Source organism: Paenibacillus sp. 10L310, assembly GCF_056395745.1.
Map to the genome: position 1 here is coordinate 346,029 of NZ_JBFTKC010000002.1, position 57,671 is coordinate 403,699.

Consider the following 57,671-nt stretch of genomic DNA (forward strand, 5'->3'; position numbering starts at 1 on the left):
CCTCGACTTGAGGATCAAACACACTTGGCAGTGTCGAAAGAAAAGATTCTAACCACAGTTCCCTGTTCACCAGAACTCCTTGATCATTGTGAGCCTCAATAATGCCTTCAATTCGTTCTTCAATGGGTGTAGTGTTCGCCGGAGGCTGCGTCAGAAAAGCGATGTGTCGGTGACCGAGATCGAACAAATAATTCATCCCTTCTCGCGCCGCGCCTACATTATCCGTACTGACAGATGAAGCCGGAATGCCTTTCAAGTACCGGTCAATCAGGACAAACGGGAATTTGTTAACGACCAGTTTAAGAATCTCATCGCTGAAATATTCACCCTGTGCCGGGAAAATAATCAATCCGTCCACACCCAGTTCCAGCAATTCCTGAATGCTCTGTTCCTCCTGTTCGGGAATCCCGAAGGAGCGTCTAAGTACGAGAAAACAATCATGCTCTCGTGAAGCTTCTTCCATCCCATATAACAGTTCTGTACCATACATGTCACTGAAATTAGTAATGACCAGACCAATGAGCAGCTTCTTCTCTGGATCTTTAACCGAAGCACGCGGAGCAGGTCTGTTAGGTCTTTCCTGTAACATATCTGCCGTATCAGCAACAAAAGAACCCCGTCCCGGCTGACGAACAATTAATTGTTCACTTGCCAGCATCTCAAGCGCTTTTTTAGTTGTAATCCGGCTAACTCCGAATTCATCACATAATTCCTTTTCCGAAGGAACACGCTCACCCACTTGATATTGATGAAGCTGTATCCGTTCGCGCAAGGATTCAAAGATCTGTTCATACATCGGCTTGGATGCCGAGTCTTTCCCCAATACAAGCACCTCCATAAATACCCATACTTCTCATGTTCTACATCCTAATATATCATGTTATATCATTAATGTGAAGAAAGGAGACAACTCACCTGCTGTCATATGAGAGCAAAAGAAAAAGCATCCCGATGGATGCTTCATTAATCTTAGGCGTCAGTTGTGAATCGAGACAACAAAAAGCCGACAAGCCCTGATACCTCGGCTTATCGGCTTCTTGCTTAGATGGTCAAAACGTAGTTAACATCCATGTCACACTTTGCATAATTAAGGTTGAAGACCCTCAGCGGACGATGGACCCACTTCCGTTTCAGTCTCTTCAGGGCTCGAATCTGGTTCTGGAACTGGTTGTTCTTGTGCTGCGCTGACGAACAATCGTCCAGCTGCTTCCGCCTCTACTTTGTTGCCTGCTGCATCCTGAGCTCGAATCACAATGACTCCACCATCCAGAACAAGGGATGAAGGTGTTGTGTACGTACCCGTGTAACGACCAGGTTCAGTCTCTACCAATGGAATCTCTCCTGCCCCTTGGGCATCCAGATTCAAAGGTAACTGAATACGGAAAGATGCTTGCAGACCAGGTTTACTATCAAATGAAACGGTAACACTCTCCCCTGATGTGATTCGAACATCCTCAGCCGGAGTAATATTCGTAAGTTCTGGCAACGCCGTTTCCACATAGACGGTGCGGGTTACGGTTGTTTTGTTACCAGCGATATCGGTTGCTGTAATGGTAATTGTGTTCTCGCCTTCATTGACCAATACACGGTGACTGAAACTTCTGTCTTTACCCACTTGTACGGTTTGTCCGTTAACGGTTACCTTATCGAGGAATTGTTCCACGACATTACCCGTTACGTGAACCACTTCTGCATTGATGCGATCCCCCTGAACTGGCGTAAGAATCGTCAATTGTGGTTTGGTCTGATCCAGAATAATGACTACGGGGAGTGAACGGTCCGTTGTTTTACCGTCTACAACTGCCTCCGCAGTAATCGCATTAATGCCAGAACGGAGCTTCACACCATATGAGAACTTCCCATTTGCCACCGTTGTAGTGCCAGCCAGATCCTTGCCATTGTAGATCTTGATCTGAGCTCCAGATGCCGGAGACGTTCCCGACACGGTGAAGGTTGATTGATTCGTATACGTGTTTGCAGGTGCTGTGAGCACAGGTGCATTTACCGGATATCTCACAACTGCACGAATCATGTAGTTACCTTCTTCATCAGGTGAAGTACTCCACGCTCCACCTACTCGCTGCCAGCTTCGACCTGCATTTGGACCATCCTCATCGGTAGCGAGTCCCGGAGCGCTAGTTCCAGCTAAACTCTGTACATACACGATATAGAAATCACCCGTTACAATGACCGGTTCCGGGAATTCAACAGTTGTCCATTGATCGTTACGAAGTGCAGTACCGTCAAATGGTCCAGCCAGTTGTCGTCCCGGAGCTCCGCCCGCACCCGAAGCATCATATACGGCATATTGGAACGCTGTGCCTCCAGGTACAGGCCATTCGGTGTTCCAGAATCGGAACGATGCACCTGTCAGTTGAGCGGTCTCCAGCTCTGGTGTCATTCGAACTGCCCAAGCGTTATCCGCAGCATTAAAAGCTCGTGCGTTCTCTGCTGTTCCATCATCATAAGCAATTTCTCCAGGGAAACCGATGAACGGCTTCAAGGCAACATTTGCCTCTGCTGTCCCATTACCAGGTACAGTCACAGTAACGGTTTTACTGTAATAATCAGCAGCCCGGATGGACAGGGTATAACTTCCTTCCAATACCTGAATATCGAAGCTGCCATCTGAACCTGTGCGAACTTCACCTACATTGGCATCTTCCACCACGAGAACGGAAGCGTCAGCCAGTGGTTGTCCTGTCCGCTCATCCGTTACTACACCTTCAATCTGTCCATGCGGGATTGCCTCCAGATTAAAGTTGGCTTTGGCTCCATTGCCATCTGTAATCGTCACCTGTTGAGTTTGAGGATAATAGCCATATGCTTCAGCTTTTAACGTGTAATCACCTGCTACGTGTGTGAAGTTATACTTGCCTGTAGCTGGATCTGTCTTCACCGAACGTCCGGTTTCCAGTACGGTAACCGTTGCACTTGCAGGCAGGCTTTGTGGATTAACCGAACCTGTTTCTGGTTTTTCAACTTCCGGTTGTGGCTGTTTCGTTTTGTTAAATTCCGCTTTGTCTGTCCGCGAAATTTTGTACCATGGATTATCATAGGACGGTTTCGGTTTGTCATTGTTAAGCACAACCGCACTGTCCTCCGTTACCGTCTCCGCAGCAACTCCCAGTACACGGAAATCATCAATGAACCAGCCTGTCTTCACAACACTGTTATCTGAGGTCAGGCGGAATCGGAATTGAACTTCATTACCGGTAAGTGCATCCAGATCATAAAATACGGGTGTCCATTGTTTACCGTTTGTACTATGTGAGAATTTGCCCAGTTCTGACCATGTGGTTCCACCATCCTTGGTGACTTCCACATACCCGTAGTCGTATCCACTCTCAATCTCGTACCAATGATTAAACGTGAGTGTTCCTTCGGACACATCCGTCAAATCAATGACCGGAGATACGAGTGAATAGTTGGAGCCACTCTCGTACGTATTGTCGAGATCAGTCGCCCAGACATTCGGTGGAGAAACCGCGCTGGCAGGTCCCGTTACCGGAATACCGCGTTCCCACTCATCTTTGGTTCCTGAATGAGTCCAGCCGTTATCATCACTGCCATCGAAATGATCGATGTAGATATCCTGAGGCACCTCTACGGTAATGGAGACCTCATTCGATTTGTCGCTTTCATTGCCACTATAATCAAGTGCGGCAACGGTATAATAATACGTCGAATCTGTCACCGTAGCCGTATCTGTAAACGTTGTTCCTGTTGCAGTTCCAATGGATTCATAACCTGCACCTGCGGTTGTGGAGCGATATACGATATAGGATTCGAGATCCTCATCGCTCGGACCCGTCCAGCTCAAAGCTACATTACCAAGAATATCGGCCGTCGCAGACAATCCGGCAGGAGCGCCCGGAGCAATCTCATCCAACTCTTCTACAGCGAAATCATCAATGTACCAGCCAGCCTTTTGCAATGAATTATCGCTCGTCAGATTGAACTTGATGAACACCTGCTGTCCCGCGTATTCACGAAGATCCACATATTGTGTCTTCCAATTGCCACCTGTACCCGTGAAGGTTAACAGCTCTTCGAACACATAATCGCTATCCTCGGAAGCGATGTATACCTTGCCGAAGTCGATGTTATTCTCCAAGTCATACCAGTGCTTGAAGGATAATAACGCCCCTTCTGGACTCTCGGTTAGATCAATAGGCGGCGCAAGCAGATATGCATTGCTATTCGCCACATAAGTTCCTTGCAGATTGGTTGCAATCACCTTGTCACCGGAGTATGCACTTCCAGGACCACTGCTTGGTGCTCCCCATACCCAGGTACTTCCGGTTCCGCCAGTCGTGAAGCCCAGCTGATCTTCTTCAAAATCCTGAAGGTATCCTGGCTTCACACCATTGGACACAGCCACTTTATATACCTGACTTTCGAATCCGTTGTTGCCGTAATCATTCACGCGGATATAATACTCCACACCTTGCGGTTCAATAAGAAAAGCAGGGATTGTCGCTGTATACGTCCCATCTTTGTTATCTCCAGAAATCCGGTTCATCGGCAGATAGACGTACTGGTTGGTACCTGTCGTTTTGGCAAAAGCCTCGACGGAGACTACCGCGACGTTATCTGTCACATGAGCGGTTAATGGTATATCAATGCCTGTAAAGGCTGAATTGACAGGGGTATGTGCCAGTACTGGCTCTTCCAGATCATCTCCGGCTGTAACCACTCTGCCGGATACTGTGCCAATTCCTTCGAGTACAGAACCCACAGCATCAAGGGCATTAATAATGCCGTGACCGTAGCCGTTATTAGGAGAGGTCGGATACTGACTATCCGTTCTCGGCGTGGCTGTATCTGTAATGATCTGCTCCAGCTGATCCACCGTAAGGGAATGATTGGCCTGAAGCAGCAGTGCAGCAAGTGCAGTTGTATGCGGGCCTGCCATGGATGTTCCGTTCCAGCCTCCCTCATATACTCCGCCCGGAACTGATGAACGGATATTCACACCAGGTGCAGATACTTCCGGTTTGATCTCACCATACGGGGATGGGCCCAGCAGGGAGAACGAAGCCAGATTTCCGTTGATATCGGTTGCTCCTGTAGCAAAACTTTCAGGATAGTTGGCTGGGTTAGCAACAGAACCAGGTCCGCCCGGGTTACCCAGTCTCACATTTCCTGCGGAGAATTCCGGGAAAATCTGAGCATCACGCCAAGCTTGGACCATAGGACGGAACCATTCATCCAATCCTGCGCCTCCGCCCCACGAGTTGTTAACAACATCCGGTGCAAGTTCAGGATGCAGATTACCTTCCGCATCCACCGGAGCGATCAACCATTGTCCGCCATCCAGAATAATGGCATCTGTTGTTTCCGGATTGAATATCCGCACACCAATCCATTTTGCACCGGGAGCAACCCCGATCTGGTTGGTACCATCTGCTTCGGAGCCAACCATCGTACCCATCGTGTGCGTACCATGTCCGTCTTCGTCCGCAGGGAGGGAAGCATTACTGTGCGGATCATACCAGCTCAGTTCGGGATCAACGATATTGCCCGAGGCATCCAATCCCCGCCATTTGCTGCGAAGCGCAGGGTGAGTATAATCCACACCGCTGTCCAGATTGGCAACAACAATCCCTGTTCCATCGATGCCCCGATCCCACACGGCTGGCGCATTGATGTAATCCAAGTTCCATTCCACGTTCTCTGTCGCAAGCTTGTCCTTTGCAGCAGGCTCTTTGTCTTTGTCTTTGACACCGACTGAAGAGTCTTTAGCTGGCGTTTGGACAGCATCTTTGCCTGGTGCCGCATTCGCCGGTTCTTTACTCACTTCGGCTTTCTGTAAGTATCTCGTCTCATTCGGTAGAATCTTCTCCACCTCAGGCAGCAGCGCAATCTGTTCCATGACTTCTTTGGTACTCGTTACTGCCAGTGAATTGACGATAAAATAGCTTTTATATTCTTTGACCTTACCCAGGTCAACTTCCTTTTCCAGATAAGTTTCCAATGGATATTGTGTACGCGAGGCCGTTTCCCGCAGAGAGCTGACGACCGAATTACGAACGGACAGCTTTGTGGCTGAAGCCGTTTGTTTGGCGATGGTCGCCTTTTCAAGGGCCTGTTTGGAGACTGCTGCTGTATCCACCTGTTCCTTCATTTTCACCAGATAGGTCACATATTCACTACCATCAAATTCTTTGGTCAACTTGGCGTTTACTTTGGACTCCGTAACTTTGGCAAGTCCTGATTTCATATCCAATTTGGATGATGTGGAGTTTTCAGCTGAAACCGGATGAATGATCGAAAATGCAAGGAGAAGCGAGAGCCCCATGGAGATGGGCTTGCGTAACCGATTAATCTTTATCAAACTTTTCCACTCCTTTTACCCGGTTTTTTAATTTAGTCTGGTACATATGCCCTTCTCTACAGAATGAAACGGTAAATAACCTTTATTGCGTACGAAATAGATACCCTGGATTTCACATAAAGCCTCACCTCCTTTACAGGTCTGGTTAGGGAACAATATGAGTCAGAAGAGATAACAGATCAGTCTATGATTTTTTACTTGGAAGTTTAGGAGATTGAATGAATCGGATTAAACCATGTAAGTGAATAGTTTGGGTGATTGAATAATGCAATGAGAGTGAATGTCTATAAGCATTCATGTGGAAGGGTAATCTGGAGCGTTAGCAGAACGCTTGCTAAGGAGTGGTGGATATGACTTTCGATCGTGATTCGAGTGAGTAGTTAAACATTTTAATTACATATAATAGTCGATTAGGAATTTAATTGGATTTTATTGGTATAGTATAAAATCATTATTCGATATATACAAGCACTTTATTGAAAAATATAGAAAATAAGTCTATTTAATGCTTTTATGTGTCTCATGTCGCTTACGTATTCATACTCTCATTTCGCATTTATGTATTTCATTTCGCTTAATCAACAAATGTAGTAGTTCTATGAAACTACGACTTGATGTTCAAGGTTACTATTCAAACAAAGTGGCAAAGCAGAGGCTCATCCTACTGTGTCAATTTTCGTTTATGGCGTGTTCGAATCGTGTATTCCCTCTCCGTAATCGTCTGAGCTTATAAATGTTAATTTGTGAACTATATATGAATAAAGTATATATTTAACAAAAATAGTACAGAAAATCATGAAAACTGTATTGTATATATTTGGAATTAAATGTAGGATTATCTTGTAACATACATTTGGCGCCAGATCAACCTCACTCTCATCCTAGGAAATGACTGTGAGGAAAGCTACTGCTCTATTGATCTTTTGTCTTTTTGTGAACAGTACGAACTCTAATCTAATTTAAATTTTATATACCAAAAGGAGATGTTTGATTGTGAAAAAATATCAAAAAACAGCAATTGCAGCTCTTTCTTCCATGGCGATGCTTTTAGCATCTGTTCCAGCGGTATTCGCTGATGAAGCTCTTACGCTAACTAACCCTTCCTCCCAGGAAGTTCAGACACAACAACAGTCCCAAGCACAAGAAATTAATATTTTTGCCCCAAATCCCTTAAGAGAATATTTCAATGGTGGATATAGTACCGATATTTACTTGAGTGGAAAAGTCACCTTTAGGTTTAACCCTCTTACAACAGGGGAATATGTGTTTAAAGTTGAAGATATGAGTGGAACCCTGAAGGGAGATGGAAGAGTAATCGTGTCTGATTATGGAACGAAAAGCATCACTCTTGAGAACTTGTATGGTTATCATAAAATTGTAGCTTACTCACCCAATGGTTATGGTGGAAGCTATGACATTTACTACTAATGATTGGTAGTAATAGATATCACAATTATTTATAAAAAGTTCTAACCCCATGGCTCATATGAGTCATGGGGTTACTTTATGATTTTTATAGAAACGATTGAGTCGGCCTCAGATCAAAATTTATATCTCATCATGTAATGTTCACGCCGCCACTTGCATACCCGACAACCGTATTCACAAGTGTGAGTCCGGCTGCCGTTGCCGAGAACACCAGCAGCAGACGTGTCTGTGCAGTAACAGGTATAGTCAATCCGGTTGTTATGCCATTGGAGATACTACCCAATGCAATAATACCGGTGAGTGGAGGTGCCAGTGTAACGACCGCCCCCGGAACCGCAGTAAATGCATTATCAGGAGTAGGTGAACTGAATAATTGCGCAGTGATGGTCACCGTTGAACCAACCAAGGCCAAGGCTGCTGTGGTACTGAAATAGGCAGCAATCGAAGTTATAACACCATCCCGTGGAACAGAGAACGCAAAGTTAATGAGTGGTCCGACAATCGTTCCCGTTAAATCAATCGTGCCACCCAGAATGCTGACTCCTGTTGCCGAGCTGCCGAAACCGATAAGGCTTGTCGTTCCAACCAGTCCACCAAGAATCGTTGTTAATATGGCAGGTCCGCCAGAAGCAAACGGTATAATGGCTCCAGAACCCGTAGCCCCAGTAACACCAGTGCTGCCAGTTACTCCCGCAATCCCAGTTGCACCGGTCGCCCCGGTTACCCCTGCAATTCCGGCTGCACCCGTATCTCCTGTCACACCTGTTGCCCCGGTAGCCCCGGTGACTCCCGCAAGTCCAGCTGCACCCGTAGCCCCGGTGACTCCGGTGGCTCCTGCTACGCCAGGATCACCTGTCGCTCCTGTAACGCCAGCTACCCCAACAGCTCCTGTACTCCCCGTTGCACCTGTCGCTCCTGTTGCGCCACCTGCTGGGCCTGCCGCACCCGTTGCTCCAGTAACACCTGTTGCACCTGCTGGTCCCTGGGCACCAGCACCTCCCGGTGTACCAGCTGGACCTACACCACCCTGAGCACCAGCAGCGCCAGCCGGGCCTTGTGGACCAGGTACGCCCTGAGGACCCGCTGGTCCTGCAGGTCCTGCCGGACCTTGACTGCCTATGTTTCTAAGCCCTGTTGTGATTGCCAATTCGGTCGCCCGGATCAAAATGACCAGTTGATCTTTCTCAGCCGAATCGATATTCCCCTGTAAAATGACAGATAGGAGCACATCCAGCAATTGTTGCAAATTGGTTCCCACACTGATCGGAGAAAATGGAACGGCCTCTGCAGATACAATGGTAAGCTCCAAGATCGCTTCGAGATCTGCCTTGGTTCCCTTTTTCAAATCCGAGCAATGAACCAGAGCCAGTAATTTACGCAGTACCTCAATCAGAAGTGAAACATTGTGAGGCGTGGGATTGGCAAAAACCTGTACAATTGCTCCCTTCAACTCACCAATTAATTTGAGAAGGAATTCGGCTTCTTTGTCAAAACACTTATGATGGTGGTTATTGTGATGATGATTGTGGTGGTTATGATGGTGCTCGTGATGGTGTTCTTTGTGCTGCTCTTGGGGATGGTCACAGTCCTCAGCTTTTTTTTTCTTAAATCCGCTCCAACCATATCTGATGCGTTTCTTTGGTTTCATCTTTTTGCAGATCCTCCTTAGTGAGTCTCAATTAATCCATTACAGGCGAACATCACTGGTTTGATGATATCAGTATATTAGCAAGCAAGAATTTCGTGATTATTATATAAGTAAATTTCCGAATTACAGTTTTCAGCTTGGAGGAACCTCCATTATCATGGAGAGGATTTTGCATGGAAGTCAGCCCTATGTATAGCCCAACCAAAAGAGCGCTATCCGATGAGTACAATACCCCTGGATGCGCCCTTTTTATATTTACAGTATTTATTTATCTTTGTTGATTAGTCCAATTTAATTTTGAAAACAATAGGCGCATTACTTTTCACAGTTGTCGTTGTGATCGTCAGTGCGTCCGCTGTTCTCTCCCATTTTGGCTGTTCTTCATAGCCAAGTACCTGAATATCTTGAATGACCCCTTGAAAATGATGAGAATTTTCCTTCAGGGATTTAATCTGCACCACCCCGTTATCTGGATAGGCAAGAACTGTGGCATACAGATCGCTTTCTTTTAACGTAAAACGTATATCTTCACTCGTAAATATCTTCGTATCCCCATCCGTGAATTGCCCTTCCTTCACCTCTGTCGGACCCTCGCCAAACGTACGCCAGAATGACGTGTCATAGATCGCTTCCCCATTCACTTCCAGCCACTTGCCAATGCTCAGCAAAATCTCACGATCTTCTTCCGGTATGCTGCCGTCTGCTTTGGGCCCAATGTTCAGCAGTAAATTTCCGTTTTTGCTTACAATATCGACGAGATCCCGAATGATCTCTTCAGCCGTTTTATAGTTATTATTTTCCGTATAACACCATGAGTTTTTAGCGACAGCTGTATCCGTTTGCCAAAAATAGGGCTTGAGCTCAGCGAACTGTCCCCGCTCCACATCCGGAACGGCACTCCCAAACATGTAGGCCTCATGTTTATAATTGATAGCTACAGGCACGCCCCACTCTTCGCCTTTGTTATAATAATAGGCAGCAAATTTTTTAAGATAGGGTTTGAACGCAACCGTTTGAATCCACCAATCAAAATAAAAGACCTTTGGCTGATATTGATCGACCAGTTCACAGCAGCGAATCAACCAGTCCTCCAGATACTCCTCGGTTGGAGGTGAGTCATACAAGTCGAAGTGATCCTTGGGTTCAGGCATGGCAGGCCAATAGAAATCCCCACGCTCCAGGGGTTCCTTAATATCTGAATCAAACTCCTTCCCGTGAGACATGAAGAACCAGTGCTCGGCGCGGTGAGACGACACGCATAATGTCAGCCCCTGCTTCTCGTATGCAACCTTCATCTCACCCAGAAGATCCCGTTTGGGGCCCATTTCATATGTGTTATAGTGAGAGATAGAGCTTTTATACATCTGAAAACCGTCATGGTGCTCAGCCACAGGCATAACATATCTCGCTCCAGCCTGTTTGAATAACGTTGCCCATTCGTCTGCATCGAACTTCTCTGCACGAAACATCGGAATGAAGTCTTTATATCCAAAGTCCTTATGAGGTCCATACACCTCAAGGTGATGTTCATAAGCTTTGGTGCCTTGTATGTACATATTTCGCGAATACCATTCGCTATCATAGGCCGGTACAGAATATAGCCCCCAGTGAATGAATATGCCGAATTTCGCTTTTGGGTACCATTCAGGAACTTGGAAGGCGCTAAGCGAACTCCAGTTGTCCTTGAATTTACCGCTCTCAATCGTTGCTTCAATATGTTGCAAATATTCGTTTTTGTCCATGAGATGTTCTCATCCCTTCTGTTATTGTCTGTAGTTGTATTGTAGTGCTACGGCCGAAAGATAGACATGCAGAACACTAACTTTTAGATGGACAATAATAACCTTGTATGGAGATGAAAAGTATGAATCACCAAACTTTGCTTACGAACTACCTGTCCAATCTCCAAGTCGAATTATTCATGGTCAATTACAATCGGTGCGATACGGATTGGCGGGATCTGGATTACACGCCCGATTACAGCAAGTTTTATTTCATATGCGAAGGTGAAGGTTGGCTCAAAATTGGGGATGAGGAGTATTATCCTGCGCCTAATCAGCTTATTTTAATGCCAGAGGGGATCCAACAGTCTTACTCTGCCATTAATGAAAGTCCTTTTCTCAAATATTGGTGTCACTTTAGCGCGAAGGTTGGGGGAATCAATCTGTTCCAAATTCTGAAATTCCCACACATCTGTACGATAGATCAACCTGAGTTGATTCAAGCAATCTTCAGCAGTATCCTTACATATGCAAAATCCGACGAAGTCTATGGCCATATGATAGCCAAGAGCAAACTAACCGAGCTACTGTCCCACTATATAATGAATCTGGATCTGGATCAGATCTCTTTTATTAACGTGCCTGTCATGGAGAAACTGTCCACTATTCTGGCTTATATTGATTCCAACATCGAAGAGAATATTTCGGTTCAGGATCTGGCCCAGATCGCCTACATGCATCCAAATTATTTCATTCGATTCTTCAAGCAGCAGATCGGTGTTCCTCCGATCCTCTATATTACTGGCAAAAAAATCGATAAGGCCAAGGAGTTGCTGGCGTGCACCCCGAACACAATAACCACCATCGCCGAGCATCTCGGTTTCAGTGATTTGTATTATTTCTCCAGACAGTTCAAAAAGCATACAGGGTTAACTCCAACGGAGTACCGCAAACAAAAAACGGGAATTACAACGAAACATGGTCTATAAATAAACTCAAAGCAAAGAGAGAGTTCCCTCATTCGGAACTCCCTCCTATAGACTTGTTTCTGTTCGATTCATGCTGAGTCACTTTCTTGAGTTCGCTCAAATAAGCATAACCATAGTTTTGATCCGGCTCAAGATATGCCCCTTCCGCCCACTCGTTCCAGGCATTAACAAAAAGATATTCACTTTTGTACAGCGTCCTCGCTCGTTCCATCTGTCTGGACAGATACAGCCCAAACTTCTCTGGGGTGGCCCCAAGCGTACTCTGTCCGTCAACACCTCTCCGCGGTGTATTATCCCAATTGACAAAAGCACCTGGATAGACAATTTCTCCGTTACGGTGTGGTGTTCGTTCGAGAATGGAGGACCATACCTTGTCGTAATTCACAGCAATATGCTGCTGTCCCTTGATGTTCATTTCGATCCAGATTCCATTCATATGTCCATGTGCAAACGTATAATGCGGTTCAAATTCCATACTCGCATCAAAGATCTGACCATTAAATGTAGGGAATCCACCAATGGTCTGCACAAAATGAATCCCTTTCAGGCCATGCTTCAAAGCCAATTCACGCCAAAACTGAATCATTTCCTCACATTGCGGAATACTGGCTGGTCGATAGATCAGAAATAATGGCTTACCTTCCACTCGAATATATCGTTTGTCCTTAAATACTTTTACCAGATAATTAAAATGTTCTTCCCAATCCTCTCGATCCCCATAGTTCTGGGCCATGAGAATATCGGATTCTTGCCCATCCCATTTTCTTGTCCATGTCTCATTGGCCCAGGACAAGCAAAAAGGAAAATCAGGCTCCCCACTATCCAAAATTTCATTCACCGGTTTTTCCAGCAAACGCTTGCCTTTGAACCAATAATGATAATAACAAAATCCATAAATGCCATGCTGTTTAGCCGTTTCCGCTTGCCATTTTCGTACATCTGGATCGGAAAGGTCATAATATTTCCCCTGAAATGGCTGTTTAGGCTGATGATGACCCGAATATAAAGGCGCGGCTTTTTTTACATTGGTCCATTCGGTAAAACCGTCCCCCCACCATCGGTCGTTCTCCTCAATCCGGTGAAATTGGGGCAGATGCAGAGCAATTACCTTCAATCAGAACTCCTCCAATGCAGCAACATGATGCAGCCTACGCTCCTGTGATTTTTGGGATGATTTATATGAAAATGATATCCAGCAGTCGCAATGTTTTTTGTAGATGGGATTGATTATATTTCATGTATGCCAGAGCATGGCTAGCGGCCAGTCTCCTTGCATCAACACTCTGCCAGTAATGTTCAAACTTCTGGGTGAGTTCTTCACAAGAGTTGTATTGTTGAAAGTTACTAAGGTCAATCACGTTGCTCTGATTCACAGATGGTCCTATGAGTTGAAACGTCCCACATGCGGCAATTTCCATCACGTTTTTGATTGATTCGCCACGATGAATAACCAGTTTGCTTCCGTTATATAACATCTGACGAGCTTCATTCGTATGAACAGGATTGAAATCCCCGATCTGTGCCCAACCCTTTCCATCTACCCGAACCTTTTTGTTATCCAAAAGACCCGATTTGGCAACAGCGGTGACGATGTCATCCGGTTCTGCATCCCCGATGATATAAACATCCGATTCGTACTCCGGGGGAACAGCTTGCGGACAGAATATATGTGGATCAGGCGGCATGAACAGTTCATGACTACCAGTGCTTCCCATATGATGCTGATCATCGCTTATTTGGGTTGAATGTTGTGTAAACACGTGATTAAAAATCGGTAGAATAGTTTCGCTTTGGTTCACTTGTTGATCGGCAGACAACCAGATGGCCTTTTTCACGGTGGATGTCCTTAATGCTGTAATATTCTCATCCGGCAAGTTTTCTCCGCTTCCGATAACCATAATCAGGTCAACATCATTAGAAGACAAGCAGGCTGACACGGATTCGATATATTTAATCTCATTCACATTTCTCACGAGATGTTTCAGACTCTGTTCAATCAGGACGCAATGTGATGACATTTCTCGGTCATTACAAGGAGTGATAAGAAGCACATTTAACTCCTTATAGATCACTTTTGGTACTTCTCGGGTAGGTATGCTTCCCACCTGCATCATTTTCAGCCATTGCTGATTCAGTTCCAATTGCTGTACTTCCATATGTTTACGCATGGATTTGAGTTTCCTGTTCAGAACCACATTCATCTGTCTCAGGAATAACCGGTTCGCATCATGAACTGAACGTTTCTTTTTTGTGGACTTAACCTGCGTTCTTGACTTCTTTTGGATAACAAACCCTCCTGTTCCATGCGAAAACATTCTCTGCCTACAATATGCACGAAATAGTGTTTCGCTAACTCTTTTTGTGCAAAAGGGGCTTTATCCCAAGTATATAATGTGTGGCCACCCGGATCATTCCAGATCTTGTCCTCATAGAATATAAGAATACTATATAGGAGATGATATCTTTGCCAACTTTTGATAGCATCCTTGTCACCGGTAATCAGACCATTAACCAAGATCTGCAAGTTAATGGTAATCAAACCGTTGGTGTCGATCTAAACGTCAATGGCAGTCAGACCATAACAGGCAGCCTTCAAATCAACGCCAGCTCCTCGATTGTCAACCATTTGGGTGTAGGCGGAGTGATTGAAGCTGGAGATAGCGTTAAGGCCGCTACACAATTAATGGCACTTAATCAACCTACTCTTCCAGTCTCCCTCCCCGTTTTGCAACAATTCAGATATTACAATCCTGGTGTTGCAGGTCAACCCGGTCTGGTCTTAACAGGGACTGCTGGCAATCAATATATACTGTTCGTTGATGAAAGTAGCGGGACACCCCATCTCGCCATTCAACCCGTATAAGATAACCCTGAATCAGATGAGTTTCACCAAAAGAAGCGATATCCGTGTACACTCCGGATATCGCTTCTTTTGGTTTCTTTTTTGATGAAGCCTGGTTATAACTCCATCCTTTTATAAATCTGTGATCAATACGGACATGACACTCTTGCTTTCCAGCTGGAACTTCATCAATACATCGTCGCGCAGCTTTACCTGTATGTTGCCCGTTTTCTCCTCATCATTGAAGAGGACTAAAGCTACGGAACCATCGGCATTTTTAAAAGCCACAGAACAAATTCCATCACCACAGGATGTTGATTCGATCCGAACAGCCTTCGGGCGGATCACAGCACTGAAATGAGCCAGAGCATAATAATCAAGTGTATACGTAAGTTCCTTTGTTTGCTGATTCACCTGTACGATCCCACGACACGTACTGCGGCCAAATCCCGGAACGGTTGGCCCGTTGTTCTCGTCAAGTGCCATATTCCAAAGTACAAAGGACTTGCTGTAATTGCGAAGAATCTGAATTCCCGTTCGCATCACATTTGAGAAGGCTTGCTCAAATGGCGGAATCCACTCTCCACCCGAACCTTCAGTGAAATGCACTTCTTTACTTGCAAAAGCTTCATAAACCTTCGTTTGAGCAGAAGCATCGCCCCCGTACCAATGCCAGGCTACGCCATCCACTTCCTCTCCCGCTTGTTCAAGTACAGTCAGGGGATAGTCCGGTTGATCCCAGTTGTGATCGTAACAGAGAATTTTGGTTGAAATATCGTTGTTAACAAAGGCTGGTTTGAGATGATTTTTGATAAAATCTGCTTGGGCCTCGGCTGGCATCAACATACCAGGATAGTGCCCGGGTTCATAAAGCGCCTCATTCTGTGGTGTAATGGCATGAATCGGTAATCCATGCTTGCCATAGGCTTGAATGTATTTCACGAAATATTCAGCATAAACGGGATACCATTCAGCCTTTAATTGTCCGGTAATCATCGATCCGCTCGTTTTCATCCATCCCGGTGCACTCCATGGTGAAGCAAACAGCTTCAGTTCAGGATTCAATGCCAACGCCTTTTGCGTTAGAGGAATAACGTCCTCTTCATCATGTGTAATGCTGAATTGGGTTAATTTCGGGTCTACCTTCTGTTCTGGCATATCGTTATAACTGTATATCGTTCTCGCATAGTCCGAAGCTCCCATCGGATTTCGGATGACCGAGAGCCCAATCCCTTTCTCTGGATGGAACAGCCGGGTCATAACCTCTTCCCGCTGCTCCTCACTCAAGATTTGGTTGATCAAATAGGCAGATGAATCGGTAAAAGAAGCACCAAATCCGTCCATCTCCTGATACGTTAACTGATCATCCAGATGGATGGTCGTTGTCTCCTTATCAGCATCTAGTGGTTTCAATTGCTCTTGGGATAGAGATAAAAATAAATCTCCTTCACCCGTAGATTTGTACATTTTGAATGTAGTCATAGGATTCTCCTTTGTATTTCTATTATTGAATGCCTAGTTTCTCTTTGTTCAATTTCATCTTTTCACTGCGTACCTTCACAATCTCTTCCCAACGGTTCTCACCTAAAAATGACTTGTAAGAAGCCAGTGCATTGTCATACGAGGCATCATCCTTGGACCGTACCATACTGACCAGCGTTGTATTCCACTTCGTATTGATTGCTGACAACGCACGAGCTTCAGGTGTACCTTGATCCGGGCTAATATTCTCCAGAATAAAGTGTGGTTTCAGCTTGCCTTTGCCCCACTCCTGCATCTGTTTAATCGCTTCCGGAAAAGCATCTGCACTGAGTGCTTTGTGGCGGTCATGACCGAAGAACATAAACTCACCCATCCGATAATCCTTTTTGAATTGATCTGCGTTATTCAGTTGCATGTCTTTCACTGCTGGCAGCAATTCTACACTACCGTCGGCTTTGGTTTGGTAGGTTTCCCCTTCGATCCCGTAATTCATAAGCGTCTGTCCTTCTTCACTCAGCAAGTATGTGAATATCTGAATGGCCTTGGCCGGATCTTTACAGTCCTTGGAAATGAAATTGATCATCCACCCGGTTATTCCGGATTGATTCAATGTTGGTGCATTACCTTTGGTACTCTGCGGTCCATCGATAGCAACATATTCTTTGCCTGGATTGGCACTCATGTAGATTTGCAGGTTTCCTCCTTGTTGAGGTGTACCGTCAAGCAGCATGGTCGCATATTTACCGGACTTCACTTTTTCCTCAAAAGCGGTTCCATCATCGGCAAAACTGTCATCACTGATATTGCCGTCTCTATACACGGTGTTCAATGTTTTCAACCACGTGAGGTAATCTTCATCCAGATTACGATCATAGAATTCTCCATTCTCGTTCTCAAGCGGAACACCAATGAAGTCTTGCAACGTATCTCCGAGTGAACCCGTTCCTTCTCCTACGGCATTAAAGCCGAATGGAATCAGCGCAGGGAACTCTTGCTTAATTCGTTTCATCACATTCTGGAATTCTTCTGGCGTTCCAATGACCGGACTACCCAAAGCTTCGTACACATCTTTACGAATGATAAATGCCGTTTTGGCAGGAATGTTACCGCTATCATAATCATCTTGTGTATTGGAATAGTTCGGGTAACCATAGGTTTTGCCATCCGCCAATTGGAACCAGTTCAATGTATCGGCAGCCGCAACTTTATTGAAGTAAGGATCATATTTTTCCGCCAGATCGTTCAGCGGCATCGCCCAGGTTGCAGCTTTTTGTACCACAGGAGAATTGGAGTCAAATACGGTCAGCAAGTCAGGCATATCTCCACCTGCGAAAAAGGTGTTTAACTTGGTATCATCACCTGTGATGAATTTAATATTGATGTTCAGATCCTCTTTGATTTTCTTGGTAACAATGTCCTTGCCAAAATCGGTGTTCCACCAGTCCGCATTGACGTACCATGTCAGGTCGGTAGCCTCTTCCTTTTTATCCAACTGCCAAGCTGGCTTTTCCGGGTCAACCGTATAACGATCTTCAATGGAAACCCAGTTTCCTTCACTTGAGCCCCCAGATCCACCACTGCAACCTGTAATCATAAGTACGGCTGTGAGCAGTGTTGCGAGCAATTTAATCCCTTTTTTGCCTGATGCCTTATTCAACTTCAACATATTTTTGTTCCTCCTCAAAATAGGGTATTGGTTGCTCCTATTCCTTGACTGCTCCGAGCATCATTCCCGAGATAAAGTATCTCTGAACGATGGGATAGATCAGCACGATAGGTAGTGTCGTAATGACAATGGTGGCTAGCTGCACGCCTTTGGTCGTTGTTTCTATCACAGCCGAACCCCCGACATTTTGCATGGATTGTGTCTGGGACTGAACTATAATCTCATACAACATCATCTGAAGTGGATACAGTGACTGATCGGTAATGTATAACTTGGTTGTCATGAAGTCGTTCCATTGCCCCACCCCATTAAATAGCGCAATTGTAGCCATGGCAGGCATGGAGAGTGGAATGAAGATTTTCAGGAAAATATGCCAATCCCCTGCACCGTCAATCTTGGCCGATTCTTCCAGAGAATCCGGGACATTCCGGAAGAAATTCATCAGAATCACGACATCATAGAAGCTGAATAACGCCGGGATAATGTACACCCAGAAGCTGTTAAGCAGGCCAAGTGATTTGATTAACAGATACGTCGGGATCATGCCACCGGAGAAGAACATTGTAATAACACCCATGGCAACGTATAATTTACGGCCTCTTATGTACTTTTTGCTCAGACCGTAACCAACCATGGCACAAAAGAACACATGTGTAACAACGCCAATCGTTGTTTTGGACACCGATATGAAGAAGGCCTGCCAGATGCCCTGATCATTGAATACAGCTCTGTAATTCTCCAGCGAGAATTCCGGTGACCAGAAGATGAACCCACCTTCCGCCAACGATTTGCCTGAGCTAAAGGAAGAGATGATGACATTCCAGAGCGGAACCAGAATAACGATCGTACAGATGATTAACAAAATCATATTTAAGGTATCAAAGATCCGACTATCGAGATCTTCTTTTGCCACCTTTCCATTCACGCGGGATGCCTCCTTCTACAACACAGATTGATTATCGTTTAATTTGCTTGTGATTTTGTTTGCCGTGACGAGCAGAATGACAGAGATGATGGAGACACCCAAGCCAACGGCCGTTGCATATGAAAAGTCACCCTGAGACATCCCCATACGGTAGACGTACGAATTGATGACTTCCGCTTTATCGCGGTTCTGGGAGTTCATGAGAACCAGGGTCTGATCCAAATTTGACCCTAATAAACCGCTTACAGTTAAAATCAGATTTAGGCTTATGATTGATTTCATGTTGGGCAATGTGATATTCCAGATCTGTCTAAGACGGCTTGCACCATCAATTTTGGCAGCTTCATAATACGTTGGGTCAATCTTTGCCATGATCGCCAGATACAGAATCGTTCCCCAACCTGCTTCTTTCCAAATATCCGATAACGTAGCAATCCACCAATACTTGCCTGCATCCAGCAAGATGTTCTGCGGTTGCGAGATCACTCCCAGGCTAAGTAACAACTGATTAAATAACCCCGTTGTCGAAAACCAGGTGATCAGCATTCCCCCAAGTACGATCCAGGACAAAAAGTGAGGTAAATATGAAACCGTTTGCACAAACTTCTTGAATCGTCCGCTGTTTAACTCGTAGATCATGATTGCGAGAATGATCGGAATGACAAACCCGATACCTAATTTCAAAAAACTGATCCCCAGCGTATTCACAACTGCATCCCAGAAGTATTTATCTAATAAAATGATTCTGAAATTATCGAGCCCTACCCAAGGAGCGGTAGCAAGCGTATCAATGACCGTGTAATTTTTGAAGGCAATAGTCAAACCGTAAATCGGGATGTAACAGAAAATAATCATAAAGATAATGCCTGGGATAATCATCGATTGAATCTCCCATTGTCTCCGATAATCGACTATGAATTCTTTAATCCGTTGCCCGATGGGTTTCTTCCCATTGGGACTGATCGCATTTTTACCGGTTGAAGTCTCTACGGCTAATTTATCCACGTTTTTTTACTCCCCTCCATCATGCATACATGTTTATAAAAACGTTTTTATTTTTCGGCATAAAAATCCCCTTTGCTTTTATTTATGTAAAAAAAGACCGGAGAAGAAGCTGAGTCAACTTATGTACGGTAGTCTTTCCGGTCGATCTTCACATGGCTTGAACCTCTAACCACCAGCTCACCCGCCAATTTCTGTGCAGCCCCTTGTTCTTTCTCCTTGATCATACCCACCAGTTGATTGATTGCCAGGATACCCTGTCTTGCAATTTGATTTCTTACCGTTGTGAGTGGTGGAGAAAAATACTGTGCGATATCAATATCGTCAAAACCCACGACACTAACATCCTGAGGCACTTCAAAGCCCTCAGACTTCAACGCATGCATACAGCCAATTGCACTCAAGTCATTCCCTGCAAGAAATGCATCAGGCCGCTTGCCGGGGTGTAAATGAAGAAAAGATTTTATCGCACTATACGTGCTCTCCTCCTCAAAGTACCCTTGTATAATGTAATCTTCATCGATTGGAAGCTGGTACTCCCGCAAAGCAGCCAGATAGCCATCCCTACGCTGTACACTGTCAAACATCGTATCCACACCCGAAATATAAGCAATTTTCTTGTGCCCCAGCCCAATTAAATACTTGGTTGCTTCATAAGCCGCCACATACGAGTCAAAAATGACACTTCCCATCGTATCACTCTGATAGACCCGATCCAGAAAAACCGCCTTGATCTTGTCTTTCTCCATGGCGATAATATCTTGCTCATCAATCCGAAGCTCTTCGTAGATAATGACACCATCCACCCGCCGACCCAGAATATTACTCATAATAACGTGTTTATCCTTGGTCACAAATACATTCAAACCATACCCAAGACGATCACATTCGCGAGACATTGACTCAACCAGCTTATAGAAATACGGACCTGATACACTTGTGGTGAAAAAACCGAGCATTTTGGTTTGACCAGACTTCAATAGCTTGCCATTCAGATTGGGCACATAATTTAAACGCTCTGCCACCTTAAGAACATGTGATTTCGTCTCCGGGTTCAAGACATCCACACCATTCAAGGCGTTGGAGACCGTAGATATGGATACGCCCGCTTCCCTTGCTACATCTTTAATCGTTATCTTTGCCATAAGTTTTGTTCCTTTACTATAAAAACGTTTTTATAATGTTTAAATTATCATAAAACCGTGTTCATGGCAACACTTTAATTTGTGAGTTCAGGCATTATGTACTTTATTCATAGCTATATACCGCTGCGGGCGAAAAAAAACGGCTCATATATGAGCCGCCGTTCATGAAGCTTTAGCTTTCTATTCCTCATCTTGGATATACATGGCGTGAATCTGTTGCAGCTGCTCTTCCAGACGTTCCAAGCGAACAAAACGATCCGCTCGAATATATTCCTTCTGCTCCACAAGCATGATCATTGTTGGAACAGTAAAAATAAGAAACTTGGATGCAACCTCTTCCACTTCGTTAGCATTAATGTGACCGAGGTATATTGATGGATAAGGTTCCAGCAACGCCCTGATCTTGGGGAGTAAAGCGTGACATACACTGCACTCTGGACGAGATACATACAAAAAAACCAATTCATGTTGTTGAATAACTTCTTCAACCATTTCTATGGATGTTAACTCATGAATATCTTTCATAGAAACTCAACCCTTTCGATCATTCAATAGCTTGCTCATTTAAACTTTTTCTTTTCAAGTATAGCCTATGTGCGTTAGAATCAAATGGAATATATCCCCATATGAAAGAGGTTATGGTATGAAAAAATCATTCTTATTTCTGTTCACTACCCTGGTTGTTGTGACTTCCTTCTCGGCGTATACACCTGTGTCGAATGCCTCAGGCGATATTGGAGTCAGCTTATTGTCCGATCGTCAGCAAGGTACAGTAAAGTAGAACTTGTTCAGAAAGTAATAGGCGACAATTCGGATAACATCTGAATTAGTCGCCTGCTTTCATTTATTCTTATTGATTTTTATTTCCAATCTCTCTTCCGAAGATAAGATTCGAATACAAAAGTTCCAAACGGCAGTAGACCGGCGAGTCCACCCATTAACCAGCGTGTTATCTTCCACTTTTTGACCAGAGCCAAATGCACTAGTGCAATAAGATACAAAGGAAACAAAATACCATGAATCATGCCCATTACGGCTACAGCGGAAGAGATATCTGCAAAATATTTCAGAGGCATAGCAATAAAAATCAATAGAAGTAAGGATACACCCTCCCATATGCCCGCAATTCTGAATCGGCCTGTCACTGTCTTCATAAAGTCCATTCTCACCTTTCCCGCTAATCGTTTGTGAAATATGTAACTTGTAACATGATACAAAAAAGCTCACGCCACATCTCCTTACAGATATGTCGTTCTGAAGCTCATATTCAGTATAACGTATGACTCCGATTCGAAGATGCTTCAAATTTGAATAATTATTGAATCCATAAAACCAAACCAGATTCCCACATCAGGTCTTACGGATTCAAGTCGTCTCACGCTCAATCAGCTGGTATGTCAGCTGTTCGGTCTGCAACTCCATTTTACCCAATACGGCCCACAATTGATGGAAAGCCTGGGTGGCTTGCTCCGCAATCGGATTGTGTATGGTCGTGATTCCAAGCACACGGGAAAGCTCGATATCATCAAACCCCACAATGGCAAGTTGTTCCGGTACCTGAATTTTCCTTCTGCGTGCTTCACTAAGAATGCCGATGGCTGCATAATCATTTGAACATAATACGGCCTGTGGAAGTTCTGGCCCCTCAGCCATTCTTCCCATCGCTTCTTCGCCATCGGAGGAGCTAAATACGGAATATTGATATGCTTCAGTCCACACATGCAACCCTCTGCTCTTCATGAAAGATTCATAGGCTTCACGTCGGCTCTGGGTATTCAAACTTTCAGCCCTTCCAAATGCATTTGCAATTCGAGTGTATCCTCTTGATACCAGATGCTCCAGAGCTAACTTATACCCTTCTGCCTGATCCATCGCAACAGACGGAATCTCGTCATTTCCCATTCGCTGCCAGGAGACAATGGGCCCATACTCCATATAAGCTTTTAATTTCCGAGGATCATTAACACAAGCAATAATAACTAGCCCATCCACTCGTTTACTGCGCAGATCTTCGAAAGCCTGCAATTCAATCTCCGGATCTCCACGGGATGTATAGATAATCGTCTGAAACCCAAAATCCATGGCTGTATCAATGAATTGATTCATGAATGTAAGAATGATCTCACCTGTGGTAGAGGTCACAATTCCAATCTGCTTTGTTTGCCCTGTAGATAACGATATCGCATTCCGGTTGGGAATATAATTCAACTGTTTCATAATATCCGTTATGATCTGTCTTGCTTCATCACTAACATGCGGAGAATGATTAATCACGCGTGATACTGTCGCTTTTGAGTAACCTGATCGCTTCATAATTTCATCAAACTTGGACATCGGAGGCTCCCTTCTTGCTAACGAACTATATAAGTTCAACTAAGGTTATTTACACTGGCACTTCGATGACAGAACAACCTTCCGATCGCTGTTATCCCCAGATTTTTTGATTCCCATATCTAAACGGGAAAATCCGGGGATAAAGGCGACCGCTTCGCTTCTTCTGGTTATTTCTGTCCTCTCCGTTTTCGTGTAAATTTTAGTTGAACTTATTTAGAATAATAGTATGCCTTAATTTGGGGTCAAAAGTAAAACTTGACGTGTAACCCGTTACAACGTTTAAGCTTTTTTTATGTCATATATGAACAACCTCTTAATATCAATTTGATGAATGGAGCGATACACATGAGCAACTCTCAAAATCATACTTATCAATTCCCGGAAAATTTCCTGTGGGGTGGCGCAATTGCAGCCAACCAGGCTGAAGGTGCATACAATCAAGGTGGCAAAGGATTATCTACTCAGGATGTAGCTCCCAAAGGCATCATGGGGCCAATCACGGAAGAACCAACCGAAGATAACATGAAACTGATCGGTATCGATCTGTATCATCGCTACAAAGAAGATGTGAAACTGTTTGCCGAGATGGGCTTCAAGGTATTCCGTACTTCCATCGCCTGGTCCCGGATTTTCCCAAAAGGGGACGAGCTGGAACCAAATGAAGAAGGTCTTCAATTCTACGATGATCTGTTTGACGAGTGTCACAAATACGGGATCGAACCACTCGTTACGCTATCCCACTATGAGACACCTCTTCACTTGTCCAAAGAATACGACGGTTGGGTTAACCGAAAAATGGTTGGATTCTATGAGCGTTATGTAACTGCCGTATTTAAACGTTATAAAAACAAAGTAAAATACTGGCTTACTTTTAACGAAATCAATTCGATTCTTGAAGCACCCTTCATGAGCGGTGGTATCTATACACCTAAGGAGAAGCTTAGCAAGCAAGATCTGTATCAAGCGATCCATCATGAGTTTGTAGCCAGTGCTTCCGCTGTGAAGCTCTGTCATGAGATCATTCCTACGGCACAGATTGGTTGTATGATGCTCAGTATGCCTACCTACCCGCTGACACCGAATCCAGACGATATGATCAAAGTCATGGAATTCGAACACAGCAACTATTTCTTCGGTGATGTACACGTAAGAGGTCGCTACCCTGGTTATATGAAACGTTACTTCCGTGAAAATGGAATCGAGATTCAGATGGAAGCTGGCGACGAGGAAATGTTGCTGAATACGGTAGACTTTATCTCTTTCAGTTATTACATGAGTATCTGTCAGACAGCAGACCCGGAGAAACAAATCGCAGGTGAAGGTAACCTTCTTGGGGGTGTACCTAACCCTTATCTGCCAGCAAGTGAATGGGGATGGCAGATTGACCCGCAAGGATTGCGTTATGTGCTTAACATGTTCTATGACCGTTATCAAAAACCACTGTTTATTGTAGAAAATGGTCTTGGTGCTGTTGATGAATTGATCACGGATGCGGACGGCGAGAAAACAGTTGAAGATGATTACCGAATCCAATATCTGAATGATCATCTGGTTCAGGTTGGCGAAGCCATTGAAGATGGCGTTGAAATTATGGGTTATACTTCATGGGGTTGCATTGATGTTGTCAGTGCGTCTTCTGCCCAGTTGAAAAAACGTTATGGCTATATCTATGTGGATCGTCATGACGATGGATCAGGAACACTCGAACGTTATCGCAAGAAATCCTTCCATTGGTACAAAGAAGTGATCAGCAGTAACGGGAAAAGTTTGCAGCGTTAAGGCTTTTAAGCAAATGTAACAGATACATTCTTCTATCCCCCAGACATATCACATGAAAGAGTGTCGGTTATACGGTAGCTTGGCATGTTTTCTGTCTGGGGGATTTTATTTTTTCAAAAAGAAACACCCGATGATACACATCGGGCATTCTTATTAGCTACGATCACACGTTGTTCACTATTTATTCTTCACTAGATGTTCTTCACTACATCCCTACTGTACTTGGTTTTGTCTTCTTCTGTTATCTTGCGAATGACCCTGCAAGGATTACCCGCAGCAATCACACCAGACGGTATATTCTTGGTCACTATGCTCCCTGCGCCGATGATCGTATTATCTCCAATCGTCACACCGGCAAGAACTGTCACACCGCCACCGATCCACACATTATTGCCCACCGTGATGGGTCCAACGATCTCCAGACCTTCATTGCGCTGCTCAACATCATAAGGGTGGCCTGCTGTATAAAATCCGCAATTGGGAGCAACAAAAACGTTATCTCCAAAACTGATTTTGCCTCCATCCAGCATGACAATATTATGATTGCTATAGAAGTTCTCACCAATTTCAATATTATAGCCGTAATCACATACAAATGGCTGTTCAATCAGGAAACGATCCGTCGTTTTCCCCAGCAGTTTCTTGATTAACGCTTCTCTTTCATTGATCTTGGCTGGATGAAGCTGGTTATAATCGTAACAAAGTCCTTTGGCATGTAAACGCTCTTCAATTAACTCTTGATCATAATTGGCGTTATACAAGAGCCCCAATTGAGATTTCTCTTTTTCAGTCATCATTTCGTAAGCACTTCCCATCTTCTATCTAAAATAATTTAAAGCTCTATCTCTCTAATGATTCTAGCAGGATTACCGCCCACGATCATATTATCGGGAACATCCTTTGTAACCACAGACCCGGAAGCAATGACCACGTTGTCTCCAATGATAACCCCCGGATTAATGACGGCTCTACCACCAATCCATACATTATTGCCAATCGTGACTGGCTTGCCATATTCCGCACCCGTATTGCGTTCATGCGGATGGAGTGGATGAGTAGCCGTATAGATATGTACATCTGGTCCCATTAAGCAATGGTCTCCAATACGAACTTCACACACATCTAATATCGTACAGTTAAAATTGCTATAAAAATGATTGCCTACATGAATGTTATATCCATAATCCACATGAATATTAGGTTCCATGCCCAGGTGTTCACCTGTAGATCCCAACAATTCCTTCAATAACTTGGTGCGAAGCTCACCATCCGTTTCCGTCGTTTGATTGAACGTCCGCGTCATTTTCCTTGCATACTCTCTGTCCTCAGACAATTGAAGATCCGAAGCCATGTACAGCTCGCCATCCAGCATTTTTTGTTTTTCCGTCTTCGTAGTCATGATCACCGCTCCCTCATTACACATCATGTAATTCAACATTAAATAATACTTTTAAAAACTCTTTTAATTATATAGATTAGTATGAATAAAGCAAGTTTTGCTCGATATGAAAATGGTTTATTCTACTGACGCGTACTCTAGCGAAACAGCAAAAAAACCTCTACACCCATTAGACTATGGGAATGCAGAGGTTCAAGCTTTTTGTCTAATTTCTTTATTCTAAGCAACCGCCTGAACGGTTTTTTCCTTAACGCTAATGGCATAGATGGCAGTCACCAAACCAAGCAGAATCAGAAAAGAACCAACCCATCCGGTGTTCAGAATCGATGAATGATCGATCACCATGCCGCCGATATAGGTACCCAGTGCAATACCTGCATGTGCAATACCTGAGTTGGTGCTGATTAGCGTTTCGGCTGTTTCCGGCGAAGTTTTGATAATGAGACTATTCTGCACAGGCGTAACGGTCCAACTCAGTGCACTCCAGATGCTTAACAACAGCAAGAAGGCGATCAAAGGCAAACCCACACTGAACGGAATGACAGCCATACTCACGATAAAGGGAATCAGCACAATGATAATGGCTTTAGCAGGATGCAGACGATCGGATAACATGCCACCTATGCCTCCACCTGCAACAGCGGCGATCCCAAACATCATATAGATAAAGGTAACCATCGTTGCGCTGGCACCCAGCGTTTCTTGCAAGAATGGCGTGAAATACGCATATAAAGTCAAATGACCCGCAAGCACAAGCAAAGTCGTAGCATGGATTGCCAACATTTTTGGATTCCACAGAGCCGTAAGCTGTTTCTTCAGGGATACTGCAGGAATAGGCTGCACACGGTCCATCGCAATCCAGATGGCCACCATAACCACTGCGGTCAGAATAGCGATCAACATAAACACCTCACGCCAGCCTGCCAGGTTACCTACAAAGATTCCAAGAGGTACACCCAGGATAAGTGATGCACTACCTCCCATAGTAATGATCCCCACGGCGCGTCCTTTATATTGTGGTTCCACAATGCGAGCTGCAAGGGTCAGGGAGAGCACAAAAATAAGTGAACCCGTTGCAGCTCCGAGTGCTCTGCCCGCCATCAGCATATAAAAACTGGAACTAAATGCAGAGATCAGATTACTGATCAGAAAAACAAACAGCGTACACATATATACCTTTTTACGCTCGAATCTGGCCGTCATATTTAATAAAATCGGTGCAGACAACGCATAGACAAGTGAGAAAATAGAGATTAAATACCCGGCTTTCGCCAGGGAAAGATGAAGATCCGTAGCAATCAGGTCCAGAATTCCGCCCAAGATCAGTTCAACCGTTCCGACCACAAATGCTGCGATAGCAAGCACATATACTTTCTTATTCATTTTTTGAATCCTCCTCTAAAAGTTACAACTACGATAGTAACCCATAAGAATGAAAGTTTCAATAGCTATTTTCATGATTGTTTTCAAACAAAGATATAACAAAAAAACTATCCTCCAAGAGAATAGTTTTAATAGATTAATCTGGTGAGCAGTTTCTCGATTTCAGCATCCTGTAACAGTTGGTCACCGTATTTTTTAGTAATTTGAGTAAGCGCAACATCATGGTAGAAATAATCAGTCATCGCTTTGACAATCGGTTTGGACATCGTCTTGATCGCTCGCCATGAATCGTGCTCTACACCAGCAAACAGCAAATACGCATGATCCACAATAAGCAGCTGTGAAGGTTCTGGCGCATCAAGCAATGGAATCAACGAGTATATCCGGTTTAAGGATGTCTCCATTCCCCCAACGGCAAGCACTTCAACGTACACGCCCTGCTTTTCCTTCTGCTCCAGCAGTTCACGATATTTCTCCATTCGCTCATTCCACGCCAGAAAAAGAATCGATGAATCTGCTTCTTCGATAAGCTGTTCTATATTCGACGCGATGGATGACTCATCTTTTAACGTCCAGATATGTTCATCGGTGAATGTACGTTTGATTTTGTAACTTTTCAATTCCTCAATATCTTTCTCAAAATCAGCCTTGATCTTATGAATAATAGACTGAAGATCCACAGCCATATATAGTTTTTTCTTCCCATCCATCGTTGTCAGCACCGTTCCCTTGTCGATCAGGCGATTAAGTACTTCATAGATTTTGGCTTTGGGAACGTTGGAGTAATTTACAATCGATGTGGCATCAAGCGGTTCATCCTGCGCGAATATAGCCTCGTATACCTGACTTTCATATTGTGTAAACCCGAATTTCTGCAACATGGTTTGGATCGGCGCATCCCTTCTTAGTGTGTCTGGTCTATCTAGTTTAGACGCATGAACTTCCCATGTCCAGTTTATTCCACGTGGCTATGTCCGATCCCAAAAGCGCTGCTGGGTCATCGCTTGAATGAATTGCTCTGCAAACGCCGCAGGCTGCTGTTCCACAATGACGCCAGGTTTGCCTATAATGCCGACCGGCTGGATCACCGCTGCACCCGTCGGTGTAGCACCGATCGGTTTGAAATGATTGTACGTTTCGATCGCATAGGATCGGGTGTATTTCTGAACATAATCGTTTTCCTGCTGTCCTCCAACAATGAACAGACCATCATATACCAAGGGCGAGCCGGTCAAAAAGCTGTCGTCCACCTTGAGCTCCACATTCCCCGTTCCACGCACCACACCCTGTCTTTCATGTACAATGACCGGTTGAAGTCCCGCTCCCTTAAGCTCTTCCAAAATGTATTGTGTGCTCGGGCCATCGAACCCTTCCCCAACAATCACTCCGACACGCAATGTCTTGGGAGAAAACACCGTATTTGCCATGCTGAGCGCAGGTGACGACTTCGTCACTGGAGATTCAGGGACGTTAGGTACATTGACTCCGAGTTCCACGGCCAGAATAGTCGCCAGCTCCGTGCTGATATGACCTAACATATTGACAACCTGCTGACGAATGGAAACATCCTTTACCTTCCCAAGTTCAAACGTGAGTGCTTGAATAATATGGCTTCTCTCCAAGCCTGTCATGCTATTCCAGAATAGACGTGCTTGCGAGAAATGATCCAGGAAGCTGGGTGCCGTTTTCCGTTCTTTAAGACCTTGCACTGGGGAAGGATATGTCACAAATCCCCCTTTTGTTCCCGGCACAGTATAAGGTGAGTTATTGGCAAGCGAATTGTCATGATAGGCGACTCTCCCCTGATCAATGGTATAGCGAGAGGCTCCATCTCTCTGGTTGTTATGTACAGGGCATATCGGACGATTGATCGGCAGTTCCTGATAATTTGTGCCAACCCTCGCCAATTGAGTATCCGTGTAAGAAAACAGTCGCCCTTGAAGCAACGGATCATTGCTAAAGTCAATGCCACGTACGATGTTCCCTGGATGGAAAGCAACTTGTTCCGTTTCAGCAAATACATTTTCGACATTGCGGTTAATCGTCATTTTGCCAATGATTCGCACCGGAATGTCTTCTTCAGGCCATAATTTCGTTGCATCCAAAATATCAAAATCAAACTTGAATTCATCCGCTTCCTCCAAAACTTGTATTCCGAGTTCAAACTCGGCAAAATTGCCCGCATTGATGTTCTCCCACAGATCCCTGCGATGAAAGTCCGGATCAGCACCTCCTAGCTTTTGAGCTTCATCCCACACAAAAGAATGCATGCCAAGTACGGGCCTCCAATGAAATTTCACGAATCTGGATTTGCCTTCATTGTTCACCAGTCGGAAGGTATGTACTCCAAATCCCTGCATCATTCGAAAACTCCGTGGTATCGTGCGATCCGACATAATCCACATGACCATAGCAGCCGACTCCTGGTTATTCGCAATGAAATCCCAGAAGGTGTCGTGTGCAGTAGAGCCCTGTGGAATTTCATTGTTAGGTTCCGGCTTTACCGCATGAATCAAATCCGGGAACTTAACTCCGTCCTGAATGAAAAAAACAGGTATATTGTTGCCAACCAAGTCAAAATTGCCTTCCTCAGTATAAAACTTCACGGCGAACCCACGTACATCCCGATTCGTCTCGTTAACCCCTTTGGAACCAGCAACTTCGGAAAAACGCACAAACAGCGGTGTTTTCACTCCTGGATTCTGAAGAAAATGAGCCATCGTTAACTCTTCAAGTGATTCATATAACTCAAATTCACCGTAAGCTCCATATCCGCGAGCATGCACAACTCTCTCCGGGATGCGTTCCCGGTCAAAGTGAGACAGTTTCTCACGCATCAGAAAATCTTCAAGCAGCGTGGGTCCACGATCCCCCGCTTTTAGCGAGTTGCTGTCATCTGATATTTTAACCCCTTCGTTGGAAGACATCTCTTTGCCTTTATTATCCCGAAGAAAGGTATTTCTTTGCTCAATCTTTTTATTCTCATCCATAGGTTCCTTGCTCATCCCAATCACCTCCAGAATATATGTATGGGATTGAAAATGCATTTATGAGTATCTGTTATACCTATGAATTGTTGTGAATTCCACAGGCACTAGATATAAATGGAAGGTGTTAACCCCATTTATTGCTCATGACGTCTTTTGTCTAGCACCTTCTACATCACATTGTCATTTACTATAGAGAATCTAATAGAAAAGAGATGATTAGTATGGCTCGTGTCAATGCTGTTCCGCAACCGGATCTGGTATTAATCTATTGGTCAAGAAATCCCCTCGTCCCTGGTTCTGCGCGCAGAATCCAAAGTGTGCGCGTGATTGGTAATACGTCTCCATGTACATTCACACTGGTTCCCGGTGCACGGCTAATCAATGCACTGAACTGTTTGCTGGACAATGATATTGGATTCAAAGTGGTCTATCGCCATAAAACGTCGGCAATCAGTGGCGTTCTGTTATTAAAACGCAGATAATCAGACCCAAAGAAATGGTGCCTTCCTTTAGGAGAGTACCATTTTTTCGTTCTTTGATCATCAATGGACAGATTTCGAACGCCAAAAAACCGCGATATACGCGGTCTCTTGTTCACGATATGAATTTAATTCAGAATATCCATCACCAATACATTCACTGAATGAGCTGTTAAGTTAACGACCACCGATGTATCCGACAGTGTAATCTCCTGTTCTTGGGGAACCACTTTCTCATCATTCTTCTGATTCACATTCGGAATATGCACCAAATGATCCTCTCCAGTAAGTGTGATCAGTCTGGCTGAAGCATCCACCTTCAGATCCTGAAGGCAAATCCGGGTTGATTTATCTACACCATCTGCATTCACCAGTTTCACATACACATGCCCTGCGTCCTTCGTAACAGAGTGGAATACTTCCCGGTTGTAAGCTTCCAGCTTGTAATCCAGAACCTTGCTGGTATTACGTCCGTCTGTATAGGAGCAAACCAGATTCTTTCCTTTATCTCCACCATAGTTAACCGTGATTGTATAATCGGTTCCATTCTCGAGTGGTTCATAGTTGGCCGCTCTCAGGTTACCTGTTGCCGAGCTGGATGAATAGTCTCCCAGTGTATAACCCTCAATCCCTTGTTTGTACACCTTCACGCCTGTTGCGTTCCCGCCGTAACTAATTGCGTACTCAATGACATCCTTGTTCTCAGGCGAGATATCCGTCAGTCCCACACCGATGTAAAAACCATCCTCACCTGAAATTCTTTCAGCCTCAACGTGAACTTTGTAATTGGTCCATTCGTCATTCAGCAGATACAATCCATTCAATCCACTTGATTGTGCCTTCAAAATGAGTCCTTTTCCTGCGGTTAACGCATATCCTTCCGATCCGGGAATCTGTCTCCATGCCTCACTAGGCTCTGTACGTTCCCTGAAATCTTCATCAAACATCAAACTGCCATCCACATTGGACGTCACTGTAACTCGTTTCACCACGATGTCTGCATGACCCGTTGCAATCTCGATACCTCCACGAGGAATGAGATTCAACGGTTTGCCTTTGCTATAGGTGGAGAATGAAGTCTCAAGCACCTGATCCCCTACATATTTTGCAAAAAGCTGCTGTACATAATAATTCGGTGTATACCACACGGTTTCATCATCAAACCAGATGCAGTCTGGCGTCCAGCGGTAAGTACCATCCGTTAGTACTTTGTTGAACAATGGCGCATAGGCAGCCAAACGAACAACGTCTGCATTATTTTCAAATCCAGTCATGATCGCAGCTTCTGCGACCGCACCTGCCAGCGTGTTTTTGTCCGTGGAAGCATATTCTCCCACAAATACTTTGGATGTTTCTTTCCAATCGATACTTCCGTCTTCAAGGTAAGCCCGGTCATAGTAGTTGTATCGATCCGCGTTATTCAGCAAATATTCATTGGAGCGATAGTAGTGCTCATCTGCAATGGTGTCCATGTAATTGTCCTGATTCTCATACCAAGTTACGGTCTCCTTAATCACCTCAGCACCATCTGCAAAAGCAACCTGAGCTGATCCGGTGAGGTTCCCACTAAGGAACTTCCATCCTTCCTGGTACGCATCATCATCCGCCTGAGCACCAACCGTCGAGATAATGTGCAACTCATGATCAGGATAGTTCTGCTCCATGTAGTCATCTATTGAACGTTTGAATACTTCGAAGTTGGCAAAAAATTCAGTGCCCCAGTTCTCATTGCCTACGCCCAGATAACGAAGATCAAACGGTTCAGGATGGCCCATCTGGCTTCGTACAGCCGCCCATTCGTTGTGTTCAAAGTCTGTACTGAGCGCAAAGTCAATCAGATCTGTAAAGTTGCGGATATAATAATCCCTTAAAGCGCCACCCGCAGGGTGAGCATAATCCGAGCGTGCCTGACACAACACACCGCAAGCCATGACTGGAACTGGAGCGGCATTCAGATCTTCCGCCAGTTGGAAGTACTCCATATAACCAAGCCCCATCGTCATCATGTAACCCCAGACATTATAATTCTCTTTGCGCAGCTCGACCGGACCCACAGAATCCTTCCAGTCATATACGTTATCCCAGATAAAAGACCCCTCCGAGATACATCCTCCCGGAAAACGCAAGAACTTCGGATGCAGATCTGCGAGTGCCTGGATTAGATCTTTTCTCAATCGATAGTTCGGATTACCTGTGTAGTTGGCATGTGCTGTAGCCGATATGCCTTCTTCTGTCGGGTCAGCTCCCCATACATTCTGAGGGACCAAGGACACCATATCGATAGAGATGTCACCTGCAAACGTAAGTGCCAGTTGACCAAGTACCGTCTCCGTTCCGGTCAGAGACAGAGCGTATTTCTTCCATGTGTTCCCACCTTCAACATGCAGTGTTACCGAATCACTGATGGAAGTGTCACTTCCATCCTGCAATTGAACAGTGATTGTTCCTGCCGATTCTGCTTTTGCCCATACGGTAAAGTCATATGATTCACCCTGCTTGATGGACATGGCACAATGCTGGTTGGAGTCTGAGAATCCACGATTCCGAATCGTCGCCCCATCCTGAACCGTTACATAATAAGCATTTACTTCAGGGTCTTCCACGTTAAAGTGAACGTTTAGTCCATCCGTATGCTGTACGCGCATTTTCTCGGTGTCGCCTGACCAGGCAAACAAAGGTTCACGATTTCGTCCTGTCGAACAGCCACATTCTCCAGAGTCATGCGAGTATGTATCAAATGCAAAAGACTCAAATGATCGATTCTGAACAAGCTCTGCATAGATTCCGCCATCTGCCGCGTTGTTAATATCCTCATAGAAAAGCCCATACATGACTTCACTGATATCAGCCACCTTCTGATCTCCATGTATGGTGACGGTATAGGGAGCGACATGTGCTGGCACAACAGACACGTCAAAGCTTTGGCTCAGCTTACGATCACCTCTGTTCAGAAGCGCCCGGAGTGTAACCTCTTGTGCCAATGTGATTGCCTGAACCTCTCCGTTCTCGGACAGAACTTCTGGAGCACTGGAGCTCCATTCAACAGACACTTTACCACCCAGCAAGTCTGCGGGTAATGATACATCCTTGGTGATGATTCGGTTGGGGAAGGACAAGTACTTGTCCGCCGCAAGCTTCACAATCGCTTCATCTGTCAGTGATTCACACATCACTTCAATGACTTCATCCATGGTGAGCGCTGCCCCATAGATCCGAAAGTCGGATAACGAACCTGCAAAGTCCACATCCGCTGCATACTGGGAACGTCCAATAAAATTCTGGCTATAATTCTCAGGATCGGTGAACGAATCAAACCATTCGCGCAATTTGGCATAATTGCCGCTCGACGTCTGACTGATCGAGCCGTCTGCGGCCTTCTCCCCATTCACATACACAATTGGACCCGCACTGCTCAACGTTCCCCCTTGGCTACCTGCCACGGAGAGCGCAATATGCAGCCATTCTCCACTTGCAACTCCTCCACTTGGGTGGACAACCAGATTATCGCCGGCATATAACGTTCCCAAGAGCTGACGTGTCAAAAATAAATACGGTCCCTTTTCCCCTTTGCCAAAGTCAAAAATCCGTTCCCACACATTAGATCCCTTGCCCAGAAACACCCAAGTGGCAATCGTGATTCCCGTGTTATCGCTTACATCACGAAGCAGATTCGAGGGTAATTGCAGATAAGAAGTTCCATTCGCTCCCCCGTTGAAAGTCACCGCCGTTCTGCCTTTCAACTCGGATATCACAGGCGGGATCTCGCCTTTGGTTATACCATCATGGCCCTTACCGGAGCTGTCCTTCCCGATCTGAACGGTATCTTCAAACGTGTATTGTGCAATTAATTGATTTTGATATGTGCTCATGTTCTTACCTCCTATGTAGTTGGGAATTGTCGGTTTACGCTTTTAATTCGTATTAATATAAAATGATTGATAAATAGTTAAACACATTTCTTAAACGTAATAATATCGCATCATCGATCCCCATTTCAATCCTAAATTTGAGAAAGACAACTGGTTTATTTGAATGTAATGACCTTTATCGGCTCTTCCCGTCTCTTATTTATTTTTCATTTTACTCTTATAAACATTAGATTTATGGTTTACAAACATATAAATCAATTGATAATATAACAAATGAAAGCGCTTGATATAATGAAATACTCAAAGGAGGTCTGCCGAACCTTTTATCGTGTGTTGCCAAGTATCGGTTGATTTTTCATTCCGGGGAATAGGAAAGGGGAAACGTATGAAACGTTATTGGGTTCGCGTACTTAACATTTCTGTACTAAGCACCACTTTACTTACTGCAACAACTTTGGCACCGGTCTCGGTGTTCGCAAATGGTTCAGGGGCAACCGTGGGTAACTCGCAGAGTTCCACCAAACCTATCGCTAATTCTGCTCCAACATTTAAAAATGTTTCCGTTCATGACCCTTCTGTCATTAAGGTGGATGATACGTTTTATATTTTTGGTTCGCACCTGCAAGTAGCTAAGTCCAAAGACTTTTTGAACTGGGATCTGGTCGCCTCCGGCGTTACAGATAACAATCCTGTTGTCCCCAATGTAACCAAGGAATTCGCTGAAGCGTTGGAGTGGGCGCAGACGGATACGTTATGGGCAGCAGATGTCATTCAATTGGCGGATGGCAAGTTTTATATGTACTACAATGCTTGTAAAGGGGACTCTCCGCGATCAGCGCTCGGCATTGCTGTCGCAGACAATATCGAAGGCCCTTATAAGGATCAAGGCATTCTGTTGAAATCCGGCATGTGGGATCAGATCAGTGAGGATGGTACCATTTACGATGCAACGATTCATCCCAATGTGGTCGATCCAGATGTCTTTTATGATAAAAACGGCAAGTTATGGATGGTGTATGGCTCGTATTCAGGAGGGATTTTCATTCTGGAGATGGATGCAACGACAGGTAAACCACTGCCGAATCAAGGTTATGGCAAAAAGCTGACCGGAGGCAATCATAGTCGTATTGAAGCACCTTACATGCTCTACAGTCCAGAAACCGATTATTATTATCTGTACCTGTCTTACGGTGGACTAGGTGCTGATGGAGGATACAACATTCGTGTTGCTCGCTCCCAAACACCGGATGGACCTTTCCTCGATGCGGAAGGAAACGATATGATCAACGTTAAAGCGGACAAGGATAAACCGTTGTTTGATGATCGTTCTATTGAGCCTTTTGGAGTCAAACTAATGGGGAACTTCCTGTTCGAGAGACAGATCGGTGATCCGGGCACAGGCCTAGGTAGCGGCTATGTATCGCCAGGGCATAACTCTGCTTATGTTGATCCCGAGACTGGCAAACAATTTCTCATCTTCCATACCCGCTTTCCAGGGCGTGGCGAAGAACATGAAGTTCGCGTACACGAGATGCATATGAATGCAGATGGTTGGCCCGTTGTTTCTCCGTATCGCTATGCGGCCTTGGGAGAAGATACCACGCAACTGACAACTCAGGAGATTGCCGGTCAGTACCAATGGGTGAATCATGGTAAGGACATCACGGCGGACATCAAGCCATCCCAGACCGTTCAGTTCACGGCAGATGGGCAGATTCATGGTGCCGTGACAGGAACATGGAGTCTTGGTGCAGACAACAAGGTTCAGATCACATCGAATAACGTTGTGTATAAAGGCGTTTTCACAAATGAATGGAATCCGGAATCTCAAAGTACGGTTCTGACCTTTAGCGCCCTCTCCTCCTCCGGGATTGCCATCTGGGGAAGTCAAGGTGTTGAACGGAGTGATCAGGACATTGTAGATGCGGTGAAAAAGGACCTGAGCATTAGCAATACGGATCACGTGTTCTTTAATCTGTCTCTGCCTGTAAAGGGAACAAGTGATGCAGACATTACCTGGAAAAGCTCCAACACTTCGGCTCTATCCGCTACAGGTGTAGTGCAGCGACCACACGCTGGTAAGGGTGATGCCAAAGTGAAATTAACCGCAACGATTCGTAAAGGAACTGCGGTAAGCTCCAAAACGTTTAACGTTATCATTCCACAGCAAGCGGTAAGCCCATTGCTCGGGGAGTATACTTTTGAACATAAGAAACTTGGCAAAGTCGCACAGGATTCCAGTAAAAACGGATATCACGGACAAGCCTTTAACGTGATCAGTTCTGCTGCTAGTGGCAAAAATCAGGCTACTACATTCAATGGGACAGACAGTTTCATTCAGTTACCTGGACTCATTACAGATACAACGGATTTCACGTTTAGCGCCTGGGTCAATTGGGATGGCGGCGGGTCCTGGCAGCGTATTTTCGACTTTGGAAATGGTTTAACGAGGCATATGTTCCTCACGCCCTCCCAGCATAATGGAGCATTACAATTCACCATTCATAATGAGGGACGGGATCAGAGCCTGATTGCAGCAAATCCACTGCCTTCCAAAGAGTGGGTTCATGTCGCTGTAACCCTTCAGGGTGATTTGGGTACTCTGTATGTGAATGGTACATCGGTTGCAAGCAGCTCTGAGATTACTTTTAACCCAAAAGATCTGCAGGTAACGGAAGCTTATGTAGGCAAGAGTCGTTATACGGCTGATCCGTTCTACAAAGGCAGCTTGGATAATGTAAAAGTATATGATAAAGCATTAACAGCCAAGGAAATCCAGCGTCAGGCCAAAGAAAAGCCATAAATTAGAATCCTATCATAGGCGTTGGACTCCATAGCGAACAAACCTTTAAAGCAGCCAATGTATTGAACTGCACCCATTTGTTAGAGACGACTAACATGGGAGTTGCAGTTTGTTACATCAGGCTGCTTTATTGTCATTCCTTTCATGTATGCATTTATTCGTTCATCGTTCGTTACATTCACAGATGGATCTTTGCATCTCACTTCGAATAATGAATGACCATGTTGAATTTGTTCGTCTTAGCACCGGAGTTAACGTAGGCGTGAGGCTTGTCCGCTCCAAAACGGATCGACTCCCCTGAACTCACCGTATAATCTTCCGCCCCTACTCTAATCGTAACTTCACCTTCAAAGACCGTAATAAACTCTTCCGTACCTTCGATATGCGGTTCAGCTTTCAACTCAGACTTGGGGTCCATCTCCATCATATATATTTCAAAGCGGCGTCCTTCTTCAAAAGGAAAATGCGGATAAATCCGAACCCTTCCCTCATCCTCCATCAATACTTGAATATCATCCCCCGTTACAACGGTTGTATCTGACTTCGGCTCGTGAATCAAAGCAGTAAAGGAAGTTTTCAGGCCATTAGCAATCTTCCATACGGTTGCAATGGATGGATTGGATTCACCACGTTCAATCTGACCAAGCATGGTCTTGCTAATACCAGACATTTCGGCGACCTTGTCCAGACTGAGTTTTCTTTGTTCCCTAAGCTGTTTCAGGTTCTGAGCAAGAATACTATTAATGTTTTTCAAAAATCCATCCTCCTCATTTCATAATTTTGTTGTGCTATATAACGCACATGTTGTACAATAATAAAGATCGTACGCTATAACGTACATTTTAGTTCATTATATCACACAACTAAGAAAACGTGGAGGAACCATGAACATTATACCTTTAGTGACCTATGCAATCATCGCTTCATTTACACCCGGACCCAACAACATCATTTCCATGACGCATGCCAGAAATCAGGGGTTCCTCAAGACCCTTCCTTTTATTAGTGGAGTTGCAACCGGCTGCCTGCTTATTATGTTTCTGTCCAGTTATTTCAACCTTATTCTTCATCAATATATTCCCAGGATCGCACCCGTATTGAACGTGTTAGGGTGTGTGTATATGCTCTATCTGGCTCTCAAAATCATGCGAAGTAAACCTGCAGATTCGCAAGAAAACAAGGTTAATCATTATTCATTTCTATTTGGGTTCACCCTGCAATTCATCAATCCCAAAGTCATTCTGTATGGGCTTACTGCCATATCCGTTTTTGTTCTGCCTCTTGGGCAGTCCCATGTTCATTTAATTGTATTTTCCTTGCTGCTCACCTTCATCGGTATTAGTGCCAATATGACCTGGGCGTTCGGTGGCATGTTATTCCAGAGCTTTCTATTAAGATACGAGCGTCCTGTTAATATCGTCATGGGTGTGTTGTTAATTTACAGTGCATTATCAATCCTGATGTAAAATGTAATAGAAAAAGCGTCCACTCATTCAATGAGCTGAACGCTTTTATTTTTTTATCCTGATTCCGGTCTCCACCATGGATGTGTAGGATAATCCTCCGTATGAAGCACAACCTTCTCGCCGATTTTGGGAGTTGCAATCTTTACGTTCAAAGCATGTGCAGCCTTCGTAATCCGTTCGACTGGTTCATTCCAGGCATGATAGGCAAGCGTAAATGCGGCCCAATGAATCGGAATAAGCAACTTACCCCCTACATCCAAGTGTGCTTGCACTGTTTCTTCCGGCATCATGTGAATATTGGACCAACGCTCGTCATATTGCCCACACTCCATCAAGGTCAGGTCAAATGGACCATATTTACTGCCAATTTCCTTGAAATGAGGACCGTATCCGCTGTCCCCACTAAAGAACACCTTCGTATGTTGTCCAGCGATAACCCACGAACACCACAAGGTAGAATTACGGTCGAATAATCCTCTGCCAGAGAAATGTCTTGCTGGCGTGCAAGCGAATGTTAAACCTTTGAACGATAACTCATCCCACCAGTTATGTTCGGTAACCTGTTCCGAAGGCACACCCAGTTGAATCAGACGACGACGTACCCCAAGCGGTACGATAAATCGCTTTGTTTTATCCTTCAATCTGCGAATGGAGTCATAATCCAGATGATCATAATGGTCATGCGATATAATGATTGCATCCAGCGTTGGGAAATCCTCCGGTTGAATCGGTAGATTGGTGCTGTAACGTTTGGTACCCACCCAGGATACGGGTGATGGACGATTGCCCAGCATCGGATCAAAGAGCAATCTGTGCCCTTCAATTTCGAGTAAAAAAGCCGAATGTCCGAACCATGTAACCTGTGGATTATCGGATGCACTGAAGGTTTCAGCAGGTTCACATATCTCCATAGGCATTACGCCCACTGGCCTCCGCTCTACATTGCCACGCATGGAATCTCTCAATATGCTGATCAGGGACTTAAAGTTCATGCCTGCCGATGTCGGGAGCTGATTTTCGTATTTTGTCATTATACATACCTTCTGTTCTATATAATCAATCTAGGTTCAACTGTTGATTAAGATATATTCAACTATATCAGTTGAACTACACATTAACACTAGAACGTAGAGGACAGAAATAAACTGAAGAAGCGGAGCGTTCGCCTTTATCACCAGATTTTCACCTTTATAAAAGTGAATCAAAAAAATCTGGGGATAACAGCGATCGGAAGGTTATTCTGTCATCGGAGTGAGCAGTGTAAATATTCTTTAGTTCAACTTATATCGTAGCTATATATTAATTCATTGGCCGTTGATATACAATTTTCACTAGAACACGCCCATTCCCCATGATCGGAAATAAATTCAATTAAGATAGAATTAAGACTCTGTTTTCTCTCCTATAAGATTGGGCATATATGATAGAGAAAATACATGGAGAGTATGTGAGAGAACATGAAGAAATGGCGCAAAAGATTAGTTAAGTTTTTGATATTTGACCTCGCGGTAATTCTGTTGCTTCTGGGTACTGGCGTGATCTACCAACAAGTGGGTTTAAGGCAGGATGCCAAAACACTCGTCCCCCCTGGTAAGCTGTACGAAGTCCATGGAGACAATATGCATCTATATACTGGTGGAGAAGGCGATGTAACAGTCGTACTCGCCTCTGGCTGGGGGACCGCTAATCCCTATGTAGATTATTATCCATTATATGAAAAGCTTGCTCCCAACACAAAATTCGCTGTATATGACCGATTTGGCTATGGATATAGCGATAAGACCGATAAGAAACGTGATGTCGATACCGTAGCTGAAGAATTACACGAGTTGTTGCAGGTATCTGGACAGAAGCCACCTTATGTATTGGTTGGACATTCACTCGGCTCGCTGGAAACCATCCGTTTCGCACAAAAATACCCTGATCTCGTCAAGGGTATCGTTATGATTGATGGCGGAAGCCCCGAATATTATTCGAATGACGATGACTCTTTGGCAGACACAATTGGTGGTTTTGCGAATAAATTACGTATCCAAACCGGACTATTCCGCCTCTCCATGCAATCTGACATGGTTGTCGAAACTTCCAATGCCAATCGTAATGAACTGAAACTTGTACCCGACGATCTGAAAAAATTGGATACAACTGCGCTGTTGCACAACTATGGTAATGTGAACACATTGGATGAATTACGTGAAATAGCTGCCAATGCCAAAGTGGTTGTAGATCACAAACAAACCTTACCGTTTCCACTCACCATACTGACGGCAGATTACCTTGGTGCAAGTGAACCCGAATGGGATAAATCCCAAGTAGAATTCAAATCTTGGTCAGAAGATTCTAAACAGGTAACCATTAAAGATACCGATCATTACATCCATCAATATCGCCCTGACCTCGTTGCGGAAGAGATATTGGCCCTGGTGAAGAAGTAACGTACAACCTGCTAAAGTAAGGCTATGTTATATCATAAAAGAAACCCCAAAGAATCTCTAATATCTTTGGGGTTTTAAGTATATGATTTATTGTGCTATCGCTAATCTTGGCCGTTGGGACCTGAAATCGCTGAAAGCTTGTTCGATCTCTAATGAAGTCAACTGGTGACGATAAAAGTACTGTTTCATCGCCTCCATTTCGGTACAATCGCCATTGTAGATGTTATCAATTCTTCGAATGACCTGGTTATATAAGTTCTCACGTTTGGAGTTTACAGGCTCACACAACCAAAAGTTCATTCTCTTCACATCACCTGTCTTGGTCCAGAGTAAATTCTCATACTGGATGACATCCCAGTCCCAATATCCAGCATGAATCTGCTGAAGTTCCGTCGTAAACATATCGTATATCAAGTTGGGAGGAATGTGTCCATAGGTTACACGGTACTCTTTCAGTTTGAATGCTTCAATCCACTCTGTCAGGGTGTACTCCCCTGGTGAATACGCATACAATTTAGGTGCATAAGAATTACTCTGCAATGCCCTAAGTGCCTCACTTTCCATCTCCCCATCCAATCTTGCCCGTGAAGCATATACCTTGAGACAATAGTCTTGCAATCTATATACAACCGAGCTATTACTAATAAGCGATGCCTGTAGAGTGAGATGGCCGTTTTTTTCGTAGTGCAACAGCATCTGTTCAATGTTATTACCAATGGGATTGATGATGATCATAATGAAGTCTCCTTGATTAAAAATAAAATATAAACCGTTTTCGAATTGGTTAAAAATTGTACTATTACATTCTATATTACCCTTTTATATTAGTATGAACATATACAATTTTGCCGGAACATGAAGTATTTGCTCTGAAATTCATTCTTTAAACCGCTGTATTCCGGCTACATTTTTACTCTAAAGGCTGTAACCCGTTTCACGTCAACACCAAAAAAGATAGAATAAATACGCAAAAAAGCGATGCGTCCCTAAAGTTAAGGATACATCGCTCTTATACAATATCTAATTATTATTGTTAGTTAATGGATTAATGCATAGGACCTTGTTGTCCTGGCGTTGATCCTACTTTGACCCGTTTCACGAAGAGTGAAGTAATCAGACCGATAATCGACAGAACTAATGCGAATACAAACGCATTCTGTACACCTGACGTGAAACCTGCCAGTTGATTTTCTGGACTTTCCGGGTTCGCCACTCCGCTCAAAAAGCGGGATTGTCCTGCGCTCAGTATACTTACCGCAACAGCCGTACCGATCGCTCCGGATACCTGTTGCAACGTATTCATGATGGCAGTACCGTGAGGATAATACTCACGTGGCAATTGGTTCAGACCATTCGTCTGTGCAGGCATCATAATCATCGAGATTCCGACCATCATGAACACATGCAGCGTAATAATTTTGGCCAGTGTTGTTGTAGGTGTAATTCCAGTGTACATGAAGAGTACAACCGTTACGACAGCCAGACCAATAATCACAAGCCACTTCGGACCAAACTTGTCAAACAGTCGGCCCATGACCGGAGACAGTAAACCATTCAGCAGACTACCCGGCAATAGAACCAGTCCGGCAGTTAACGCTGTAACGGCCATACCTTGTTGCAGATACATTGGCAGGATCAGCATGGATGACAGCATCATCATCATACAGATGAATATCAGGATCAAGCCAATCGTAAACATCGGATATTTGAACGCTCGCAAATCCATCATTGGCTGTTTCATTCTCAACTGACGGATACTGAATAACAGCAAGGACAACACACCAATAACGAGAGTGGCAACAACGACCGGACTCGTCCAGCCTCCGCCAGTTTCTCCATGTCCCCCTGCACTACTGAAGCCGTATACGATACCACCAAAACCAAGGGTAGAAAGGATAATGGACAGTACGTCAATTTTGGGCTTGGTCAATTTCGAAATATTTGGCAAGAACAACAAGCCGCATACCAGTGAGATAATGAAGAACGGCAAGGAGATCCAGAAGATCCAATGCCAGCTCAGATTAGCCAGAATCAGACCGGAGATACTCGGACCACTTGCTGGTGCAAACATGATAACCAAACCAATCAATCCCATGGCAGCACCACGTTTTTCAATCGGGAAAATAACCAATATGGTGTTAAACATCAGTGGCAACAAGAGCGCTGTACCTATCGCCTGCAGTACCCGTGCCACTAACAGAATTTCGAAGCTAGGTGCAAGTGCAGCAACAAATGTTCCTGCAATCGAGAAAATCAAAGATGTTGTAAACAGCTGTCTTGTGGTAAACCACTGCAACAGCATACCGGATACCGGTACCAGGATTCCCAACACAAGCAAGTAACCTGTAGTTAACCATTGAATCGTTGTAGGACCTACTTCCAGTAGAGCCATAAGTGGCGTCAATGCCACGTTTAATGCCGTTTCTCCAAACAGACCAATAAAGCCGCTCAGCAGCATTGCGAACAAAATCGGAAATACCTTGTATTGCTTTGTTTCTTGTTGATTCTGTGCAGAATCAGCCTTCATGGAAACCTCCACGATCCCATCCTCCTCAAACGTATCAAACTTTCTTTTTCTCTGTCTCTTGGTATAAATTATTGAATCTGTTTGGCGTTCTTCGTCACAACCGACAAATACTCAGCAGCCGTCAGCAGAGGCTGTTTATCCTGATTCGTCAGGCTGATAATCAGTGCTCCCTCCATCAAAGAAATGATCAGAAGTGCCGTCTCCCGCGCCTTCTCTTCACCAACGCCATCCAGAATCAGATGTTTCTTAATGACATCCTGCCAATCTGCAAATACACCCTGACATGCAATACGCAACTGCTGACTAATACACGATGTCTCCACAGCTGCCCAGAAGCTGAATGGCAGAAATCCGGTAAACCCGGCTGCTTCTGTTTCATGAGCCAAATCATGAATAAATCTCTGAATGGCATCCCCCGTATTGTCGTGGGCTGCAAATGTTTTCTCAAATGTCTGCAAGATATGTTCATTGGCTTTTTGAATACACTCGTGCGCGAGCTCTTCCTTGCCTTGCGGGAAATAATGATACAACGACCCTTTCGGCGTACTACTCTCTTTGATGATCTGATTCAGACCGGTCGCATGATATCCTTGTGAAAAAAACAGTCTCGCTGCTGTGCTGACAATAGACTCTCTAGCATTAGACTTTTCACTCAACGAAAGCCACTTCCTTCAAATAATTATAACAATCGGTCTATATAATTAAACTCGTTCAGATAAGGACTGTCAATCATTTTTATTTCAAATTTTAATGTAAACGCTAACAGTTCAGGAGTGAGAAAATGAACCGAGTGACGGCTCATGGTCAGATCATGATAACAGCCGCTAATTTGGAGACAAAGCTCCAGATTAAGCGGCTGTTTGTTAGCTTGAGTATATTAAGGACTGTATATTAGTAGATATTGGAGTCATCTCCGTCTTAATGTACCTCCTCATGCACAGTTTTAGGAGTTTCACCTGTTCGTTTATTACCTGCCCACACGTCTTGCACGTAGCGTCCTTCGGCCTGAAGCTGAATGAGCCAGTCCTTCGCTTGCTGCACCGTTGCTCCCTGCACCTTCTGATACGCTTGTTGCAAAGTCTCTTCTACCGCAGGGGCCATCTGGCTTCCATCCCCGCATACGTAGAGTTTTCCTTTGCTCATCAGCATGTGAATCAACTGTTCGGAATTCTCCTTCATCAGATGCTGTACATACGTTTTGGGCTTGCCATCCGCACGAGAAAAAGCAGTGTGTAGCTTAACGATCCCTTCTCGCTCGTATTGTTCAAGCTCTTGACGATATATGAAATCTGAATCATTCCTGCACCCAAAGAACAGATGCGCCTCACTCAGAGACAAACCTCTCTGTTTCATAACAGCTCTCGCCTGGAGGAAACCTCTGAATGGTGCAACACCCGTCCCCGGTCCCACCATAATCATTGGAACATCAACCTCTTCGGACAGATGAAATTCGGATTCAGGTGTACGTACAAACATCAGAATATCTTCTCCGGATGAACAACCAGCGAGGTACGATGAAGCAACTCCCAGATATTCGCCCTTACCACTCCATGCTGGCTCTCTTACTACCGATACGGTTATGCTCGCTTGCTCGGAATTCAGACTTGGCGAGCTGGATATTGAATAATATCTGGGCTTAAGCGGAGGCAATAGTTCAAGGAACCTTTCGAAAGGCAACTCACACGCCTCATACCTTTCTAGCAGGTCCAACATGGTGATTCGATTGGCAAGAATATCATCCCTGTAGCTGTTTTCGTTCAACATGCCTTCCAGTTCACGCTTATGAGGTGGACATATCGTATGATTAGCTAACTCCTGCAACTGTGTTCTGGAGACTGGTGTCTGCAATTCCACACAATAAGCGAGCAACTCATGAATCTTGACGGGTCTGTTCAGTGGTAGGTGTGTAAGATGGCTGACGTCCGAGGTTAATTGGATCGGAGTATCCCCACGTAGTCCGAACCGACGGAGTATCCGATCCACATTCTGCTTCGGATTGCTAGGCAACACGCCGAGATGGTCGCCTTCTCTATAATTCATGCCTTCAGGCAGTAACACTTCGATGTGACGTGTGCTTCTTCCACTTCCCAGCGCCTGAAGCTCTTTATTGACTACAACCGTGGCATAGCTGGCATCATAAGTTCGTGCAAGAGGCATATCCGTTTTCTCGCGGACAAACTCCATTTGAAGTCTGCTGGCGCTTGGCTTCGAGGATTTGATTGCTTCCTCGCTAATCCCCAAGACACTCAACACCTGAGGCCACAACATATGCTGCCACGTCTCGACTTGTTTCTCCATGTCACCTCCGGCATCGGCTTCACCGCGGGATAACAGTCTTTTACCTCCCCATTCTTCAAGCCTCTCATCTATTAATCGAGGAATGCTCTGGTACGTCCCGGACCAACTCCGATCTCCACAGCCCAGAACGGCATAGTTTACATCCCGTGCTTCCTCTGACTCTGTTCCCTTTAACCAGTCTACAAATGCCGTAGCATTTTGCGGAGGTTTACCGTTATACGAAGCTGTGACGATAATAACGACACCTTGGCGGGGAATGCGGCCAACACACTCATTCAGAGTGGCTGCTTCACTTGGGATTCCATACGAACGCCCTTTTTCCACAAGCTCTCGGGCAATGCCTTCTGCCGTTCCCAGATTGGAACCATATAACACCAGGAGCGAAGGCTTACCATCTGCTTCAACGGCCAGGATTTCTCCCCTCTGGCTGTCAATTGCTATATTTTTATGAACAACAGGAGCAGGTTTCTCTTTCGCAGATCTGGTAGACTTATTCATCTTTTGTGACACTTCACGCGCTTTCACCTGGATCCGGAAGTCTCCCGGCTTCAATGTCAGTGTCTGTTTAACATCTAACTCATAGTTGCTATAATCGATCAGCTCAAAATGTTTGAGGACCATGCCAAGCACAAGTGTTGCTTCATATAAAGCAAACTGCATGCCGATACACGCTCTCTCCCCATTACCAAAAGGTTTATACGCATGATGAGGCACTTTCGCCGTATCTTCAAATCGCTCTGGACGGAAAAGTTCCGCATCCTCTCCCCATGCCTCTCTGTCACGGTGAAGCTGGGGCAAAAGAATACTGCAACTCTCCCCTTTCTTCAAGGGATATTTGCCACCTATGACGGTGTCTTCTTTGGCATATACATCAAATCCCGGGGCTGTTGGCCAGAGACGAAGCGATTCACTAAGAATCATGCGAATATAAGAAAGCTGAAGAATTTCCTCGTACTGTGGTGAGTCACTGACCAATATCTGATCCACCTCGTCATACGCCTTTTGAAGCGATTCCGGATTTTTCAGTAGAAAGTAAAGAGCAAAAGATAATAGACCACTCGTGGYTTCATGTCCGGCAATGAGAAATGTAATAATCTGATAACGGATGTTCTCATCATCCAGCATTTCGCCAGTCTCCGGATCTTTGCCATTCAACATACGTGCGAGCAAGTCGACCTCTTCGGGTGCTGAACTCGCTTTACGTTCCTCTATAATCTGATCTACCAGAGAGAACATCGTCTGAATATCCGCTTGGAACTGTCGTTTGGTTTTCACCATAAGCAGATTTTGAATTTTCAAACGTGAACTCTTCTGCATAGCTTCATTTAATGCCCGAACCATGCTTTCAATAAAAGGACTGTGGTCCTGTCTGTAAAAACTGTTAAACCGATAATTGAATCCACATAGTCCAATGGTATCCAACGTAAGGCGTGTCATATCATCCGCCACATCAATCGTATCGTTGGAATTGAGGCGTGCCCATTTGTTGATCAACTGTTCGGCAATATCGACCATCATGGGATGATAACCTTTCATGGCCTGTTTACTGAAGGTGGGAAGCAGAATGTTATGGGCCTTTTTCCAATTGGGCTCCGATGTTCTGCTTGTAAATAAACCATCGCCGCCAAAGGCACGTACGTTTTCGAGTTCATTGTAAACAAATTTGTCAAAACGGGACACATCGCATAACTCCGCGACAAGATCTGGTCCAGATACGATTAAACCGGAATAACCGGGAACGGTAAGTCTATATATTGGTCCATGCTGTTCAGCCAGGACACCTAGCGACAGCGTTGGTTTATCTTTATCTATCAAAGGCAGATTGCCAAGTGGCCCATACATTTTGGGCTGTGGAATGTAAGTTGCATCACTCATGATGATCACCTCTTATCTGTACGCCGTGGAGCAAGGTATTCGTTAGCCATATGATGGCTGTTCTGCTTTCATTCATAAGTGATCTCTCCTTTAATGATTTTATAAATGATAGTAATATGTATCATTTGATAATACAATAAACCATAATTGATTTAATATCAAATTTTCTTCCGGCTGAATTACTTTTAATTGAACCGTTCAACGTTTAAGTTGAAATAACAACAAATAGAGGATTGCATATGCAATCCCCTACTATATGAACCAATGACGCTATGATTCTATGACGTTTTTTAATGTATTCTAATGATGTCTTGGCTCATCCCACTTCTCGAAATTCAATTCATTATTAATGCTTACCGCAGACAAAGCTCCCAGAGACGCAGCCGTGATTGCCTGATACATCTCGGATGCTGCATCACCAGCACTGTATACACCCGCTACGGACGTTTTGCCGGAAGCATCAACGATAACCGTTCCCGATTCTGTAATTTCACAACCGATGGCCTTTGGCAGTTCTGATCCGGTAAACAGTTTCGGTTGGAAGAAAACTCCTGTGCATGGAATCGCTGTACCGTCATTTAGTACAACTTGCTGTACCATCCCTTCTTCAGAGTTAATGGATTGAATCGGTGCATCGAATACAGTAACATGATGCTGCTCCAACTCTTCACGCTGCTCATCGGTTAAGGAATCTGATCCATTCGTACAGATCGTATAACGATCTGTCCAGCCGGTTATGACTTTTGCCATATGTAATGCCTTATCTCCACTAACGATGATGACCAGTGATTGGTCTCTTAACTCCCATCCATCACAATATGGACACACAAACGCACTTTTACCGTAAACCTCTGTTAATCCGTTAATATCTAGAGGCAGATCTTTCTTGCCTACCGCAAACAAAATCTTTTTCGTGCGATAACTTGCCCCCTGAGTAGTCTTAACTACAAAATCACCATCGCTACCTGTTATCGCAGTTGCCGTATCGGATGCAAATTGAACTGAGGGATACGCTGCAATCTGATCTTTGGCAGCTTTCCGGAATTCACGTGGACTTGCCCCATCTCTTGTCACAAACCCATGAGTCTCCCTTGTAACCCAGTTACGCGGTGTCTCATCATCAATGACCACAACGTTCTTGCGGGCCCTGCCAAGTACTAGAGCTGCATTAAGCCCCGCTGGTCCTCCACCAATAATAAGTACATCCAAGAGTTGATTCATATTACTCATATTATTCACCCTTTCCAGACATTTAATATCTCTAATTAAGTTTTAAAAATAACCTCCGCTTTCTCTTAAGAAAGTAATATCGGAGATTTACAAGAACACATTTTAAACAAGACTATTAAAGATATCTTATATCTACAATAAACAAAACCTAACCATTTTGCAACATATATCTTTAACTACCTTCTTCAATCCAGCCTGTGTGAGTTGAATAAAAGATTATTTACACTTACACTACAATGACAGAACAAACTTTGGATCACTGTTATACTCGGATTTTTGATTTCTCTCCTGTAACACAGAAATAATTATTTAACAATTAAAAACAACCTTGTTTTTAAATTGTTCACAATCAAATGACATTATTTTAAATACTAAAACGTTAATTAAATCACATAGTGTATTGAATGGTATAATAGCGACATAATATACAAGTATAGATATAGGAAGTGAGTTCTTGAAAACATTGAACAATGGTTCACAGACCAATATCAGCCTGGAGTATAGCTCGATTCCGAAAGTATTCTTCGATACGATCAAAATCGGAATCATCAAGTCCAACCTGATCGCCATGTTTGCTGGTTTAAGTTTGGCTTTATATGTATTTGATGCTTCAATCTTAGCTAATATTGTACCAATCATCCTTTCCTTTATTGGATCTTCTCTCATTATTGGAGCTGCAGGGGTATTTAACAACTTGTATGATCGTGATATTGATGCGATCATGGAACGTACGAAGAAACGTCCTACCGTTACGGGACGCGTAGATACCAAGTCGGGTCTAATTCTCGGTATTGCAATCACCATCATCGGGGGCATCATGTTGTACATCGCTTCCCCATCCGCTGCTGTATTTGGTATTTTGGGTCTGTTGCTTTACGTGTTCCCTTACACGATGTGGACCAAACGTACAACGATCTACAACACGGAAGTGGGAAGTCTTTCGGGTGCTGTGCCTCCACTCATCGGTTGGGCAGCCATTTCACCGGAACTGGGTCATTTCGAGATCTGGGCATTGGTCGTTACGATGCTCTTATGGCAAATGCCTCACTTCTACGGGATTGCGATTCGTCGTTTTGACGAATACAAAGCTGCTGGTGTTCCCATGCTACCCGTTGTTAAAGGCATCAGACGGACATACATTCAGACAAACGTGTATCTGGTACTGTTACTGATCTCCAGCTTTTTATTCTGGCCGATGAGTCCATTTGTCGCTATTGTGGCATTTCTGGTTAGCTTGGCTTGGCTCATTCTCAGTGTGGCTACCTTTGACAAGAAAGAAACAGAGAAATGGTCCAAACGGATGTTTATCTTCTCCATTAACCATATCACTATTATCTTCCTGGTCATCATTGCGTATTCCTTGATTGCTCAGATGATGAGATAATAATATTCCATCTTTCCACTCGTTATAACGATAAAAAGCCTTACAGACTGTCCTCTTTCAAGGAGTCGTCTGTAAGGTTTTTTTGTTTTTTTATTATCTTTTCTAAATTTTTTAAGCTATCCAACTTTGGCGGGGGTTTGTTCCCCTTGCCACAGCAGCTGCATCTCTTCATTGGTGGCAAGCAATTCGGCCAAACTTCCCTCGGCTTCAATGCGTCCATCTTTCATCACGATAATGTGATCTGCTTTGGAAAGTGCTGCCCTGCGGTGAGAAACTGCAATGCAGGTGACATCCGGCTCTTGGAACAACCCTTCCCATACTTGTTGTTCTGTCTCCACATCCAGTGCACTGGACAGGTCATCAAAGATAAACAGGTCCGCCTCCGTCATTAACATGCGTCCTGTGGCCGCGCGCTGAATCTGCCCGCCTGACAGCATCACCCCTCTTGGACCAACCGGGGTCTCAAGCCCCTGATCCAGATGTTTGATATCCTTCTCCATCACAGCCAGACGAATGGCTTTTTCAAGGGCTTGCTCGGTGTTACCCTGTTTGCCCTGGACGATATTTTCTTTCAACGTATCACTGAACAATCTTGGCACTTGAGGGGTATACGCGGCTCTAGGCGGCATCAGGAATGTGGCTGGATCAACAGCCGCTCCATTCCAGTGAATGTCCCCTTTTTGTTTGGGTAACAGTCCAAGAAGTGTTCGTACAAGCGTTGATTTACCTGATCCGATCCGTCCTGTAATCACAAGAAATTGTCCGCGTTTCAGACGAAAACTGATCTCTTCTATGCCATTTGCAGAATTCGGATATTGATAAGTCAGCTTGTTCACCTCAAGAGATTGCAACTTCTCCTTAGGGTCCCTCTGTTCACTTACAAGCTCCGGCGGATCTTCATACAGATAGATTTCCCTCGAATCCATGATCTGGTCTTCTTCCCCTGGGCGGAATAGCTTACGCATACGATCATAGGATACCTTGAGCCTTTTGTGCTGAAACACCATATAACCAAACAGTGAAATGCTAAATCCGATATTGGCCAGATAACTGGTGAATAAGGCAAAATCACCTACGGTAAAGTTCCCTGCTTTCATCTCAGCTGCACACATCAGTAGAATCAATCCAGTACAGATACTTAGAACATGCTGATTCATCGATCTCATCCACTGCTTGAACAGATTGTCTCGAAGTGCAGCCTGGCGACGATCTTCATTCAACTGGTTAAAACGTGAAGAGACATTCTCTTCGGCCTGACCCAGTTTCAGGGCTTGCACTGCTCCAAACGTTTCCGCAATAAAACTGGTAATTCGCCCAGTCGATTCTCGATTAACCTGTGCATATTTCCGAGCCCGATTTCCGGACAGGTTGTTAAGTAAGGTAACGACCACCAACGGCAGCACGGCAACCAATGTGATCTGCCAATTAATGTTCGCCATAATGACGATAGACACAACAGCAAATACAAGACGTCCCCAGAAGTCTACCCATGATTCTACATACTCGACGACTTCATCGACATCATCCCGAAAGCGACTCATCGCCTCCCCTGGTGAAGCCGGAAGATTACGCCCAGGCCAGCGCATGATCGCTGCGAGCATGTTGGTTCGCAAAATCGCCTGAACATGATACAGATACGTAACCCATGCATAGAAGGCTACAAAAAATGTGCCCACCCGTGCCATTCGGACCAAAGCAATAAAGATAAGCGGCACAGCAAGCCACATGTAGTCATTAGAACCTGCTGTTGTCCGATCAAAAAACCACTGCATCCCAATACCAATAGCTAACGGCAAGGAATGAAATATACACCATAACAATCCGTTGATAATAAACAGCAAAGGCCTGAATCGAAACAAACGGCCTATAAATCCTGCTACAGTCATGCCAATTCCTCCTCTCGGCCTGTAATCAGCAGTCTGGCATAGTGAGATGCCGGGTTACTGGCAAGTTCTTCTCTCGCTCCAAACTCCAGTACCTTCCCATCACCGAGCACCATAATCCGGTCAACTTTCTCCAGCGTAGCCAGTCGGTGAGCAATAATCACTCCTGTGGATTGTTTCATTAACTGGTCAATTGCAGATTGCAGCATACCTTCGGTCGCAGCATCTAGACGCGATGAAGGCTCATCCAGAATAACCAGACTCGGTTCGGTCAGGAATACGCGGGTTAAGGCAAATAACTGTGCTTCCCCTGCCGACAATGAAGCTCCGCCTGCAGCCAAATACGTATTAAGTCCTTCTGGTTGTGAATTAATCCATTGGCTAAGTCCAAGGCGATCCGTCGTCTCCTTGATCATCTGATCCGATACATCTCCATTGAACAGGGTCAGGTTATCACGCAGCGTGCCATCAAACAACTGCACATCCTGTGTCACCATTCCCACCCTGCGATAGAGCGCTTGTAATGAAAGCTTTGTGATATCCGTTCCACCCACACGGATCGTACCCCGATCCAGATTGTACAGCCGGAGAAGAACACGACTAAGACTCGATTTACCGCTACCTGTGCGACCGATGATTCCCAGACGTTCTCCAGGTTTAATAGCAAAAGTAATGTCCTGCAATACCGGTTTATCCTGGTTATAACTGAAGTGCACCTGACTGAATTCCAGACCAAGAGGTCCTTCCGGCAATCGCTCCTCTGTACCCTCTTCAATCACACTATGCATGGACAACAGCTCTCTGGAGCGCAGCATGCCTGATTTTGCTTTTTGGAACTCCTGCACCTGATCTCCAAGCATCTCAATCGGATCATTCAGCATCTGCGTATATTGGTAGATCAGAAATAATGTTCCGATACTAATTAGACCTTCCATATAATAATGCACACCCAGCAAAAGCACCGCAGTGACCGCCAGTGCGAACAGAACTACTGTGGTATTCCACGGAATAACCCGTAGCAGCCAGGCTTTTCTCCCCTTACGGAATACCGTGCGCATCGTGCGGTAAAAGCGGTTCATCACATAAGGCACATGACCATTTGCTTGCACATCTTCAATCCCGGCAATGCGTTCTTCAATTAATCCGAACAGAGAGGCACTTGCCGCACGTTCATTTTTGGAAGAGTCCACGCCTAGATTTCGGATAAAGACCATGAAAAGGATCGATAATAATGTGAACACGGTCATCACCAAAGCAATGGCCACATTAACACTGAACATGAATCCGAGAATTCCGGCCAGCAGCACAAAACTCCCGATCACTTGCACAATGAACATTGCGAAAAAATTGGAGATACTCGTTACGTCACCATCCACACGTTCAATCATCTCTCCAGGTGTTTTCACATTATGAAAACGCATATCAAGACGCAGGCAGTGCTTCAGCAGATCTCCGCGCAGTTGATTCGTGGCCCGCCAGGCCACGTCGTTCCCCAAATAACTGACCGCTACCGTGATGAGTTGATTAAACACGGCAACAACCAGAAATATTCCTGCGAGCTGAACAAGATTGGTGAGGACTCCCCCACTTGCTGCTGTATCAATAAATCGTTTAATAATCTGTGGATTCAAAAGCTGAAGCCCCGTTGATGTGAGCAACATGATTAAAAGTAAGGCCAGCCGTCCTTTAACTGGTTTTAGATAGCGCAGCAGCCAAGACATGGAGATTTTCTCTGTTTTGGGCACAGGTCCCACCTCTTTATCGGTTTATTTAATTGTTCTTGCCTATTCATATTTGTTGATGATCTTAACGACAGCAAATTTACGATCACTAGGATGAGTCATACATAATGACATTAAAATCGGGATTTCCCGCCCATAATTGATATGTAGAACATATGTTGACCATTGTACATTCTCCTTTTAACAAGTTAGTTTTTTATAAAATAACGCTCCAAACGCTCCTTTCCATGTGAACAAATTGGGTGGAATGCATGCAAAAAAGCCATAGATGAACTAATGTTCATCTACAGCTTGTAGCCAAAAGAGATCGAATGAAATGCAAAGCATTTCCCGTATCTCCTCTGCATCGCAATAATGATGAGCGTCCACGACAGAGGTGCACAAACATGACTGTCCCAACGCGATCATTGCAAAAAAATTGGATTAATGTCACTATGCTCATGCGTATTCAGTTATCGATTCGAAATCTGTATAGGCATAAACATAATCATCATCCCACCCGTTTTCACATATTTGTTGTTTATTGTATTCGCTGGACTAACATCCGTCAAGATAATTTTAACTGAATTGTTATTTAATTCATGCCATTAAACTTTTCAATTCTCGCTACATACTTAATGATGTAGGCTCTGTTTGTTTTTCTCTAACAACAAGACGTCGATGTGCAATCAGAAGAAAAGGTACTCCCAGGGCAGTCGTCAGTGCAATCGGTAGAAAAACAGCGAGTCCATTCTCCGCTCCAAACTGACTTAACAACACCCCTCCCATGACAGGAGCAATGACACTACCGATATTATTGAAGCCGATAGTCCCGAAATACGTCCCTTTCCATTCCGGCTTCGCAATCCGGTCAATGAGCATATCCATCATGGTGAACAATAACACTTCCCCAATCGTAAATAGTATGACACTTATCATCATCATGAGTACACCTTCAGCGATTCCAACCATCATCAGACTGGTTGCAACTAGCAGGTTACCCACAATCAGAGGAACAAGCGGTGGGAAGTTTCGGAAGGTTCTCACAAGAGGATACTGAATAATCAGTACCGTCACGGCATTCAGGGACAGCATATACGAGAACATCTGGCTTCCATTCTCAAAGATTGGGCTTCTCGCCAAGTACTGTGCCAACGTAGAACTGAAGTGTCCGTAACCCAGCACACAGAATGTGGTACCAATCAATACCGGCAGAAATACCCGGTCGCGACCAGTGGTCATAAGTGCTTCACGCAAACGTGGTGCAGTTGCCTGATGACGCTCTGGCAAATTGGCATGCTGTAGCTTGAATTGCAGAAATAACACAAATCCATAGGCTATGTATACCAAGCCGGAAATCACAAACGGAAACGTCGATTCAGATGATCCCAGCTGAAATCCGATAATTGGCCCAAAGACCACACCGAGATTAATTGCAGCATATCTGAGGTTAAACACCAGCAATTTGTTCTGCGGAGAAGTAATATCCGATAACAGCGCTCTGGAGGTGGGCTCAAATACTGCGCGGCATAATCCGTTTAACGTATTGGCAACAAAGAACACCCATAGATGCTCTGCTGCTGAAAAAATAAAAAACACACCTGCCCAGCTAAATACTGAGATTAACATCACGATTTTGCGCCCGATCCGGTCCGAAATATAACCTCCATAAAAGCTGACCATTACACCTGCCAGCGAGCTAACCGCCACAGTAATACCGGTCTGGGTCGGTGTAGCATCTAACACACGTGTCAGATAGATGGATAGAAACGGGATACTCATTGACGTCACAAGACGTCCAAACATGGTTCCGATAATGATCGTCCATGCCAAGGGGTGAATTTGCCTTAAATATTGCTTCATGCGAACTTCTCCTATTCTTTCTAAATGCTTCAAAAGTGAACTTTTTGAACTACCTCTTCTAATACGTGTTCAAAAAGTTCGGTTTTCAGTACCGAGAAGATGGGATGAAGCTAGAAATGGAGTAGCGGAGCGTAGGGAAAACTACGTGAGCAACGGACATTTCTGCTGAATTCCATATTCGATGCTGATGATGCCTTTAGGCATCTTTCGTAATCAAAAGCGGACTTTTTGAACAACTTCTACTAATGTATAATTGTAAGGATAAAAGGGGGAAGTAAAAGTGTAAACATATGATCACACTTTTCACCTTTAATAGAGGAGTCATGACCATGGATACCCTGCATACACACTTTATAAGGCTCGCCGGGGCCGAACAACTTTCATTCAAACTTTATGAACCTGTAGCGGTAACGATCGATAGCCTGTCCGCTGCCTTGTGCTGCACACCTCGCAATGTGAAATTCATTCTCAGAAAATTGGAGGAGCAAGGCTTCATCCACTGGCAACCCGGTCGTGGACGGGGACATCATTCGGAGTTAACGATGCTGCGTAGTATGAATGAAGCGTTGGAAGCGAGTTTTACCGAGCTTTTGGGTAAAGGCAAAATGAAAGATGCCATTGAACTCATCGGAACCGTTCAGATGGATGATACATTGCGAGAACAGCTCATGCTCTCCCTTCATCAACAGATGGGATTTCACGGCCACGATGAAACTGCCTCTGGTCAGGATATCCTGCGCATCATGAGGTCACGCCAGTTAGGTG

41 protein-coding genes (2 of these 41 cut by a window edge) are annotated in these 57,671 nt (G+C 44.5%); 11 read left to right on the top strand and 30 right to left on the bottom strand.

Going from position 1 to position 57,671, the window contains the following annotated elements; translation table 11 throughout:
* Window positions 1-832: the 5' portion of a GntR family transcriptional regulator gene (locus AC1DE7_RS07140; protein ID WP_477534172.1), read on the bottom strand. The gene continues 341 nt to the left of window position 1, outside the view; the window shows 832 of its 1,173 coding nt (coding positions 1-832); its start codon is at window positions 830-832; its stop codon lies beyond the left edge, outside the window.
* A 255-nt stretch (window positions 833-1,087) separates the two neighbouring features.
* A complete protein-coding gene (locus AC1DE7_RS07145) occupies window positions 1,088-6,340 on the bottom strand; it encodes a S8 family serine peptidase (protein ID WP_477534015.1) in 5,253 nt (1,750 codons plus the stop codon).
* 993 nt (window positions 6,341-7,333) lie between these two features.
* Here AC1DE7_RS07145 and AC1DE7_RS07150 point away from each other — a divergent pair.
* Complete coding sequence (locus tag AC1DE7_RS07150) at window positions 7,334-7,768, top strand: hypothetical protein (RefSeq protein WP_127545860.1); 435 nt, start codon at window positions 7,334-7,336, stop codon at window positions 7,766-7,768.
* Window positions 7,769-7,898: 130 nt separating this feature from the next.
* Here the strand turns inward: AC1DE7_RS07150 and AC1DE7_RS07155 are convergent, their stop codons facing one another.
* Together AC1DE7_RS07155 and AC1DE7_RS07160 are read right to left on the bottom strand one after the other, a co-directional pair.
* Window positions 7,899-9,416, bottom strand: a complete 1,518-nt coding sequence (locus AC1DE7_RS07155; RefSeq protein WP_477534016.1) for an exosporium glycoprotein BclB-related protein — start codon at window positions 9,414-9,416, stop codon at window positions 7,899-7,901.
* 281 nt (window positions 9,417-9,697) lie between these two features.
* Window positions 9,698-11,158, bottom strand: coding sequence for an alpha-L-fucosidase (locus AC1DE7_RS07160; protein ID WP_477534017.1), 1,461 nt, complete (start codon window positions 11,156-11,158; stop codon window positions 9,698-9,700).
* A gap of 122 nt (window positions 11,159-11,280) precedes the next feature.
* On the opposite strand from AC1DE7_RS07160, the gene AC1DE7_RS07165 reads away from it, so the two are divergent.
* On the top strand, window positions 11,281-12,126 hold the full coding sequence (locus AC1DE7_RS07165; RefSeq protein WP_477534018.1) for an AraC family transcriptional regulator: 846 nt from the start codon (window positions 11,281-11,283) through the stop codon (window positions 12,124-12,126).
* Between the two features lie 28 nt (window positions 12,127-12,154).
* Here AC1DE7_RS07165 and AC1DE7_RS07170 read toward each other — a convergent pair whose 3' ends face one another.
* Window positions 12,155-13,240 (bottom strand): glycosyltransferase WbsX family protein, encoded by a 1,086-nt coding sequence (locus tag AC1DE7_RS07170; RefSeq protein WP_051447075.1) that lies wholly within the window; start codon window positions 13,238-13,240, stop codon window positions 12,155-12,157.
* Between the two features lie 61 nt (window positions 13,241-13,301).
* Window positions 13,302-14,294, bottom strand: a complete 993-nt coding sequence (locus AC1DE7_RS07175; RefSeq protein WP_477534019.1) for a CgeB family protein — start codon at window positions 14,292-14,294, stop codon at window positions 13,302-13,304.
* Between the two features lie 287 nt (window positions 14,295-14,581).
* Here AC1DE7_RS07175 and AC1DE7_RS07180 point away from each other — a divergent pair, with 287 nt between their 5' ends.
* A complete protein-coding gene (locus AC1DE7_RS07180; protein ID WP_235193806.1) occupies window positions 14,582-14,989 on the top strand; it encodes a hypothetical protein in 408 nt (135 codons plus the stop codon).
* Between the two features lie 111 nt (window positions 14,990-15,100).
* On the opposite strand, the gene AC1DE7_RS07185 is transcribed toward AC1DE7_RS07180, so the two are convergent.
* The 6 genes from AC1DE7_RS07185 to AC1DE7_RS07210 all read right to left on the bottom strand — a co-directional run bounded on the left by AC1DE7_RS07185 (window position 15,101) and on the right by AC1DE7_RS07210 (window position 21,713).
* Window positions 15,101-16,450 carry a glycoside hydrolase family 30 protein gene (locus tag AC1DE7_RS07185; RefSeq protein ID WP_477534020.1) on the bottom strand — a complete coding sequence of 450 codons (1,350 nt, stop codon included), beginning with the start codon at window positions 16,448-16,450 and terminating at the stop codon, window positions 15,101-15,103.
* Window positions 16,451-16,472: 22 nt separating this feature from the next.
* Window positions 16,473-18,116 (bottom strand): type 2 periplasmic-binding domain-containing protein, encoded by a 1,644-nt coding sequence (locus AC1DE7_RS07190; protein ID WP_477534021.1) that lies wholly within the window; start codon window positions 18,114-18,116, stop codon window positions 16,473-16,475.
* Window positions 18,117-18,153: 37 nt separating this feature from the next.
* Window positions 18,154-19,041 (bottom strand): carbohydrate ABC transporter permease, encoded by an 888-nt coding sequence (locus AC1DE7_RS07195; RefSeq protein ID WP_477534022.1) that lies wholly within the window; start codon window positions 19,039-19,041, stop codon window positions 18,154-18,156.
* Window positions 19,042-19,056: 15 nt separating this feature from the next.
* Complete coding sequence (locus AC1DE7_RS07200; protein ID WP_477534023.1) at window positions 19,057-20,046, bottom strand: ABC transporter permease; 990 nt, start codon at window positions 20,044-20,046, stop codon at window positions 19,057-19,059.
* Between the two features lie 119 nt (window positions 20,047-20,165).
* Window positions 20,166-21,188 (bottom strand): LacI family DNA-binding transcriptional regulator, encoded by a 1,023-nt coding sequence (locus AC1DE7_RS07205; protein ID WP_076330992.1) that lies wholly within the window; start codon window positions 21,186-21,188, stop codon window positions 20,166-20,168.
* Window positions 21,189-21,368: 180 nt separating this feature from the next.
* Complete coding sequence (locus AC1DE7_RS07210) at window positions 21,369-21,713, bottom strand: thioredoxin family protein (protein WP_477534024.1); 345 nt, start codon at window positions 21,711-21,713, stop codon at window positions 21,369-21,371.
* A gap of 118 nt (window positions 21,714-21,831) precedes the next feature.
* Between AC1DE7_RS07210 and AC1DE7_RS07215 the strand changes: the two genes are divergently transcribed.
* Complete coding sequence (locus tag AC1DE7_RS07215; protein WP_179086465.1) at window positions 21,832-21,969, top strand: hypothetical protein; 138 nt, start codon at window positions 21,832-21,834, stop codon at window positions 21,967-21,969.
* Window positions 21,970-22,048: 79 nt separating this feature from the next.
* Here AC1DE7_RS07215 and AC1DE7_RS07220 read toward each other — a convergent pair whose 3' ends face one another.
* Both AC1DE7_RS07220 and AC1DE7_RS07225 read right to left on the bottom strand, forming a co-directional pair.
* Window positions 22,049-22,342 (bottom strand): DUF3817 domain-containing protein, encoded by a 294-nt coding sequence (locus AC1DE7_RS07220; RefSeq protein WP_036608336.1) that lies wholly within the window; start codon window positions 22,340-22,342, stop codon window positions 22,049-22,051.
* A 211-nt stretch (window positions 22,343-22,553) separates the two neighbouring features.
* The gene (locus AC1DE7_RS07225; RefSeq protein ID WP_477534025.1) at window positions 22,554-23,522 is read right to left on the bottom strand and encodes a LacI family DNA-binding transcriptional regulator; all 969 of its coding nucleotides are present in this window, start codon (window positions 23,520-23,522) and stop codon (window positions 22,554-22,556) included.
* Between the two features lie 345 nt (window positions 23,523-23,867).
* Here AC1DE7_RS07225 and AC1DE7_RS07230 point away from each other — a divergent pair, with 345 nt between their 5' ends.
* Window positions 23,868-25,301, top strand: coding sequence for a glycoside hydrolase family 1 protein (locus AC1DE7_RS07230; RefSeq protein ID WP_340032893.1), 1,434 nt, complete (start codon window positions 23,868-23,870; stop codon window positions 25,299-25,301).
* A 191-nt stretch (window positions 25,302-25,492) separates the two neighbouring features.
* Here AC1DE7_RS07230 and AC1DE7_RS07235 read toward each other — a convergent pair whose 3' ends face one another.
* From AC1DE7_RS07235 to AC1DE7_RS07255, 5 genes are all read right to left on the bottom strand, one after another.
* Window positions 25,493-26,095: a sugar O-acetyltransferase gene (locus AC1DE7_RS07235; RefSeq protein WP_477534173.1), complete on the bottom strand. Its 603-nt coding sequence runs from the start codon at window positions 26,093-26,095 to the stop codon at window positions 25,493-25,495.
* Between the two features lie 38 nt (window positions 26,096-26,133).
* Window positions 26,134-26,700, bottom strand: a complete 567-nt coding sequence (locus AC1DE7_RS07240) for a sugar O-acetyltransferase (RefSeq protein ID WP_477534026.1) — start codon at window positions 26,698-26,700, stop codon at window positions 26,134-26,136.
* Between the two features lie 219 nt (window positions 26,701-26,919).
* Window positions 26,920-28,083: an MFS transporter gene (locus tag AC1DE7_RS07245; RefSeq protein WP_127545822.1), complete on the bottom strand. Its 1,164-nt coding sequence runs from the start codon at window positions 28,081-28,083 to the stop codon at window positions 26,920-26,922.
* A gap of 128 nt (window positions 28,084-28,211) precedes the next feature.
* Complete coding sequence (locus AC1DE7_RS07250) at window positions 28,212-28,964, bottom strand: TrmB family transcriptional regulator (protein WP_036670754.1); 753 nt, start codon at window positions 28,962-28,964, stop codon at window positions 28,212-28,214.
* Window positions 28,965-29,051: 87 nt separating this feature from the next.
* A complete protein-coding gene (locus AC1DE7_RS07255; protein WP_370511403.1) occupies window positions 29,052-31,088 on the bottom strand; it encodes a catalase in 2,037 nt (678 codons plus the stop codon).
* Between the two features lie 206 nt (window positions 31,089-31,294).
* Here AC1DE7_RS07255 and AC1DE7_RS07260 point away from each other — a divergent pair, with 206 nt between their 5' ends.
* The gene (locus tag AC1DE7_RS07260; protein ID WP_074094912.1) at window positions 31,295-31,555 is read left to right on the top strand and encodes a hypothetical protein; all 261 of its coding nucleotides are present in this window, start codon (window positions 31,295-31,297) and stop codon (window positions 31,553-31,555) included.
* Between the two features lie 125 nt (window positions 31,556-31,680).
* Here the strand turns inward: AC1DE7_RS07260 and AC1DE7_RS07265 are convergent, their stop codons facing one another.
* The gene (locus AC1DE7_RS07265; protein ID WP_477534027.1) at window positions 31,681-35,421 is read right to left on the bottom strand and encodes an alpha-L-arabinofuranosidase C-terminal domain-containing protein; all 3,741 of its coding nucleotides are present in this window, start codon (window positions 35,419-35,421) and stop codon (window positions 31,681-31,683) included.
* A 385-nt stretch (window positions 35,422-35,806) separates the two neighbouring features.
* On the opposite strand from AC1DE7_RS07265, the gene AC1DE7_RS07270 reads away from it, so the two are divergent.
* Window positions 35,807-38,224, top strand: coding sequence for a family 43 glycosylhydrolase (locus AC1DE7_RS07270; RefSeq protein WP_477534028.1), 2,418 nt, complete (start codon window positions 35,807-35,809; stop codon window positions 38,222-38,224).
* 199 nt (window positions 38,225-38,423) lie between these two features.
* On the opposite strand, the gene AC1DE7_RS07275 is transcribed toward AC1DE7_RS07270, so the two are convergent.
* Entirely contained in the window at window positions 38,424-38,978 is a 555-nt protein-coding gene (locus AC1DE7_RS07275; protein ID WP_036608360.1) for a helix-turn-helix domain-containing protein, read from the bottom strand.
* 130 nt (window positions 38,979-39,108) lie between these two features.
* Between AC1DE7_RS07275 and AC1DE7_RS07280 the strand changes: the two genes are divergently transcribed.
* Window positions 39,109-39,690, top strand: coding sequence for a LysE family transporter (locus AC1DE7_RS07280; RefSeq protein WP_477534029.1), 582 nt, complete (start codon window positions 39,109-39,111; stop codon window positions 39,688-39,690).
* 53 nt (window positions 39,691-39,743) lie between these two features.
* On the opposite strand, the gene AC1DE7_RS07285 is transcribed toward AC1DE7_RS07280, so the two are convergent.
* On the bottom strand, window positions 39,744-40,721 hold the full coding sequence (locus tag AC1DE7_RS07285; RefSeq protein ID WP_477534030.1) for an MBL fold metallo-hydrolase: 978 nt from the start codon (window positions 40,719-40,721) through the stop codon (window positions 39,744-39,746).
* Between the two features lie 426 nt (window positions 40,722-41,147).
* On the opposite strand from AC1DE7_RS07285, the gene AC1DE7_RS07290 reads away from it, so the two are divergent.
* Window positions 41,148-42,125, top strand: a complete 978-nt coding sequence (locus AC1DE7_RS07290; RefSeq protein WP_477534031.1) for an alpha/beta fold hydrolase — start codon at window positions 41,148-41,150, stop codon at window positions 42,123-42,125.
* Window positions 42,126-42,212: 87 nt separating this feature from the next.
* On the opposite strand, the gene AC1DE7_RS07295 is transcribed toward AC1DE7_RS07290, so the two are convergent.
* The 5 genes from AC1DE7_RS07295 to AC1DE7_RS07315 all read right to left on the bottom strand — a co-directional run bounded on the left by AC1DE7_RS07295 (window position 42,213) and on the right by AC1DE7_RS07315 (window position 50,046).
* Window positions 42,213-42,860, bottom strand: a complete 648-nt coding sequence (locus AC1DE7_RS07295; RefSeq protein WP_477534032.1) for a hypothetical protein — start codon at window positions 42,858-42,860, stop codon at window positions 42,213-42,215.
* A gap of 310 nt (window positions 42,861-43,170) precedes the next feature.
* Window positions 43,171-44,652 carry a DHA2 family efflux MFS transporter permease subunit gene (locus AC1DE7_RS07300; protein WP_047844296.1) on the bottom strand — a complete coding sequence of 494 codons (1,482 nt, stop codon included), beginning with the start codon at window positions 44,650-44,652 and terminating at the stop codon, window positions 43,171-43,173.
* 68 nt (window positions 44,653-44,720) lie between these two features.
* Window positions 44,721-45,308, bottom strand: coding sequence for a TetR/AcrR family transcriptional regulator (locus AC1DE7_RS07305; protein WP_047842796.1), 588 nt, complete (start codon window positions 45,306-45,308; stop codon window positions 44,721-44,723).
* A 262-nt stretch (window positions 45,309-45,570) separates the two neighbouring features.
* On the bottom strand, window positions 45,571-48,825 hold the full coding sequence (locus AC1DE7_RS07310; RefSeq protein ID WP_477534033.1) for a bifunctional cytochrome P450/NADPH--P450 reductase: 3,255 nt from the start codon (window positions 48,823-48,825) through the stop codon (window positions 45,571-45,573).
* Window positions 48,826-49,125: 300 nt separating this feature from the next.
* Window positions 49,126-50,046, bottom strand: a complete 921-nt coding sequence (locus AC1DE7_RS07315; RefSeq protein WP_282322181.1) for an NAD(P)/FAD-dependent oxidoreductase — start codon at window positions 50,044-50,046, stop codon at window positions 49,126-49,128.
* A 463-nt stretch (window positions 50,047-50,509) separates the two neighbouring features.
* Between AC1DE7_RS07315 and cyoE the strand changes: the two genes are divergently transcribed.
* The gene (cyoE, locus tag AC1DE7_RS07320; protein WP_036608378.1) at window positions 50,510-51,439 is read left to right on the top strand and encodes a heme o synthase; all 930 of its coding nucleotides are present in this window, start codon (window positions 50,510-50,512) and stop codon (window positions 51,437-51,439) included.
* 116 nt (window positions 51,440-51,555) lie between these two features.
* Here cyoE and AC1DE7_RS07325 read toward each other — a convergent pair whose 3' ends face one another.
* From AC1DE7_RS07325 to AC1DE7_RS07335, 3 genes are all read right to left on the bottom strand, one after another.
* Entirely contained in the window at window positions 51,556-53,325 is a 1,770-nt protein-coding gene (locus AC1DE7_RS07325) for an ABC transporter ATP-binding protein (RefSeq protein WP_282321579.1), read from the bottom strand.
* Window positions 53,322-55,067 (bottom strand): ABC transporter ATP-binding protein, encoded by a 1,746-nt coding sequence (locus AC1DE7_RS07330; protein ID WP_282321580.1) that lies wholly within the window; start codon window positions 55,065-55,067, stop codon window positions 53,322-53,324. Before AC1DE7_RS07330 ends, AC1DE7_RS07325 begins: the two co-directional genes overlap by 4 nt.
* Window positions 55,068-55,670: 603 nt before the next feature.
* Window positions 55,671-56,906, bottom strand: a complete 1,236-nt coding sequence (locus AC1DE7_RS07335) for an MDR family MFS transporter (protein WP_282321581.1) — start codon at window positions 56,904-56,906, stop codon at window positions 55,671-55,673.
* A 329-nt stretch (window positions 56,907-57,235) separates the two neighbouring features.
* Between AC1DE7_RS07335 and AC1DE7_RS07340 the strand changes: the two genes are divergently transcribed.
* Window positions 57,236-57,671: the start of an ABC transporter substrate-binding protein gene (locus AC1DE7_RS07340; RefSeq protein WP_477534034.1), read on the top strand. The gene runs 1,331 nt beyond the window's last position; the window shows 436 of its 1,767 coding nt (coding positions 1-436); the start codon lies at window positions 57,236-57,238; its stop codon lies beyond the right edge, outside the window.

Bases quoted from the DNA above. Each gene is read 5' to 3' on its own strand.
- AC1DE7_RS07215 (WP_179086465.1), top strand. From the start codon at position 21,832: ATGAAAAAATCATTCTTATTTCTGTTCACTACCCTGGTTGTTGTGACT.
- AC1DE7_RS07220 (WP_036608336.1), bottom strand. From the start codon at position 22,342: ATGAAGACAGTGACAGGCCGATTCAGAATTGCGGGCATATGGGAGGGT.
- AC1DE7_RS07285 (WP_477534030.1), bottom strand. From the start codon at position 40,721: ATGACAAAATACGAAAATCAGCTCCCGACATCGGCAGGCATGAACTTT.
- AC1DE7_RS07225 (WP_477534025.1), bottom strand. From the start codon at position 23,522: ATGTCCAAGTTTGATGAAATTATGAAGCGATCAGGTTACTCAAAAGCG.
- AC1DE7_RS07245 (WP_127545822.1), bottom strand. From the start codon at position 28,083: ATGAATAAGAAAGTATATGTGCTTGCTATCGCAGCATTTGTGGTCGGA.
- AC1DE7_RS07235 (WP_477534173.1), bottom strand. From the start codon at position 26,095: ATGACTGAAAAAGAGAAATCTCAATTGGGGCTCTTGTATAACGCCAAT.
- AC1DE7_RS07270 (WP_477534028.1), top strand. From the start codon at position 35,807: ATGAAACGTTATTGGGTTCGCGTACTTAACATTTCTGTACTAAGCACC.
- AC1DE7_RS07165 (WP_477534018.1), top strand. From the start codon at position 11,281: ATGAATCACCAAACTTTGCTTACGAACTACCTGTCCAATCTCCAAGTC.
- AC1DE7_RS07260 (WP_074094912.1), top strand. From the start codon at position 31,295: ATGGCTCGTGTCAATGCTGTTCCGCAACCGGATCTGGTATTAATCTAT.
- AC1DE7_RS07315 (WP_282322181.1), bottom strand. From the start codon at position 50,046: ATGAATCAACTCTTGGATGTACTTATTATTGGTGGAGGACCAGCGGGG.
- AC1DE7_RS07300 (WP_047844296.1), bottom strand. From the start codon at position 44,652: ATGAAGGCTGATTCTGCACAGAATCAACAAGAAACAAAGCAATACAAG.
- AC1DE7_RS07290 (WP_477534031.1), top strand. From the start codon at position 41,148: ATGAAGAAATGGCGCAAAAGATTAGTTAAGTTTTTGATATTTGACCTC.
- AC1DE7_RS07265 (WP_477534027.1), bottom strand. From the start codon at position 35,421: ATGAGCACATATCAAAATCAATTAATTGCACAATACACGTTTGAAGAT.
- AC1DE7_RS07280 (WP_477534029.1), top strand. From the start codon at position 39,109: ATGAACATTATACCTTTAGTGACCTATGCAATCATCGCTTCATTTACA.
- AC1DE7_RS07325 (WP_282321579.1), bottom strand. From the start codon at position 53,325: ATGACTGTAGCAGGATTTATAGGCCGTTTGTTTCGATTCAGGCCTTTG.
- AC1DE7_RS07205 (WP_076330992.1), bottom strand. From the start codon at position 21,188: ATGGCAAAGATAACGATTAAAGATGTAGCAAGGGAAGCGGGCGTATCC.
- AC1DE7_RS07250 (WP_036670754.1), bottom strand. From the start codon at position 28,964: ATGTTGCAGAAATTCGGGTTTACACAATATGAAAGTCAGGTATACGAG.
- AC1DE7_RS07210 (WP_477534024.1), bottom strand. From the start codon at position 21,713: ATGAAAGATATTCATGAGTTAACATCCATAGAAATGGTTGAAGAAGTT.
- AC1DE7_RS07335 (WP_282321581.1), bottom strand. From the start codon at position 56,906: ATGAAGCAATATTTAAGGCAAATTCACCCCTTGGCATGGACGATCATT.
- AC1DE7_RS07255 (WP_370511403.1), bottom strand. From the start codon at position 31,088: ATGAGCAAGGAACCTATGGATGAGAATAAAAAGATTGAGCAAAGAAAT.
- AC1DE7_RS07240 (WP_477534026.1), bottom strand. From the start codon at position 26,700: ATGACTACGAAGACGGAAAAACAAAAAATGCTGGATGGCGAGCTGTAC.
- AC1DE7_RS07155 (WP_477534016.1), bottom strand. From the start codon at position 9,416: ATGAAACCAAAGAAACGCATCAGATATGGTTGGAGCGGATTTAAGAAA.
- AC1DE7_RS07230 (WP_340032893.1), top strand. From the start codon at position 23,868: ATGAGCAACTCTCAAAATCATACTTATCAATTCCCGGAAAATTTCCTG.
- AC1DE7_RS07180 (WP_235193806.1), top strand. From the start codon at position 14,582: ATGATATCTTTGCCAACTTTTGATAGCATCCTTGTCACCGGTAATCAG.
- AC1DE7_RS07175 (WP_477534019.1), bottom strand. From the start codon at position 14,294: ATGCGTAAACATATGGAAGTACAGCAATTGGAACTGAATCAGCAATGG.
- AC1DE7_RS07190 (WP_477534021.1), bottom strand. From the start codon at position 18,116: ATGTTGAAGTTGAATAAGGCATCAGGCAAAAAAGGGATTAAATTGCTC.
- AC1DE7_RS07185 (WP_477534020.1), bottom strand. From the start codon at position 16,450: ATGACTACATTCAAAATGTACAAATCTACGGGTGAAGGAGATTTATTT.
- AC1DE7_RS07160 (WP_477534017.1), bottom strand. From the start codon at position 11,158: ATGGACAAAAACGAATATTTGCAACATATTGAAGCAACGATTGAGAGC.
- AC1DE7_RS07295 (WP_477534032.1), bottom strand. From the start codon at position 42,860: ATGATCATCATCAATCCCATTGGTAATAACATTGAACAGATGCTGTTG.